This is a genomic window from Pustulibacterium marinum, assembly GCF_900116665.1.
Lineage (GTDB): Bacteria > Bacteroidota > Bacteroidia > Flavobacteriales > Flavobacteriaceae > Pustulibacterium > Pustulibacterium marinum.
Window position 1 is genome coordinate 1 of record NZ_FPBK01000015.1, and the last position, 57,671, is coordinate 57,671.

General features: G+C 36.1%; 50 protein-coding genes and 2 riboswitches (1 of these 52 running past the window's edge). Of the genes, 20 read left to right on the forward strand and 30 right to left on the reverse strand.

The genetic code is table 11. The features are described 5' to 3' along the window. Positions 1-101 precede the first annotated feature (101 nt). Positions 102-866 (reverse strand): outer membrane beta-barrel protein, encoded by a 765-nt coding sequence (locus tag BM383_RS15770; protein ID WP_093026115.1) that lies wholly within the window; start codon positions 864-866, stop codon positions 102-104. Positions 867-3,600: 2,734 nt separating this feature from the next. Continuing rightward, positions 3,601-4,176, reverse strand: coding sequence for an acyl carrier protein phosphodiesterase (locus tag BM383_RS15775; RefSeq protein WP_093026116.1), 576 nt, complete (start codon positions 4,174-4,176; stop codon positions 3,601-3,603). A gap of 62 nt (positions 4,177-4,238) precedes the next feature. Between BM383_RS15775 and glmM the strand changes: the two genes are divergently transcribed. After that, entirely contained in the window at positions 4,239-5,630 is a 1,392-nt protein-coding gene (gene glmM, locus BM383_RS15780; RefSeq protein WP_093026117.1) for a phosphoglucosamine mutase, read from the forward strand. Between the two features lie 60 nt (positions 5,631-5,690). Continuing rightward, complete coding sequence (locus BM383_RS15785; RefSeq protein WP_093026118.1) at positions 5,691-6,518, forward strand: phospholipase A; 828 nt, start codon at positions 5,691-5,693, stop codon at positions 6,516-6,518. 74 nt (positions 6,519-6,592) lie between these two features. On the opposite strand, the gene BM383_RS15790 is transcribed toward BM383_RS15785, so the two are convergent. After that, the gene (locus BM383_RS15790) at positions 6,593-7,024 is read right to left on the reverse strand and encodes a VOC family protein (protein ID WP_093026119.1); all 432 of its coding nucleotides are present in this window, start codon (positions 7,022-7,024) and stop codon (positions 6,593-6,595) included. A 147-nt stretch (positions 7,025-7,171) separates the two neighbouring features. Here BM383_RS15790 and BM383_RS15795 point away from each other — a divergent pair, with 147 nt between their 5' ends. Further along, positions 7,172-8,665: an aminotransferase class V-fold PLP-dependent enzyme gene (locus BM383_RS15795; protein WP_093026120.1), complete on the forward strand. Its 1,494-nt coding sequence runs from the start codon at positions 7,172-7,174 to the stop codon at positions 8,663-8,665. Between the two features lie 13 nt (positions 8,666-8,678). On the opposite strand, the gene BM383_RS15800 is transcribed toward BM383_RS15795, so the two are convergent. Next, the gene (locus tag BM383_RS15800; protein WP_093026121.1) at positions 8,679-9,590 is read right to left on the reverse strand and encodes a lysophospholipid acyltransferase family protein; all 912 of its coding nucleotides are present in this window, start codon (positions 9,588-9,590) and stop codon (positions 8,679-8,681) included. A 63-nt stretch (positions 9,591-9,653) separates the two neighbouring features. Here BM383_RS15800 and BM383_RS15805 point away from each other — a divergent pair, with 63 nt between their 5' ends. Beyond that, entirely contained in the window at positions 9,654-10,301 is a 648-nt protein-coding gene (locus BM383_RS15805) for a rhomboid family intramembrane serine protease (protein WP_093026122.1), read from the forward strand. Positions 10,302-10,379: 78 nt separating this feature from the next. On the opposite strand, the gene BM383_RS15810 is transcribed toward BM383_RS15805, so the two are convergent. Then, positions 10,380-11,873, reverse strand: coding sequence for a nicotinate-nucleotide adenylyltransferase (locus BM383_RS15810; protein ID WP_093026123.1), 1,494 nt, complete (start codon positions 11,871-11,873; stop codon positions 10,380-10,382). Between the two features lie 85 nt (positions 11,874-11,958). Here BM383_RS15810 and BM383_RS15815 point away from each other — a divergent pair, with 85 nt between their 5' ends. From BM383_RS15815 to BM383_RS15825, 3 genes are read left to right on the forward strand one after another with little or no spacing between them, the layout of a single operon-like run. Continuing rightward, positions 11,959-12,720 (forward strand): MBL fold metallo-hydrolase, encoded by a 762-nt coding sequence (locus BM383_RS15815; RefSeq protein ID WP_093026124.1) that lies wholly within the window; start codon positions 11,959-11,961, stop codon positions 12,718-12,720. A gap of 25 nt (positions 12,721-12,745) precedes the next feature. Next, positions 12,746-13,237 (forward strand): hydrolase, encoded by a 492-nt coding sequence (locus BM383_RS15820; RefSeq protein WP_245766603.1) that lies wholly within the window; start codon positions 12,746-12,748, stop codon positions 13,235-13,237. A 3-nt stretch (positions 13,238-13,240) separates the two neighbouring features. Next, entirely contained in the window at positions 13,241-14,191 is a 951-nt protein-coding gene (locus BM383_RS15825; RefSeq protein WP_093026125.1) for a TerC family protein, read from the forward strand. A gap of 55 nt (positions 14,192-14,246) precedes the next feature. Here the strand turns inward: BM383_RS15825 and BM383_RS15830 are convergent, their stop codons facing one another. From BM383_RS15830 to BM383_RS15860, 7 genes are all read right to left on the reverse strand, one after another. Continuing rightward, positions 14,247-14,900, reverse strand: a complete 654-nt coding sequence (locus tag BM383_RS15830; protein WP_093026126.1) for an alpha/beta hydrolase — start codon at positions 14,898-14,900, stop codon at positions 14,247-14,249. 3 nt (positions 14,901-14,903) lie between these two features. Then, positions 14,904-15,221 (reverse strand): hypothetical protein, encoded by a 318-nt coding sequence (locus BM383_RS15835; RefSeq protein ID WP_093026127.1) that lies wholly within the window; start codon positions 15,219-15,221, stop codon positions 14,904-14,906. 3 nt (positions 15,222-15,224) lie between these two features. Then, complete coding sequence (locus BM383_RS15840; RefSeq protein WP_093026182.1) at positions 15,225-16,475, reverse strand: dihydroorotase; 1,251 nt, start codon at positions 16,473-16,475, stop codon at positions 15,225-15,227. After that, positions 16,472-18,388: a BatA domain-containing protein gene (locus BM383_RS15845; protein ID WP_093026128.1), complete on the reverse strand. Its 1,917-nt coding sequence runs from the start codon at positions 18,386-18,388 to the stop codon at positions 16,472-16,474. The genes BM383_RS15840 and BM383_RS15845 overlap by 4 nt, the downstream gene beginning before the upstream one ends. A 70-nt stretch (positions 18,389-18,458) precedes the next feature. Continuing rightward, entirely contained in the window at positions 18,459-19,688 is a 1,230-nt protein-coding gene (locus BM383_RS15850) for a sensor histidine kinase (RefSeq protein ID WP_093026129.1), read from the reverse strand. A gap of 92 nt (positions 19,689-19,780) precedes the next feature. After that, entirely contained in the window at positions 19,781-20,569 is a 789-nt protein-coding gene (locus BM383_RS15855) for a TIGR02757 family protein (protein ID WP_093026130.1), read from the reverse strand. Then, positions 20,569-21,249 (reverse strand): ABC transporter ATP-binding protein, encoded by a 681-nt coding sequence (locus BM383_RS15860; RefSeq protein WP_093026131.1) that lies wholly within the window; start codon positions 21,247-21,249, stop codon positions 20,569-20,571. Before BM383_RS15860 ends, BM383_RS15855 begins: the two co-directional genes overlap by 1 nt. 136 nt (positions 21,250-21,385) lie before the next feature. On the opposite strand from BM383_RS15860, the gene msrA reads away from it, so the two are divergent. Then, the gene (gene msrA / locus BM383_RS15865; protein WP_093026132.1) at positions 21,386-21,922 is read left to right on the forward strand and encodes a peptide-methionine (S)-S-oxide reductase MsrA; all 537 of its coding nucleotides are present in this window, start codon (positions 21,386-21,388) and stop codon (positions 21,920-21,922) included. Positions 21,923-22,006: 84 nt separating this feature from the next. Beyond that, the gene (locus BM383_RS15870) at positions 22,007-22,321 is read left to right on the forward strand and encodes a hypothetical protein (RefSeq protein WP_093026133.1); all 315 of its coding nucleotides are present in this window, start codon (positions 22,007-22,009) and stop codon (positions 22,319-22,321) included. A gap of 95 nt (positions 22,322-22,416) precedes the next feature. Here BM383_RS15870 and BM383_RS15875 read toward each other — a convergent pair whose 3' ends face one another. Genes BM383_RS15875 through BM383_RS15895 form a run of 5 tightly spaced genes read right to left on the reverse strand, consistent with a single transcriptional unit; the run spans position 22,417 to position 26,577 of the window. Beyond that, the gene (locus tag BM383_RS15875; protein ID WP_093026134.1) at positions 22,417-22,980 is read right to left on the reverse strand and encodes a type 1 periplasmic binding fold superfamily protein; all 564 of its coding nucleotides are present in this window, start codon (positions 22,978-22,980) and stop codon (positions 22,417-22,419) included. Between the two features lie 2 nt (positions 22,981-22,982). Continuing rightward, positions 22,983-25,388 (reverse strand): TonB-dependent receptor, encoded by a 2,406-nt coding sequence (locus BM383_RS15880; protein WP_093026135.1) that lies wholly within the window; start codon positions 25,386-25,388, stop codon positions 22,983-22,985. 56 nt (positions 25,389-25,444) lie between these two features. Beyond that, positions 25,445-25,753 (reverse strand): hypothetical protein, encoded by a 309-nt coding sequence (locus BM383_RS15885; RefSeq protein ID WP_093026136.1) that lies wholly within the window; start codon positions 25,751-25,753, stop codon positions 25,445-25,447. A gap of 59 nt (positions 25,754-25,812) precedes the next feature. After that, positions 25,813-26,124, reverse strand: a complete 312-nt coding sequence (locus BM383_RS15890) for a DUF6787 family protein (protein WP_093026137.1) — start codon at positions 26,122-26,124, stop codon at positions 25,813-25,815. Positions 26,125-26,127: 3 nt separating this feature from the next. Next, entirely contained in the window at positions 26,128-26,577 is a 450-nt protein-coding gene (locus tag BM383_RS15895) for a DUF6146 family protein (RefSeq protein WP_245766604.1), read from the reverse strand. 182 nt (positions 26,578-26,759) lie between these two features. Between BM383_RS15895 and BM383_RS15900 the strand changes: the two genes are divergently transcribed. Then, positions 26,760-27,296: a hypothetical protein gene (locus BM383_RS15900; RefSeq protein ID WP_143106445.1), complete on the forward strand. Its 537-nt coding sequence runs from the start codon at positions 26,760-26,762 to the stop codon at positions 27,294-27,296. On the opposite strand, the gene BM383_RS15905 is transcribed toward BM383_RS15900, so the two are convergent. After that, on the reverse strand, positions 27,291-28,061 hold the full coding sequence (locus tag BM383_RS15905) for a helix-turn-helix domain-containing protein (RefSeq protein WP_093026139.1): 771 nt from the start codon (positions 28,059-28,061) through the stop codon (positions 27,291-27,293). The genes BM383_RS15900 and BM383_RS15905 overlap by 6 nt on opposite strands. Positions 28,062-28,332: 271 nt before the next feature. Here BM383_RS15905 and BM383_RS15910 point away from each other — a divergent pair, with 271 nt between their 5' ends. The 5 genes from BM383_RS15910 (at position 28,333) to BM383_RS15930 (ending at position 37,274) form a co-directional block, all read left to right on the forward strand. Continuing rightward, positions 28,333-28,728 carry a type III secretion system chaperone family protein gene (locus BM383_RS15910; RefSeq protein WP_093026140.1) on the forward strand — a complete coding sequence of 132 codons (396 nt, stop codon included), beginning with the start codon at positions 28,333-28,335 and terminating at the stop codon, positions 28,726-28,728. Between the two features lie 11 nt (positions 28,729-28,739). After that, positions 28,740-29,450, forward strand: coding sequence for a PspA/IM30 family protein (locus tag BM383_RS15915; RefSeq protein ID WP_093026141.1), 711 nt, complete (start codon positions 28,740-28,742; stop codon positions 29,448-29,450). A gap of 2 nt (positions 29,451-29,452) precedes the next feature. Continuing rightward, on the forward strand, positions 29,453-30,163 hold the full coding sequence (locus BM383_RS15920; protein ID WP_093026142.1) for a hypothetical protein: 711 nt from the start codon (positions 29,453-29,455) through the stop codon (positions 30,161-30,163). A gap of 16 nt (positions 30,164-30,179) precedes the next feature. Beyond that, complete coding sequence (locus BM383_RS15925) at positions 30,180-32,270, forward strand: flotillin family protein (protein WP_093026143.1); 2,091 nt, start codon at positions 30,180-30,182, stop codon at positions 32,268-32,270. Between the two features lie 117 nt (positions 32,271-32,387). Beyond that, a complete protein-coding gene (locus BM383_RS15930) occupies positions 32,388-37,274 on the forward strand; it encodes a DNA repair ATPase (protein WP_245766605.1) in 4,887 nt (1,628 codons plus the stop codon). A gap of 206 nt (positions 37,275-37,480) precedes the next feature. On the opposite strand, the gene BM383_RS15935 is transcribed toward BM383_RS15930, so the two are convergent. From BM383_RS15935 to BM383_RS15970, 8 genes are all read right to left on the reverse strand, one after another. Next, positions 37,481-37,915 (reverse strand): hypothetical protein, encoded by a 435-nt coding sequence (locus BM383_RS15935; protein WP_093026144.1) that lies wholly within the window; start codon positions 37,913-37,915, stop codon positions 37,481-37,483. Further along, positions 37,906-39,570 (reverse strand): hypothetical protein, encoded by a 1,665-nt coding sequence (locus BM383_RS15940; protein WP_177229148.1) that lies wholly within the window; start codon positions 39,568-39,570, stop codon positions 37,906-37,908. The genes BM383_RS15935 and BM383_RS15940 overlap by 10 nt, the downstream gene beginning before the upstream one ends. A 424-nt stretch (positions 39,571-39,994) precedes the next feature. Further along, positions 39,995-40,621: a hypothetical protein gene (locus BM383_RS15945; protein WP_093026146.1), complete on the reverse strand. Its 627-nt coding sequence runs from the start codon at positions 40,619-40,621 to the stop codon at positions 39,995-39,997. Between the two features lie 168 nt (positions 40,622-40,789). Beyond that, positions 40,790-41,005: a hypothetical protein gene (locus BM383_RS15950; protein WP_093026147.1), complete on the reverse strand. Its 216-nt coding sequence runs from the start codon at positions 41,003-41,005 to the stop codon at positions 40,790-40,792. A 433-nt stretch (positions 41,006-41,438) separates the two neighbouring features. Next, positions 41,439-42,056, reverse strand: coding sequence for a hypothetical protein (locus tag BM383_RS15955; protein ID WP_093026148.1), 618 nt, complete (start codon positions 42,054-42,056; stop codon positions 41,439-41,441). A gap of 537 nt (positions 42,057-42,593) precedes the next feature. Beyond that, positions 42,594-44,369, reverse strand: coding sequence for an anaerobic ribonucleoside-triphosphate reductase (gene nrdD, locus BM383_RS15960; protein WP_093026149.1), 1,776 nt, complete (start codon positions 44,367-44,369; stop codon positions 42,594-42,596). Next, entirely contained in the window at positions 44,338-44,820 is a 483-nt protein-coding gene (nrdG, locus tag BM383_RS15965; RefSeq protein ID WP_093026185.1) for an anaerobic ribonucleoside-triphosphate reductase activating protein, read from the reverse strand. The genes nrdD and nrdG overlap by 32 nt, the downstream gene beginning before the upstream one ends. A 61-nt stretch (positions 44,821-44,881) precedes the next feature. Beyond that, positions 44,882-45,084, reverse strand: a riboswitch (cobalamin riboswitch). Between the two features lie 178 nt (positions 45,085-45,262). After that, positions 45,263-46,582 carry a T9SS type A sorting domain-containing protein gene (locus BM383_RS15970; protein WP_093026150.1) on the reverse strand — a complete coding sequence of 440 codons (1,320 nt, stop codon included), beginning with the start codon at positions 46,580-46,582 and terminating at the stop codon, positions 45,263-45,265. 264 nt (positions 46,583-46,846) lie between these two features. Here BM383_RS15970 and BM383_RS15975 point away from each other — a divergent pair, with 264 nt between their 5' ends. Next, complete coding sequence (locus BM383_RS15975; protein WP_143106446.1) at positions 46,847-47,440, forward strand: hypothetical protein; 594 nt, start codon at positions 46,847-46,849, stop codon at positions 47,438-47,440. 30 nt (positions 47,441-47,470) lie between these two features. On the opposite strand, the gene BM383_RS15980 is transcribed toward BM383_RS15975, so the two are convergent. Next, a complete protein-coding gene (locus BM383_RS15980; protein WP_093026152.1) occupies positions 47,471-47,962 on the reverse strand; it encodes a hypothetical protein in 492 nt (163 codons plus the stop codon). A 750-nt stretch (positions 47,963-48,712) separates the two neighbouring features. On the opposite strand from BM383_RS15980, the gene BM383_RS15985 reads away from it, so the two are divergent. The 3 genes from BM383_RS15985 to BM383_RS15995 all read left to right on the forward strand — a co-directional run bounded on the left by BM383_RS15985 (position 48,713) and on the right by BM383_RS15995 (position 52,542). After that, positions 48,713-50,803, forward strand: a complete 2,091-nt coding sequence (locus tag BM383_RS15985; RefSeq protein WP_245766606.1) for a S9 family peptidase — start codon at positions 48,713-48,715, stop codon at positions 50,801-50,803. 84 nt (positions 50,804-50,887) lie between these two features. Then, a complete protein-coding gene (locus BM383_RS15990) occupies positions 50,888-51,928 on the forward strand; it encodes a cysteate synthase (RefSeq protein ID WP_093026154.1) in 1,041 nt (346 codons plus the stop codon). A gap of 80 nt (positions 51,929-52,008) precedes the next feature. Further along, complete coding sequence (locus tag BM383_RS15995; protein ID WP_093026155.1) at positions 52,009-52,542, forward strand: GNAT family N-acetyltransferase; 534 nt, start codon at positions 52,009-52,011, stop codon at positions 52,540-52,542. Here BM383_RS15995 and BM383_RS16000 read toward each other — a convergent pair. From BM383_RS16000 to BM383_RS16010, 3 genes are read right to left on the reverse strand one after another with little or no spacing between them, the layout of a single operon-like run. Continuing rightward, positions 52,539-53,327: an ABC transporter ATP-binding protein gene (locus BM383_RS16000; protein ID WP_093026156.1), complete on the reverse strand. Its 789-nt coding sequence runs from the start codon at positions 53,325-53,327 to the stop codon at positions 52,539-52,541. The genes BM383_RS15995 and BM383_RS16000 overlap by 4 nt on opposite strands. Then, positions 53,327-54,349 carry an iron ABC transporter permease gene (locus BM383_RS16005; protein WP_245766607.1) on the reverse strand — a complete coding sequence of 341 codons (1,023 nt, stop codon included), beginning with the start codon at positions 54,347-54,349 and terminating at the stop codon, positions 53,327-53,329. Before BM383_RS16005 ends, BM383_RS16000 begins: the two co-directional genes overlap by 1 nt. 3 nt (positions 54,350-54,352) lie before the next feature. Beyond that, complete coding sequence (locus BM383_RS16010) at positions 54,353-55,486, reverse strand: ABC transporter substrate-binding protein (protein ID WP_093026158.1); 1,134 nt, start codon at positions 55,484-55,486, stop codon at positions 54,353-54,355. Positions 55,487-55,718: 232 nt separating this feature from the next. Next, positions 55,719-55,928, forward strand: a riboswitch (cobalamin riboswitch). A gap of 31 nt (positions 55,929-55,959) precedes the next feature. On the opposite strand from BM383_RS16010, the gene BM383_RS16015 reads away from it, so the two are divergent. After that, positions 55,960-57,671: the 5' portion of a TonB-dependent receptor plug domain-containing protein gene (locus BM383_RS16015; RefSeq protein ID WP_093026159.1), read on the forward strand. 115 nt of this gene lie beyond the right edge of the window; only the first 1,712 of its 1,827 coding nucleotides appear in the window; its start codon is at positions 55,960-55,962; its stop codon lies off the right edge, out of view.

Sequence of the window (57,671 nt, forward strand, 5' to 3'; positions counted from 1 at the left end):
CTTTTGCAATAGCTAAATCAGCAAGACCTTATGATGAAAATTATATCTCTAAATTATCCTAAATAGTCTTGTTTTTTAACTCAGATCTTTGTTGTGTGCAGTTATTTTTTATTATTAAAATCAAATTTGTAACCAAAACTCAAATTAAATGTTTGATTATAATATTTTTGAGGATTCGGTATTAAATCACCTCCATATGACTTTCCAAAACTTCTATTCCATATAAATTCAAGAATTAAATGATTTTTTTTGTTTGGAAGAAGGTAATTATATCCTATACCGACCAAAAATCCTTGCTCGTTCTTATTTGCACCTCTGTCATTTGTATAGTCATATTTGTTTTCCGAAATTTTAATATCTCCTTTTTCCTTTGAGTTAATTAAATGTCCAAAGGTAAGTCCACCAAGTATGTGTATTTCGTTTTGTTTTATGGGAAAATAGATTTTTAAAGGCAAATCAATTGTCCAGTAATTTTGAATCCATTTGATTGTTCCATCAACGTTTTCATATTCTTGAGTTTCACTATTCCAATGATTTGTTGCATTTATTTTTGAACCTTTTTGGATATAATTTGCTCCCAATCCTAAAGAAAGTCTTTTATTGAATCTAAATTCTATCAAACCACCTATGCTAACTCCGCTTTTTAGTTTCTTACTTGCTGGATTGTTTGCATAAAAATTTTCAGGTGAATCTCCATTTAAAAAAGTTTCCGACTCTGCATCCTTTCCGTATTGATTTGCTAACATAAGTCCACTCTTAAAAGTGAAATCAAATCCCTTTTTTGTATCTTGTGCAAAGTTGAAATTTGCAAATAAAATGGAAATGATTAAAGTTAGTAGTAGTTTGATTGTAAATTCCTTTTTCATAATTCAGTTTTTTAGATAGATACTCTTTTCTGAATAAAGTTGCGTCTAATTGCACACAACTCGTTTATATCATGAACAAGATATAACTTTTTACGCAATTTTAAATTTTTATTTCAAAAAAATCTTACAAACAGCCATCTAAAGACCATAGACATACACCTCCAAAAAGAGGAGTTTTGTATAAAAAGCATGGGGTTGGTTTCATCTCTTAGCTAAGGTCCAAAGGAATATCCCTCTGTATGTCGGGTTGGTTACCGATAGGCAGCACACATGCTAGGTGCTTATGGAAGCAAGTACATCGCTCTTAGAGCGAGGCTTCTTTGTTGCTAATACAATAAAAACCAATACAGGAACTAAGATATAAAAAATGCAGCAATTGAAGATAGTTTGATAGCCGTACGCTCATTTCCCAAGGGGTTTGCTCCCAGTTTTGTTCCAGTCTTCCTTGGTAAAATGGCGTTTTCGTAAAGGAAACTCACCGTTTACTGCAACAACACTGCAACAAACACACCGGGGTGTTTTACGAAAATGTAACAATTGGTCACGTTGGGTACATTTGAGTATCAGTACGTATGAACGGTAATAAAATGGTATCATACCCCACACATGGGTGCAGATTCCCACAGATATGCACAAAATTGCACAAATTTGTAATGCTATTTCCAACAATTGCTACAAGTAACTGATATGTATTCCCTACCATAATACACTGGTTTTTAAATGAATTATCCATCAAATGGATCAAGGCTAAACTCCGTAAAACCTTGAAAATAAACAACCTACAAAAACATATCGGACACGTGCATTACAGTTGCGGACACTTCGTTTTAGTTAAAACGTTGATATACTGCATAGTAACCCAAACAAATCGGACACTTTAGTCACGTTCTGTTACCGTTCTGTTACCGTTCTGTTACCATCCTGTAAGCGTTCTGTAAGCAAACACTATGCTCCCACTGCTCATCCTGTTACCAACCTTGTACCAACCTTCTGTATACCTTGTACCACTCCGTGCTTTTTCTTTTGAGCTACTCTTACCACTTACTTTTTAGGTATATACAAACTGTATATTGAACATTTCCTTTGAGTTACACCTCAAAGTATCTCCTATAAGTATTTTGTAGTTAAGTATCCTCAATGAGCAACAAAATCATGATTAAGAACATGTACACTGGTGTATCCACTAGGTATGTTCTAATTGTTCATAAGGAAGATTGAATGAAAACAAACGGTTCATTGGATGTTTTCAACCGTTTGATTGAAAAGAAACACACGGGTGTTTTGAACAAAACGCACGTGCGTTTCTACAAAAACAGACGTCCGTTTTTTATAAAACGGACGTCTGTTTTCAAGGGACTTTGGAAATAACAGTAAATAAAAGGTTTATCAAAGCCGTACCTAAAAGTAATAAAAAATATTGGATACATCATCATGCTACACTTTAATCTTGATTTCAATACCCCATGAAATTGAATATATATAAGGGGCAGTATCTCACCAACAAAACTAAAAATCTAATATACTAACACTCTAAACTACTAGAAGAAACATTCAAAATAATAAAAAGGCTTCAGTACACTTTGCTCTATTGCATTCCGCAAAGCACTCAGCCACCGGAAAAGTAAACAGCTTTCAGCCATTAGCAGTCAGCCTTTAGCTGATAGTTGATAGATTCCGTATCACAGCACAGAATGACAATCGCATAATGCCTAAGTTTCAATTTTTGAATATACCGTCATCCTGAACTTGTTTCAGGATCTCACCAACAAATCTAAAAACCTAATATACTAACAGTCTAAACTACTAGAAGAAGCATTTAAAATAATAAAAGGCTTCGGTACACTTTGCTCCATTGCATTCCACAAAGCACTCAGCCACCGAGAGAGCAAAAAGATTCCGTGTCACAGCACGGAATGACAATCGCATAATGCCTAAGTTTCCATTTTTGAATACACCGTCATCCTGAACTTGTTTCAGGATCTCACTAACAAATCTAAAAATCTAATATACTAACACTCTAAACTACTAGAAGAAACATTCAAAATAATAAAAAGGCTTCGGTACACTTTGCTCCATTGCATTCCACAAAGCACTCAGCCACCGGAAAAGTAAACAGCTTTCAGTCATTAGCAGTCAGCCTTTAGCTGATAGCTGACAGATTCCGTATCACAGCACAGATGACGGATATTTTAAAAGTGTTCAGTAAGCAGTTGCAGTAGGCAGTATCTCACCAACAAAACTAAAAACCTAATATACTAACACTCTAAACTACTAGAAGAAACATTCAACATGTATAATTCAGCATTCAAAATAATAAAAAGGCTTCGGTACACTTTGCTCCATTGCATGCCACAAAGTACTCAGCCACCGGGAGAGCAAAAAGATTCCGTGTCACAGCACGGAATGACAATCGCATAATGCCTAAGTTTCCATTTTTGAATACACCGTCATCCTGAACTTGTTTCAGGATCTCACTAACAAATCTAAAAATCTAATATACTAACACTCTAAACTACTAGAAGAAACATTCAAAATAATAAAAAGGCTTCGGTACACTTTGCTCCATTGCATTCCACAAAGCACTCAGCCACCGAGAGAGCAAAAAGATTCCATGTCGTGGCACGGAATAACGGATAATTTATAAGTATTCAGTAAGCAGTAACAGTTTGCAGACTATCTATAAACATATAAGACTTAAAACTGATAACTTCCAACGAATAACGAAACATACACCCTACAACATATCAGCAACAAACGCCTGTAGCTCAGTGAAAAAAGCAAAGAACTCCGTTTCAAAAGCATCGTAATGGGCTAGCAAACTGTCACCGGCAATGTCCAGTGCGCCTCTAAACTTGGTTTTGTGATGCATTTGTTTCAAAATGGTATCTATCCCTTCAATACTAGCATACATGACCAACCAATTGTATTGCAGCATAGGTGGCATCAGTCGTAAAATTCGCGGAGGTAAAAGCGCTTCGTGTTCCTGTAAGCTTTTATAGAAATCAGCTGCATAAACATCCAGTGGAGTAGGGTGGAACTGTTCCCAGTGCTTAGCCAAAAAATGATCATAAAGCATGTCTACAATCACCCCGCTATAATGCCCGTGTACGGCATGGAGCTTCTTGGTACTTTGGCGTACAATGGGGTGCGCATCGGTATAAGTGTCTATAGCCCTGTGGAGTAGAATTCCTTTTTGAATATCCGGAGGGTAGGTTTGGTACTGTTTGCCTTTAATACCGTCTGCAATAAAATTTCCTATGGTAAGTAGTTCATCCGCACCGGATAAATAGATATGGGCTAAGTAATTCATGATTCTAAAGTACAAAATCTTTCGGTATTTGATATATTTGTTACATAAACAACAAACATATAATGACATTAATTAAATCAATATCAGGTATTCGTGGTACTATTGGAGGAAATGTAGGAGACAACCTTACTCCGGTAGATGCAGTAAAGTTTGCTGCTGCCTATGGTACTTGGTTAAAACAAGCATACGCACATCGCCCTTCATTAAAAGTAGTGATGGGAAGAGATGCACGTATTTCAGGCGAAATGATTCAGGGATTGGTAACCAATACGTTACTTGGTTTGGGGATAGATGTGGTAGCACTAGACCTTTCCACAACGCCTACGGTAGAAGTAGCAGTGCCCTTGGAAAATGCTGAAGGAGGAATCATTTTAACGGCAAGCCATAACCCAAAGCAATGGAATGCGCTGAAACTCTTAAATCATAAAGGTGAATTTTTAAGCGCAGCGGATGGTGAGGCTATTTTGAAGATCGCTGAGGAGGCGTCTTTTGATTTTGCGGCTGTAGATAGTTTAGGAACTGTTACAGCAAACGATGCTTATTTTGATATTCATATTGATGAGATTTTAAAGTTGCCATTAGTGAATGAAGAGGCTATTAAGAAAGCTAAGTTTGTAGTAGCCTTAGATGCTGTGAATTCTACGGGAGGTATTGCCATTCCTATGTTGTTAGACAGGCTAGGGGTAGAGTGCATCAAGATGTATTGTGATCCTACAGGTGAATTTCCTCACAATCCGGAACCATTGAAGGAGCATTTAACAGACATTGCGAACAAGGTACTAGAAACCAATGCAGATATGGGGATTGTAGTAGACCCCGATGTAGATAGATTGGCTTTTATGGCAGAAGATGGTGAAATGTTTGGAGAAGAATACACCCTGGTAGCTGTGGCAGATTACGTGTTGAGCAAAACACCGGGAAATACAGTATCTAACATGTCTTCGTCAAGAGCGTTGCGCGATGTAACAGAGAAACATGGCGGAAGTTACGAAGCCAGTGCTGTAGGAGAAGTGAACGTAGTGTCGTTGATGAAAGAGAACAAGGCCGTGATTGGCGGTGAAGGGAATGGAGGAATCATTTATCCTGAACTGCATTACGGTCGTGATGCATTGGTAGGGATCGCTTTATTTTTATCGCATTTAGCAGAACAAAAAATGACGGTGAGCGAACTGCGCAAAACCTATCCTGCGTATTTTATGAGTAAGAAGAAGATCGCCTTAACACCACAAATTGATGTAGATGCCATTTTGAAAGAAATGACACAGCAATATGCTTCGGAAAACATCACCACCATTGATGGAGTAAAGATTGATTTTCCGGAGAATTGGGTGCATTTGCGTAAATCGAATACAGAACCTATTATCCGAATTTATACAGAAGCTACTTCTCAGGAAGCTGCCGATGCTTTAGCAGATCGTTTTATTACAGAGATCAGTGCTATTGCAGGAATTTAACGTAATAAGAATAACTCACCAACTTTATGTACAAATGCATAGGTTGGTGATTGCTTGCCAATGAAAAAAATACTACCATACAGTTTATTGCTATGCCTATTGATGGGTCAATGGGTGATGGGGCAACAGTTCAGTAAAATTACCAGAGAAAATTACAAGCAATACATTGAAGAAGCGCCAAGGTTTACCATTTATGGTGATAACTATTTTGTAGCAGGTAAACAGCTAAACCAAAGTGCTTCGGATGCTAAAAGCGATGCCCGTTTTGAAATTGGTTTCAAAGAACGTTTAATAGATCATCCGTTACCTTGGGATACCTATTTGTTTTTGGCGTATAGACAAAAGGCATTTTGGGAAGTGTATACGGAATCGTTTCCGTTTAGAGCCTTAAACTACAACCCCAGTATAGGAATTGGAAAGGTGATCTTTGATAAGAACGACCGTTTGGAAGGTGCTTTTTGGTTTCAATTTGAACATGAATCCAATGGAGAAGGTGGAGATATTTCACGCAGTTGGAATCGTTTTTCATTATCGTACTTTATGCCCGTTAATGAACATTTTCTCTATACCTTCAAAGTATGGTTACCACTAGGATCCATGGAGGATAACAGAGATATTACAGATTATGTGGGGTACGGTCAAGTAGATATGAGCTACAAGACGAAAGAAGACCGCTGGATTTTTGAAGCGGAAGCCAGAAAAGGAATGGTGGGCTTGCGAGGTAGCTTGCAATTGGGTGTAAATTATAGATTGTCTAAAAAAGGGAACGAGTATGTGTACTTGCAATTCTTTCAGGGATACGGTCAAGATTTGATCAACTACAACCGTGAACTTTCGTACATTCGGTTAGGCTTTAGTATCAAGGATATGAGCTTTAATTTCTATTAAATAGAAAAGTTCATCAAACAATTACTGGATAATCATTTGATGAGCTTTTTTATATGTATTGTAGAAGGCTAACGCTAAGAAGGTTCTTCGTCAAAGTTTACCATCCATTGGATACCAAATTTATCTGTAAACTGTCCAAACCAAGCGCCCCAAAAGGTTTTTTGTAATCCCATAGTTACTTTACCACCTACCGATAGCTTTTCAAAAAGCGTTTCGGCTTCTTCCTTTGAATCGGTATTGATAGACACCGCAAAGTTGGTCCCTGCTGTTACCGCTCCGCTAAATTCATTGGTATCGCTCCCCATCAACATGGTTTCGGTACTAATAGGCAAACACACATGCATAATTTTATCGGCATCTTCAGGGTTCACTTCGCATTCATCATTTTGTGGCATATCTTTAAACCTACCAATATAAGTGAACGCTTTATCAAAGACTGATTGGTAGAAAAGAAAGGCTTCTTCGCAGTTTCCGTTAAATGTAAGATAGATGTTTACTGTAGCCATAATATGTTATTTTTTAGATATTTCTTCTTAAATGTAATGAATTTTCTTCAATCGATTGTTGGCTGTTAAGAATACTTTAGAGAAGTATTTGGTGGAAGCATATTGATTTCCTTCGGATTTAATTATTTTTGCACAAAAGTAGATGCAATGCTGGCAACCAAAGAACCAAGAACCACTTTAGAAAAGTATTTTCAACCCTTTAGAGAACAGATTATTGGTATTGATCAATCTTTTGAATCGCCCTATGGAACTCAAAAGATTGTATATGCAGACTGGACGGCGAGTGGCCGACTTTATGGTCCTATTGAAAAGAAAATGCAAGAAGTGTTTGGGCCTTTTGTAGCCAATACACATACCGAAACTACACATTCTGGTACGGCTATGACCATGGCGTATCACAAAGCAAAACGCATGATCAAAAAACATGTGAACAGCAATGAGAATGATGTATTGATACTAGATGGTAATGGAATGACAGGTGTTGTAAATAAGTTTCAACGTATTTTGGGATTAAAGGTCCCAGAGAATTTGAAGAAGTTTACCAACGTGCCTGAGGAAATGAAACCGGTTGTTTTTATTTCACATATGGAGCATCATTCCAACCAAACATCTTGGTTAGAAACAATCGCCATTGTAGAGGTAATTCCTCCTGGTGAAGATGGTTTATTCTGCATGCAAAGTTTTAAGGAAGTAGTGGCTAAATATGAAGCACATACCATCAAAATAGCTTCTATTACTGCGTGTAGTAACGTAACAGGATTAGCCACGCCATACCACGAAGTAGCCAAAGTAATGCACCAAAATGGAGGTGTTTGTTTTGTAGATTTTGCGTGTTCTGCACCGTATGTAGAGATCAATATGCATCCAGAAGATGAAGAAGCATATTTAGACGCAGTATTCTTTTCTCCTCATAAGTTCTTGGGAGGTCCCGGAACTTCGGGTGTTTTGGTTTTTAATAAAAAACTTTACAAAAACATGATTCCAGATTGTCCTGGAGGTGGTACCGTGAGTTGGACAAATCCCTGGGGAGAACACAAATACATAGATAATATTGAAGATCGTGAAGATGGTGGTACTCCCGGTTTTTTACAAACCATTAGAACTGCTTTGGCCATACAGCTAAAAGAAGAAATGGGAGTTCAAAACATTTGGGATAGAGAGCATGAGATCTTAAGTCAGCTTTTTAGTGAGTTCAATGAGATTCCTAATTTAAATCTCTTGGCGCCACAACATGAAAATAGATTGGGTGTGTTATCATTTTACATAGATGATCTTCATTACAATCTAGGAGTGAAGTTGTTGAATGATAAATTTGGAATTCAAACCCGTGGTGGTTGTAGCTGTGCGGGTACGTACGGGCATTATTTGTTGCATGTAGACAGAGAAACTTCCAACCAATTAACGCAGGAAATATCACTAGGGGAACTACTTAGAAAACCAGGATGGATTCGTTTGTCTATTCACCCAACGTTGTCTTGTGAAGAGATCAAGTACATTTGTGAAAGTGTAAAATCTTTAGCGGCTCACCATAAAGAATGGGCTAACGACTATGATTATGACAAAACTAAAAATGAGTTTATACATAAATCATTTCAGCAAGATATAGCTAGTGAAGTAAATACGTGGTTTACCTTAAAGTAATAGCAATGCAGAATTAAACAGCTTCCGAAGTAACCGTTTGTTTCTTTACAGGCATTTTATCTTTGTGCTTAAATCTATTGTGGGTCCAAAGATAATAGGCAGGTGCTTTACGAATTTGTTGTTCCAGAAGTCTGTTAAAGGTATCTGTAATTTGATAATTTGGTATCGATTTAGGATCATCCGTAATCACTTCAAAGGAAGCTTTATAATATCCTCGTTTTTGTTTTTCAACATTTAAAAATACCACCGGTGCATCGAATTTTTTAGACATAATTTCGGCTCCGGCATAAACAGGCACGTTAATACCTAAAAATTGAGTCCAGTAATGGGCGTGTTGTACTTGAGGAGATTGATCGCTTATAAGACCATAAATAACCAAACGCTTTTCAGTTCTATGCTTTAGCATGGTACGTACGGTATGGTGTCTGGATATCAAATAAGAATTATGACGTAAACGTACCTTTCTAATCAATCGATCTATATATTTATTGGCTAATGGAGTGTATACCGCATGCCCTTCATGCTTGATAAAATCGCCTAAAGACATTACCCATTCCCAATTACCATAATGACCAAGGACTAGCATGATACTTTGGTTATTATTTTCGAATTTCTTTAAAACATCAAGATTTGTGTATACAAAACGTTTTTTCAAAGCTTTTTCGGAAATGGTCATGGATTTAATCATTTCTAAGAACGTATCACAAAAATGATGGTAAAACTTCTTTTCAATTAATTTAAGTTCATCATCACCTTTATCTGGAAAAGCTAATCGAAGATTTTTACGAACAACAGAAACTCTGTATCCCAATACTTTGTATACGATAAAACATGCCACATCAGACATTACGTATAGAAACGAGAACGGAAGTATAGATACAAACCAAAGTAGTGGATATAGTAATAGGTATACAATTAGTTGCATTAATAGAGTTTCGTTTTGTGCAAATATAGCTATATTTATTCTCTTAAAACTTATAATTTTTTTATGGATATCAGTTTAGTAGTAATTGTAATTATTGTTGCGAATGCTTTAATTTCTTTTCAAGGATTTAATAATTATTCATTTTTTGAACGTTATAAATTTCAAATTGGTGCTATTCAAAGAGGGGAGAAAGACCGAATGTTTACTTCCGGGTTTTTACATGTAGATCCTGGTCACCTTATTTTTAATATGATCACATTATATTTCTTTGGAGATGTAGTCGTGAATAATTTTGGTTCAGGATTATTTATAGTGATTTATCTGGTTTCTCTTGTCAGCGGTAGTTTATTGGCATTGTATTTTCATAAAGATGAATATCACTATAGTGCGGTAGGCGCTAGTGGAGCAGTTATGGGTATTTTGTATTCTGCTATTCTATTATATCCTGAAATGAATCTAAGGTTTTTCTTTATACCTATAGATATTCCGGGTTATATTTTTGGAATCGGATATTTATTGTACACTATTTATGGTATGAAGGCAAGGCACGATAATGTAGGCCATACCACGCACTTTGGTGGTGCTATAGGTGGTTATGTACTTACTTTAGCATTTGAACCTAACCTATTTTTTACAGAATTGAGAATGGTAATTTTACTAGCCATTCCTATTTTAATATTGTTTTATATGATTAAAACAGGTAAAATATAATTTACCCTTTAAAGAAATAAAAAAGAGCTACTAACATATATGGTAGCTCTTTTTTTATATTTATTATTTTCTTCAGAATTATTTTTGTGCTTGTTCTGGTTCTTTTGAAGTTATTGTTTGTTTTGCTTCTTCTTTTCCTTGTTTTACGGCACAACCGAATAAGCATTTTTCTTCAATAAGATCTGCAATACCTTCTGGTAACATTTCTTGCCATCCATCTTCACCAGCTTCAATTTTCTTAAGAACATCTCTAGAGAAAATTTCTAAACTTTCTGGATCATATTGTTTGATGTCTACCACTTTTCCATTGAACTTGAAGAACTTGTATAATTCTTTCATTCTAGGATGTACACGTAGGTTATCGCTATCAATAATTTGTCCAGTGTCTTGGTCTTTCATTGGGTGAAGATATACGCGCAAGTCTCTGTAGAATAGTTTACCAAACGCTTCCAAAATACCACCACTTAAATGTCTGTAATAATTCTCGTCAAAAATTTCTACCAAATTGTTAACTCCCATGGCAAGTCCCATTCGGTTTTTGGTATAGTTAGAGAAATATTCTACTACTCGGTAATATTCTTTAAAATTGGAGATCATCACCGTTTGTCCCAATGAACAAAGTAGTTCTGCTCTGTCTAGGAAATCTTCTTCGTCAATTTCTCCTTGTGATTTTAAATTAGATAAAGTGATTTCAAAAATAACTTCAGTTTTTTCTTTGTTCACTTTATTCTCTTTCAAGAACATTTCATATGATTTTTGATACATACTCATGTTCACCTTAGTTACAGGACGAAAGCTTCCACGTAAAGCCAATACATTTTTCTTGTATAAAATGGCTGCCGGTAATACGTTGTTTCCTGAAGGATCAAACATTACAGCTTCGGTCATTCCGTTTTTAACGAGTTGTAAACTCATCAAACGGTTATCAACATTAGCAAACCGAGGACCGGAAAAATTTATAGTATCTATTTCTACGATATCTTTATCAAGATGATCATATAAATATTTTAAAAGTTTCTTAGGCTTATTGTGTTTGTAAAAGGCACCGTAGATCAAATTTACACCTAGTGTACCTAAGGTTTCTTGTTGCAATCTTGCTTCAGTTTGATGAAAACGAATATGAAGAATAATCTCATTATAGTCTTCATCAGGATCTACTTGAAAACGAACTCCAACCCAACCATGACCTTTGTATTTTTTGGCAAAATCAATGGTAGTAACCGTATTGGCGTATGAAAAGAACATACGATCTGGATACTTATGTCTTAAACGCTCTTCCATTAGGTTCATCTCATGGGTAAGCATTTTTTTCAATCGAGGTTCTGTTACGTAACGTCCGTCATCTTCACGCCCATAAATAGCATCACTAAAATCTTTATCGTAAGCACTCATTGCCTTGGCAATAGTACCGGAAGCCCCTCCTGCTCTAAAAAAGTTACGAACCGTTTCTTGGCCGGCTCCAATTTCAGCGAAGGTTCCGTATATCTCTTCGTTAAGATTTATGCGTAATGACTTAGCTTTTATAGAGGGAACATTTGCAATCTCTTTATCTCCTTTTAAAATAATAGCCATTTTAGTCTGTTGTGGTTTTCACAAAGTTAAAAAGATTAACGTGGATTTCGCCAAAAAACTCATAAATTTGAAGAAAAATAGCTAAATGCAAATTACTTTTCTGGGCACAGGAACTTCACAGGGAATACCTATCATAGGAAGTGATCACCCCGTATGTTTAAGTAACGATTCCAAAGACAAACGTTTACGTGTTTCTGTTCTTATAGAATGGGATAATTATACGTATGTAATAGATTGTGGACCTGATTTTAGAGCGCAAATGCTAGCTAATAATGTTCAAAAAATTGATGGTATATTGTTTACGCATGAACATGCCGATCACACTGCGGGATTAGATGACATTCGCCCATTTTTCTTCCGTCAAGGAGACATACCTATTTATGCTCATGACCGCGTTCTTGATCAATTAAAGCAACGTTTTGAATATATTTTTGCAACTGAGAATAGATATCCTGGTGCGCCAGCTGTAAAAACTCAAACGGTGGAAAACAAACCTTTTAGATTGGCTAATACTACTGTGACTCCCATAAATGTATGGCACAACAGATTGCAAGTTTTTGGATATCGTTTTTTTGATTTTGCCTATTTAACAGATGTAAAAACGGTGCCGGAAGAAGAAATGCAAAAATTAACCGGATTAAAAGTTTTGGTAGTAAATGCACTTCGCATAGAACCCCATCATTCCCATTTCAATTTAGAAGAGGCGCTTGATTTTGTAGCAAAAGTGAAGCCCGAAAAGGCATATTTCACTCACATAAGTCACTTACTTGGTTTTCATGAGGAAGTAGAAAAGCAGTTGCCAGAAAATGTATTTTTAGCATACGATAACCTCAAAATTTCAATATAAACCCTTATCAAATTTTAATTAAAACATGAAGAAGCAAATTTTTATGTATTTGTTTGTGTTTGCCATTTTAGCACTCATTTTTCAATATGTAAACGCAAAAAAAGCATACGAAGATACTGGTAGACGCATAGATAATCTTGCAAAGGAGAATACTAAGTTGAAAGATTCTTTAAAGCATATGTTGATAGAGCTATCAGATTATGAATATTTTTCTATTGAGAATGACACGCAGGCGCTTGAGTATTTTTATGATTACGACATTGATAACATCCAAAAATATGTTTCAGATAAATTAATTGCTACCAATACCAAAGAAGGAAACCCTCTTATTCCTTATGTTGGTATTGATGGAACTATGCGCATTAATAAAATACGTGTTGTAAATCATCGTTGGGTTTTATGTGACTTTAGCGATGGTAAAAATTGGGGACAGTTGGTGATTGAGTATTTTATAAATGATGATTACAGCGTTGAATTTAATACCATAGCGCATGTAATGTATCCACAGAACAGATAATTTATGGTTTGGATTATTTTCATAGCGCTTGTAGTTATTTGTCTAGCGCTTGATTTAGGTGTGTTTAATAAAAATGCACATGTGATTACCAATAAAGAAGCAGCAACCTGGACAATTGTTTGGGTGAGTGTGGCCACTTTATTTTCGGTTGCTATTTACTTTTTCTATCAATATGAATTGGTAGATAATGTAGAAAGTTTGAAGCCGTTTGACGCAGCTTTAAAATACATTACTGGTTATCTCATCGAATTGTCATTAAGTGTTGATAATATATTTGTCATTGCAGTGATATTTTCATCCTTTAAAATTCCGCAAAAATACCAGCACCGTGTATTATTTTGGGGAATTATTGGCGCTGTGGTTTTTCGTGCTAGTATGATTTTCTTTGGAGTTGCTTTGATGAACAAATTTGAATGGGTAACCTATATTTTTGGTGGATTTTTGATCTTTACAGCGGCGAAAATGTTGTTTTCAAAAGAGGATGAAAATTATGATCCTAAAACCTCATTCATGTACCGAATGATAGGAAAAGTGTTTCCAATAGCTCATGAAATGGATGGAGAACATTTCTTTAAAAAAATAGATCATAAGAAATATGCAACGCCATTATTTGTAGCATTGATCATTATTGAGTTTACAGATGTTCTTTTTGCGTTGGATAGTATTCCTGCTATTTTAGGAATTACAAGAGATTCTTTTTTAGTTTTTAGTTCCAATATTATGGCAATTTTAGGATTGAGATCTATGTACTTCTTCCTTGCAAATATGCTTAACAAGTTTGAAAAGCTGAATTACAGTTTAGTTGTGATTTTAACTTTTGTTGGAGTGAAACTTATTTTATCTGGGTTTGAAATTCATTTGCATGAATGGATATCTTTAGCAGTTATTGGAGTTTCGCTAGGAGCTGGGATTTTGATTTCAGTTTTATCTAATAACGAAGAAGTAGCAGAATAAAAACCGCGTTTATATAAAACAAAACATCCTGATGATTTCATCAGGATGTTTTGTTTTATACTAATTTTTCTAACCAATTTTTGAAAGAAAAGAAGTTCTGAGGAGCAACGCCGTGCCCAACAGGATATTCTTCAAAAACATACGGTATTTGAAGCTCGTCTAATGTTTCCTTTGCATTTCTAGCCCATTCAATAGGTAAAACTTGATCTTGCGTTCCGTGAGAAACATAGAAATTCAAATCTTTATGGTTTTTGGAAGCGTAATCACTCACCAATATTTCTTTGTTGATATACCCACTTAGAGCAATTACATTTTTTACTTTTTCAGGGTAGGAGAGTGCCACGGCATAACTCAAAATGGTTCCTTGACTAAATCCAAGTAAAGTAACGTTTTCAGCATTTAAACTATATGCATCGCAAGCCTCGGTGATGAAGTTAGCCATCAAATCACGAGAGTTTCTAGCTTGTTCGTCATCGCTCCATTTTGCTCCGTTAGCATCAAATTCTATAGCGTACCAAGCATAACCATATGGCGGTAATTGGTAAGGTGCTTGAACCGATATGATATAGATATCCTCAGAAAGTTCTTGTGCAAAAGAGAAGAGATCTTCCTCATTACTTCCGTATCCATGAAACATGAATAGAACAGGAGTCTCAGCCGTGTTTTCTTTAGCGGGTCTTGTAATATGTTGTAGCGATAAGTTAGCCATAATTTAGTTGCCAATTGTGTAAAACCATTTTTGAAAATAACTTCCTAAAAACGGTAAAACTTGTTTTTTATATTGAATAGCTCCTATTAGGCAAATTACCCAGCAAACTGATGTTAAAATCAATAAACCAAGACTAACATAATTGTTAAAATATGTATCAATTACATTTGAAGAAATCTGCATAATGATGAGCCCTAGCATTTGACGTACATGAAAATTCACATATTCACTTTGCATTTTGTCCTTATTGAAGTAATAAGCCAAAATAGTACCTACAAATGTACAATAGGCTACGATTCCCAGTGTTTTTTCGTTTTCCATTTCTTAAAACGTAACTAGTTGGTTGTTGTTATAAATTCCGTAGGCTTTTCCTTGTAATTTGCTTCCAATAAAAGCACTGTTTTTTGTTGAAGAATAAATATGTTTTGATGTAAATACAAAAGATTCTCCCGGATTAAAAAGTGAAAGTTCAGCTTTGCTGCCAACTTGAATAGTATTCGATGGAATTCCAAACCTTTCTTTGGAGTTGATTAAAAGAGTTACAGCCTTCTCAGCTCCAAAAAGCTTGTTTAATGCTCCAAAAGCAGTTTCTAAACCAAGTGTTCCGTATTCCGCTAAATCAAATTCCAATTTCTTATTTTCAATATCAATTGGCATATGATCAGAAGTCACAAAATCAATAGTGCCATCTAAAACAGCTTCTCTTAAAATGGTCACTTCATTTTCGGTACGTAATGGAGGTAATACTTTAAAATTACTATTGAAATTATCCAAGACGGCGTCTGTGAAAAACAAATTATGAATAGCTACGCTACACGTTACATCTAAACCTTTTGCCTTTGCTTCCTTGATAGCTTTTACTGACGCTTCCGTAGAAATGGTTGGAATGTGCAGTTTTCCACCTGTATATTCCAAAATGAAAAGATCTCTTGCCACTTGAAGCGACTCAGCCAGCGCAGGAATTCCTTTTAAACCTAATCTAGTTGCGTTAGCTTCTTCATGAACAACACCTTTCCCGGCAATTTTCTTTTCATGTGGAAAAGACTGAATGAGTCCGCCGAAATTTTGAGCATAAAGCAATGCAATTTTTAAAAGATTTGGATTGCTAACAGGTACTTTATAATCACCAAAAGCAATGGCTCCACCTGTGTGCATATCGTACATTTCAGCAAGATCTACACTTTCACTTTTCATAGTCATGGCACCAATAGGGAAAAGGTTTACGGCATTTCCTATAGCTTTTGAAGACAAGAAGGAAATAGCAGATTTGCTATCACTTACTGGTTTTGTATTCGAATTTACGGCTATAGATGTAAAACCACTTTTTGCCGCTGTAAGGAGTCCGTTTTCCAAAGTTTCTCGTTCCTCATAACCTGGTTCTCCAAAGCTTACACTGCTATCAAACCAGCCTTGTGACACGTGTAAATTGGGTAAATTTATTTCATTTGAAACGGATTCGTTGATAACATCGTCTATTTGAATGATAGTTCCGTTTTCTATAAGAATATCTTTTGTTTGCAAGTGATATTCACTGCTAGCATCAATAATGGTGGCTGACTTGATTAGGGTTTTCATTTCAGAAATTTTAAAATAAACATTTCTACACATAAAAATAACAGCGCAAAAATAACAAACCATTTCCAAAGCTCGCTGTCTTCGCTTTGGGTTTTTAAGGTATCAAATATGGTTTCAAGATCAGTATTTACAGGAAGATCATAACTAGATAATTGATAATACGTAAGATTACTTTCTTCTCTATTGTAATTATAACTGATGGTATTTATGGTATTTTCTTGATATTGAATTGTATAGTTTCCGTCGGTTGCAGGAAGCTCTTTGGTAGTAATACTCACTTTGTTTGGAAAAGAAGCCTGCATAGGAATAAATTTAGATTCATTTCCTTCAATTTCTAGAACGGCATCTCCAGAAATTTGAGTTCGTATGTCCATTTTATTTTCTTTTCCAATCGTGTAGTACAACGTCGGGAGTTGTAGACTTTGCACGCCCATATTATAGAATGTTGGAACAATTAAAGGAGAATTCTTAAAGTTAGAGTTTTCTGCATCAAGTGGAGCGGCAAAAACGTAAAACTGTTTACTTGTAGCTAAAAATGGACTTCCATTATCAAGCAACAATGCATTGTTGTTGAAAGTTAATTTATAGTAAGATGTCACTTTTGGATACTGAAAATTGGTCACAGATTTATCAAAAACATTTTCAAATAAAGGATGTGAAAAATTTATTTCAGTAATATTTTTTTCGGTTGATGATTTATAGTCGAAGGCGATGCCAGAATTCCCGAGCAATTGGTTAAAGCTTTGTGTATTGCTGTTTATAGAAGGAATAATCACCACTTTTCCTCCATTTGCACCAAAGGATTTCAAAGCATTAATAAGTCCGGAACTAATATCCTCCAGTTGATTTAATATAATAAGATTTTGTTGGGTAATTATAGTGTAATCTAAAGCAGCAATATCTTGAGAAGTGTATGAAAAAGCTTCGTCGTTGAATAACTTCTCTAAATAGGAATCGTTTGCATTAGAAATGGTAAATACTTTAATTTTTTCAGGCTTTTGAATACTGAAGTATAACGAATTGTCATATTTTAAACCTTCATCAACAATTGAAATACGGCCATCAAAGCTTGAGTTTTTCGGAATAGAGAAGAGAGCTTCTCCTTTTAAGTTTTCATCTATCGTAGTTCCGGTTTTGGAAATTAAATCTTCATCGTTGAACAAAGAAACAGTAGTATTTTCAATTTTATGTTCAGCCGAAAGCAATACAGTAAGTTCAAGTGTATTGGTTTCTGTATTGGAAATATACACAGAATCTATACTTATATTTTGAGTATTTTCTGGAGAAACTTGTAAAAAATGAGTGTTTACATTTGGTTGCAAATTGATGTCAAAATCTTCTTTTTTTTGTTGAAAATCAGAAATATAGATGAATTCTTTTGCTGTAGAAGCTTTATTGGAGAAATAGGAAGTTCCTTTCAGATATGCTTCGTTATAACTTAGTTGATTATTACTATAATGAGTAGTTAATAATTCATTTTGAATAGGAGAGAGTGTGGTGTTTACAAAGCTGTTGTCATTCGTAAAAAGAGTGAAATTTGTGTCATCATCAATATTACCAATGAGATCTTGAATGGCTCTTTGCAATAAAGGACCTTTACTTCCCTTTGCTTGCATGCTAAAGGAATTATCCACATAAATCACGGTTTCTTTTTCAGTAAACAAACTCGTCTTTGAAGGAAAATAGGGTTGAGCAAATGCTATAATTAATGATGCCAGTAAAAGTAAGCGTGTAATAAGCGTTAACCATTTTTTGAGCGTAGCACTTTTTCTGGTTTGTAACTGAATATTTTTTAGAAAGGCAACATTTGTAAAGAGAACTTTTTCAAACTTCCGAAGCTGAAAAAGGTGAATAATAATAGGAATAACAAGTAAAAAAAGCGCCCAAAGAAGTTCCGGATTTTTAAATTGCATTCCTTTAGTTTAGATTCCACCAAAGATAAGAACAATTTTAAAAAAGAAGGAGTTTACGCTTTAAAGATTTTTATTGCACAACAATCATTTCATAAGGTTTTGGTAATGAAACTGTAAAGGTAGTTCCAACACCAACTTCTGAAGAAACTGAGATGGTGCCATCTAGCCCATCAACAATTTTTTTCACTGTTGCTAGCCCAATTCCGGTTCCTTTTTGCCCAAATCTATCCAAGGAATCTAGGTTATTAAAGAGTTCAAAAATCTTGTTTTGGTTTTCAGGTTTAATACCTATTCCATTATCTGAAATCACAAAAACATAGGACTCTACTTTTTCTAGATAATCTATTTTTACAATCGGGGTATTCTTGTCACAATACTTAATACTATTCGCAATGATATTTAGTAAAATTTGTCCAAGAGCAGTTTTGTTCAAATGAACAACAGTACCTTTTGGAGGCAATTTTATTTCGTATGAATTATCAACGTCTAGCATACCTATTATTTTTTTCAAATAGGAGCGAAGTTTAATTTTCTTTACTTCATCATGAGAAGAATGATCACTTTTATAATATTGAAGCATTCCTTCAATATAAGCGCTCATGGATTGTGCACTATTTTTCAAGTAACTAAAATAGGTGTCAATACTTCCATCTTGAATATTGGAAAGTTCCATTTTCTTTTTGAGAGTATCTATGGTGAGAACAATATTAGCCAATGGTGATTTCATGTCATGGGAAACCACACCGGCAAATAGTTCTAATTCATCATATCTTTTTTTAGCTTCTCTTGAAGCATTGTTCAAGTCGATATTGGCTTTCCGAAGCTCAAAAAGACGTACTACCTGAGTAGCAAGAATTCGTAAACTTTCCTTTTGTTCTTTGCTTAGTTTTTTCGGCTTATGATCTATAGTACATAATGTTCCAATAGCGTAACCACGGTCACTTACCAATGGAATACCCGTGTAAGCGATCACAGGATTTTTTCCATGCGCCAAAGGATTATCTTTGAAACGATCGTCTTCTAAAGCATTCTCAACTTCTAAGATTTCTGCAGGATTTTTAATAGCGTGATTACAGTATGCAAGATCTCTGGAAGTTTCACTAAAATCTACACCAAATTTAGACTTAAACCATTGCCTGTCTTTATCAATTATAGAAATCAAAGAAACTGGAGTACCGCAAATTTGTGACGCTAGTTTGGTAATATCATCTAGGTCCTTTTCAGGAAGCGTGTCTAAGATCTGTAAGCGCTTTACATCTTTAAGACGTAAGTTTTCTAAAATTTTAACTGCGGGCTTCATGCTTAATTACGAACAAAAATCATCTTAACAAAAATATTAATTTTTTGTTAAAGAAAAAGAGCTGTTTAAAGTTTTGCGCTTACAATTAAACGCTAATTGCTGAATTTTTCGAACACACCCAAACCAAATAAAGCAAAATCATATTTAACAGGGTCGTCTTGGTCCAATGCACGTAAAGCATTGTCTAATTCCTGTAGCGCTTTGGCATCGTTTTGTTTTCGGGTTAATAGCCCAAGTTTACGAGCCACATTACCGGAATGAACATCTAATGGACATGAAAGTTGTGAAGGATTGATTTTATTCCAGATTCCAAAATCTACACCTTTGCTACCATCGCGCACCATCCATCTTAAAAACATATTGATGCGTTTTGCAGCAGAATTTTTTTCGGGATCTGAAATGTGTTTCATTGTTCTTGTAGGATGATCAATAGAAAAAAAGATCTTTTTAAATTCTGAAATAGATTTCTGTAAAGAACTTTCTTCACCATGCTTCGCGAAAACATTTTCTAATCCACCATGTTGAGTGTAAATATTTTGAAGACTTTCCACAAAAAAAGAAGCATCGGTGGCATTAAAAGTTCTGTGTACAAAGCCATCAAATCTATAGGCATCATTTTGAGAGTATTCCATCACAAAATCATACGGACTATTTCCCATAATATCCATAAGTCTATTGGCATTGTTGATAATACTTTTTCTATTTCCCCAAGCAATAGTAGCAGCTAAAAAACCTGCAATTTCTATATCTTCTTTTTGAGAAAATTTATGTGGAACTTGAATAGGATCTGAACTAATAAAATCTGGATGTTGGTATTTTTCAACCTTTTCATCCAAAAATTCCTTTAAAATATGTCGTGGTAATTTTTCAGTTTTCAACATTAAGAATGCAATACTTCACGATTAACAATGGTACCATCTACCATGGTAAGTTTTCTGTCGGCCATATCGGCGAGTTCTCTGTTGTGTGTTACAATTACAAAAGTTTGTCCAAATTCATCTCTAAGTTTAAAAAACAACTGGTGCAAATTTTCTGCCGATTCAGAATCTAAATTTCCACTAGGTTCGTCTGCGAAAATTACTGCAGGGTTGTTGATCAAAGCTCTGGCAACTGCTACACGCTGCTGTTCACCTCCCGATAATTCAGAAGGTTTATGGTGCGCACGTTCTTCTAAACCTAGAAAAGATAAAAGTTCTAAGGCGCGCTTTTCTGCTGTAGCTTTTGGCGTTTTTTTTATGAAAGCAGGAATGCAAATATTCTCTAAGGCAGTAAATTCTGGTAATAACTGATGAAATTGAAAAATAAAACCAACATGTTCATTTCTGAATTTTGAAAGCGCATTGCTTTTCAAATTAAAAACCGAAGTATCGTTGATGATTAATTCGCTATGATTAGAGCGATCCGGTTCTTCCAAAGTTCCTAAAATTTGTAGCAGTGTGGTTTTTCCAGCGCCACTAGCTCCAACGATGGCAACCACTTCACCTTTTTCTATATGAAGGTCAACACCTTTTAAAACTTCTAGTTGGCCGTATGTTTTATGTATATTTTTTACTGTAATCATAAACTATTGAAATCTGATGTACAAAAGTACAAAGCTTCTAACAAAGTAAATAACTTTCTTGGAAGTACAAATGTTGCGTTAAAAATATGGAGTTTTGAAAAGAAACAAATACATTTAAGCTTAAACTTATTTTACAATGCAAAAAGCGATTTTCGCAGGCGGATGTTTTTGGTGTACGGAAGCAGTTTTTCTGAAAATAGAAGGAGTTCAAAAAGTAATTAGTGGATACACAGGAGGAAAAATTAAAAATCCATGTTATAGAGAAGTGGCAATGGGATTAACCAGCCATGCAGAAGCTATTCAAATAGAGTTTGACGAGAGTAAAGTTACCTATGAAAAGCTTTTGGAAATATTCTTTGCAACGCATGATCCTACAACGCTAAACAGACAAGGAAATGATGTAGGAACACAATATAGATCTGAAATATTTTATACAGATGAAAATCAAAAAAATATTGCAGAATCTTTTATTCAATGGTTAACAGAGGAGAATATTTTTTCAAAATCCATTGTAACTAAAATTTCACCTGCCATGCCATTTTATGAAGCAGAGGATTATCATCAAAACTATTACAATTTAAATAGCTCGCAACCCTATTGCCAAATCATCATAGATCCTAAAATTGCCAAATTGGAGAAATATTATGCGGCGCAACTAAAGAAAGCACAATAATTGGTATTGTTTTTGAGTTGTTTATTGTAATTTTAAGAAGTTTTTAGCGACTATTAGTAAGAACCAAAAAGTTTGATAGCAAGAATGAAGAAGAACAAGAAAAGATTTTTGATTGCCGGGATTCTGTTAGATTTAATAGGTATGGCCTCTTTTACGGTTCCGGTATTGGGTGAATTATCAGATTTAGTATGGGCTCCAATTTCTGGATGGATCATGTCAAAAATGTATAAAGGAAAAGAAGGTAGAATTGCAGCGAAAATAGCAATGATTGAAGAGATATTACCTTTTTCAGATATTATCCCAACTTTTACCATTATGTGGATTTATACATATGTAATAAAATCTGAAGACAAGGATGAAGGAAGATTAATTCCTATTAGAATTCGTTCTAACAGATAATTAAAAATTATAAATAAACAATAAAAGCGCAGTCACCAAAATGACTGCGCTTTTTATTTGAGGGAATATAGATTATTGAGGGAACAATAAAATGATTATTCTACAGTAATAGGGAAGGTAGCATCAAAATCGGTTTCACCACCAGCGTTGGTCATGTCACCATCACTTACTCCTTCAGCATCCTTTTCAGGTTCATGCTTTAAAACTATCTGTAAAGTAGCATCGCCTGCTTCACCAGTAGTTAGTATAAAATGAACTCCAACTGGATTTCCTTCATCTTCTATATCGTCATAAGTAGTACTAGCAATAGCTTCACCCGTTGCAATGTAAAAGAATTGGTGGTCTAAGTTTTCTTCTTCTACTTCTTCGGTTACATCTTCCGCTGGATCTTCAGTTTCGTTTAATAACTGAATGGTTCCGTTGTAAGTTGCATTGGCTGCAAAATTTCCATCAACAGTAATTACAGGATCATCTGGTCCGTCTCCATCTAAATCTTGAGATTGTAATGTGATGGTTTGTGAACCACTGGTTAAAGTAACATTCATGGTTGTAATTACTTCTTCTTCGTTAATAACTACAGGAGTATCATCGTCATCAGAACAACTGAATAATGTGATACTTGAAATAAATATTGCGCTTAATAATTGTAATTTTTTCATATTTAATAATTTAATGTAAGTTGTAATCTAAAGTTTCTACCTAGGTCATCTGCATAGTAGCGTTGTCTATTTAAATAGTTACGGTAACTAGTGTCTAAGATGTTATCTACGTAAAAACCTATGTTTAAATCGTTTCTTTTAAATGTATTTAGTGTAATCTGAGAATTAAAATGTAATAATCCATATCCCTTTGGAGGTTTACTTAAAGCTACTGTTCTGGTCACTGTTCCCTCTGATGACGTATAAGTAGCTTCAAAATCGTTATTTGGATAACGAGTTTGGGTAAACACTGTTTGAGCTTTGAGCCCAAGTTGTAACTGATGCCATTTTGGAATGTTGAATTTTATTTCATTGGTCCAATTGGCAGCAGGTATATCTATAATTGGAGTTTTTTCTTCTGAATTTTGAGCATACACGTATGCAAATGAAGAATTAAGTTTCCATCTATCTGTAATGTTATAAGATGCATCAGCATCTACACCGGTAAAAAATGCATCTGCCTGGCTATATTCCCAAACAGGAAAAGCTCCTCGTGTGGTTTGCTCAATTCCAGTAGGTTGTAAAACAATAAAATCCTTGATAAAATTGATATACGGATTGATATTAAAATTGAAATCACCGTATTGTTTTTCAACTCCTAAGCTAATTTTTTTAGAGATCTCTTGTTGTAATCTAAGATCTCCTAGTTCTATGGTCGCAGCGGAATGGTGAAGACCATCACTAAACAATTCTGCAGCATTGGGCGCTCTGCTCGCCATACTTGCATTGGCTGTGAAAATGTAATTGTTGTGAACAGATTTGATACCTGCTGTAGCTGAAAAATTGTGGTAATCAAAAATAGGATTGGTTAACCATTGCGTGTCATAATCTCCAATGATAATATCTTCAAAATCTTCGTCGTAACCACGTTCTGTCCATCTTGATTTTCTATAATATTTTTGAGCATCAATATGATTAAAATCATAACGAATACCTGCATCTATAATGGTATTATCTGTTAATTGATGTTCGGCTGTAAAATAAGCTGCAGCGTTTATTTGTTCATAATCTGGTATAAGTCGTCTTACGCCGGTATCTGGATTAGGAGTGTTCTTTTGATACCCGCCTGAAAGTCCAAAATTCATTTTCAACTTCTGAATTGCATCTAGTTGAAAGTCTGTATTTACCGTATGGGTATTCAGTACCATGTCCATAGAAGGCGTGTCACGGTCATCACCTCTTCGGATATCGTATTCTTTTCTTTGATTGTTTTGAAAATCATACTGAACCGATAATTTTCCTAATTCTGAAAAGCGCTTGTAAAAATCAGCTTTCACCAAATGATGTTGTACATCTTGGTATGGATGTATTAAATCATACGTAAAATCATTGATAATCGTGGGCTCATTACTTTCCAAAGCGTCTACTAAATCTCCGATACTTCCAATATGAGATGCTCGTAGAATACCTATTTGCGTATCATACAAACTGTAGTAAAGATTGAATCCGTAATCAAATTTTCGAACTCCCAATCCTAGTGAAAAGTCCTTTTCTGTAGAACCTGTGTTGGATAAGATATAATCTGGAGCTTCATAATCTCCAAATTTCTTGTAGGTTCCCTGTCCTTTTACGTACCAACCATTTTGGAAAGACTTGGTCAAAGAAGACGTTAAACTTCCTCCTTGGCCGTTACTAACTCCTGTAAGCGTTGTTTTTCCATAAAGTGAATCAGATTTTATAGGTTGTGAACCATCAACTATGATTACACCTCCAATGGCGTCACCACCATATTTTAAAGCTGAAGCACCTTTTACAACGGTAATATGCGAAGCTGAATTAATGTCCAAATTTGGAGCATGTTCTACACCCCATTCTTGGTCTTGTAAGCGTACGCCATTGTTAATTACTAAAACCCGGCTACTATGCATACCATGGATTACCGGTTTTACAATAGAACTCCCGGTGCTTAGGGAAGATACGCCACTTACGCTTGTAAGGGCCGTTCCCAAATTACTGCTGCTGTAAGCTTGAATAGCATCTTCGTTCAGTTCTTTGGTGTTTGAAGAAACTGATGCCGGATTTAATTTAACACCAGAAACGGTTACTTCACCAATTTCTTCTAAGTGGTGTTCAAGCTTTATGTTTTGTTTCGTATCACCATCTATATTAAAAGTTACAATAGTGCTCTCACATTCCGGATGCGAAATTTGTAACTCAACAGTTCCGTTACAAAGTTGTGGTATAATGTAATTACCATCAAAGTCGCTTGTTACTTCAGTATCTGTGCCTATTACTTGAATTAATGCTCCAAAAAGGGGAGAGCCATCATGAAAATCTGTAATAGTCCCTGAAAGGGTTTGGTTACACTCCTGTGCTGAAGCAATCAAAGAAGTTGTCAAAAATAGAATGACAACAAATAATTGTTTCATAAAAAATATAATAAGTTAAATGATAAAAAGCGTATGCTTTTGTTTGTTGAAATCAATTAACTTAAAAATGGAGGAGGTTTGTTGTACAGCGTAATAGCAGAGAGTTTGCTGTACTGAATTTCTAACGCGGTAATTTCTGTTTGTTTATTGTAGTGCATTTCCGGTAGCGGATTGAAAACAATAACATCTGAAGAAATCAAAGGCAGTGCATCTTGAGAAAGTACAAATTTACAAACATCGCAATGTTCTACCTTATGCTTGTCTCCATCAATAATATGGCTTATAGCATGCAGATTTGACATTTTAACCGATACAAAAGCGATTAAAAAGAAAATAGCGATTCTATGTTTGTATACTTGTTTCATCAAGCTGCAAACTTAGATAATACTAAATGCTTTGTGTGTTAAAAAAAAGTAAAATGTATTTATTTCTTTTTTTTAATAAATCTGCTAAATGTCTTTTTTTCAAAATTCCAGAAGAATTTAAATTGTCCAAAAACAGTTCCCACCAAAAGAAGTAATGGAAAATAGATGGGCAAAATAGCAATTATTTCAACTATGATGTATAGCACTTTTGCGTACCAGATATCTCCAAAAAATGTTTTAGAAAATCCCAGAGCATGTAAAATAGGACGTATGATATAGGCCGAAGTGGATCCGGTGATGGCAAAAACAATAAAAATGAGAGTTAATTGAAAATTGGAAGTAACGTTCCAGCGTTGTTTTAGCTTTTTCATAAATTATATGCGTGGAACAAATGGTCCCAAACGTTGTGCGTATTTGCGTTGAAAGTAAATAAAATAGTTGTAAAGTTGATAGTTTACTTCGTATCCATAATCAATATTGTTTTGGTAATTAATTTGCATTTCGTACAAATTTGGGTTGTATTGCATGGGTTGTGAAGCTCTACGATTCCACTCATTTACATAAAAGATATTTCGGTTTTCTAAAAAAGTCTGAGAATAATAGCCTCTTGGTCTGGCAATTCCCTGTAACCAACTGTTGTAACCAGGGTCTATAATAATAATTTCATATTCTAGTGAGTCATTCTCTATGGTAACGGTATCGTTGGTTGATTTATTAAAAATATCATTTTCGGAAGCTGAAATGGTAGGTTTTGGTTGATTGCATGCAGTAATAGTTGCAAGTATTGCAAGAGCAAAAAAGAGATATGTATACCTTTTTTTCATAGAAATATAAAGGTACGGAAATTTGATTGGGAAACCTTCAATTGTACTTGGTTTTATTTAGAATGAATTTAAACATGTTAAATTTTTAATTGATTCAAAAAAAATATCTAATTTAATAAAGAATTTTCCTTCTATATGTTAATGCAGTTTCCCCCTGAATAAATAATATAAAATAGTAACGAATGGGGACAGTCATAGATTGCTTTATACCTAAAGAAAAAACATACACTATTGAAGAACTGAATAGCATGTTAAGAGCTGTATATTTTGATTGTATGCTTGAGTATGAAAGCTTAGAAAAGTTGGGAAACTATTCGGAGGGTTTTCATGGTGAATGGTCATTTGAAAATGTAGAGGAAAGTTCAGAGAATTGTACATATATTACAGGTGAAGGCGGTAGTTTTTTTGTAGATATTTATGAACATGTGATTCATATTTGTTGTCTGGAAAGATTTTCTAATCTATATATTGAATTTTCCCCTATTTCTAGAGCTTTGTTGGTTATTTTTAAAGAATTGTGCAAGACACTGGCTCCAGAAAATACCCAAATGCTTTTGGTAATTGGAGGGAATGGAGAAACCGATGAAATACTAGATAGAATTGCTGAAAACCAAGTTACCATGCAAGATATTATGGCTGGTTTAGAATCGTTATTTTCTGATCCTGCAAGAATGCCTTCGGATCTAATAGAAAAAAACTGGCTGTTAACTTCTTTATAGTTTATCCTTTAACTTTAAGAATTCCTGCTCTAAGAAACTAAGTTTTTCTTTAATATCCTCAGCTCCGCTATTCGTTTTAATCTCTGGAATTCTGTGATAAAAACAATACCGTATTTTCCATAGCATTTGAATATCTTTCAAACTCAGCGTTATATCTTCAATACTTTTATGATCCGCTCTAAGAATTACCTTTTTATCAGTAAGATAGAATCGTCTTAAAATTACTTTTTGATTTGCAATCACAACTACAATACTTCCATTAGGAATCTTTTTAAAAACATCTTTTGGAATCAATTCTCCAATGACCACATCTTTAGGAAAAAGACCATGATCATGGTCGGTCATTTCAAGATTTTGAACTGTATAACCTAGAAATTCTTTTTGAGTATGTAAAGGAAGTTGGAGACAAGGAAGTGTTTCCATAAACTCAGGATTTTCAAAGTTATTCAGAAAGTCAGCCTCATTTCTTTCCGTAATACAAGGTATCGATTTGAATTTCTCCTTTAGTTTTTCTTCTACATTTAAAGATAAATCTCCTTGAAACTTTAGTAATTTATTTACCGTAAGTTCTTTGGTTAGTAAATCGTCTACAGTGATGCTAAAATAATTAGCTATTTTTAGTAAGGTATCTATTTTTGGTTCACTTCGTCCTTCTTCATAAGCACCTAGTGTACCACGTTTTAGATCAAAAACATCGGCAAAAGCTTGCTGACTCATGTTCTTTACATTTCTAATCTTCCTAATATTTTTACCAAAAAAAGACATATTTAGCTAATTTTATTTGCAATTATAAAAATATATTGTATATTTATCTAAAAATATTAGCTAATATACAAATAAATTGCTAATCAGATCAACTTAGAGAATGTTTGTAGAAATATTTCTAAAATGATTAGCAAAAGAAGTAGAATTATTTTTTAAACCAACCGTTATGATTACAGTATTTTTAATAACTTATGCCAAAATTATTTGCATACTAAAATGCTGCTGTGTGCTTTGGGGCATTTTATAAAACCAACTTAAAATTTAGTAACGAATGAAAGATCATTTTCAAATCACTAAAAACTATGTATTAGAACTCAACTTTACTATAACTTACGAAAGCCGCGAAGAAGAAGTGCTGGTAGTACAAAAAGAAGCCTTTGGAATCAAAAACCTGATTATTGGTGTAGCAGCTCCTATATTAATTATGGAGCAGTTTATTTTCAACATCAACAGTCAAAACGAAAAGGTGTTCAGAAACCTGTTACAGAAGAATCGTGATATTATTCATGGAGCGTTTTGTTTAGATGAAAGTGGTAAACGCGTTATTTTCAGAGATACATTACAAATTGAAAATTTAGACCTCAACGAACTCAAGGGTTCGCTAAACTCATTAAGTTTATTAATGAGTGAATACTCAGATAAGATTATTGAATTCTCAAAATATTAAAGCCATCGATTATGAACCTATTTAAAAGACTATTTAAAATTGGAGAAGCAGAAGCAAATTCTGCTATAGATAAAATGGAAGACCCTATCAAAATGACTGAACAGGGAATCCGCGATATGAAACAAGATCTTGAAAAAAGCTTGGAGGCTTTGGCACAAGTAAAAGCCATGTCTATTCGTTCAAAAAATGAACAGGAAGAGTATCAAGATAAAGCAGCTGATTATCAAAGTAAAGCGATTTTAATTTTGAAAAAGGCTGAAAAAGGAGATATGGAAACTGCAGAAGCAGATAGATTAGCACAACAGGCATTGATCAAAAAACAAGAGTCAGATCAACAAGCTGAGCGTGCAAAATTAGAAGCTAGTAAATTTGATGATTCCATTGCACAACTGGAGAAAAACATTCAGAATATAAAAGCAAGTATCAGCAATTGGGAAAACGAATTGCGTACGCTAAAAGCAAGAGTAAAAGTATCCAATGCTACCAAAAACCTGAACAAGCAAATGGCAGAGATTGATAGCAGTAGTACCGTTTCTATGTTAGAACGTATGAAAGAGAAAGTAGCCCAGGAAGAAGCGTTGGCAGAAGCTTACGGAGATATTGCAAATACTTCTAAATCTGTAGATGACGAATTAAATGCAGCCGTAGATACTACCGAAGCAAAAGCTACAGACGATTTAGCAAAATTAAAACAACAATTAGGACTTAATAAACAGGAGTAACCTTGAGCAACATAGGTCATATTATATTTTCAGAGGTAAATATAACCCTTACCATTCTAATGCTTTTGCTGATCGTCTATTGGATTTTAACCATGGTCAGCGGCATTGACTTTGACTACGATGTAGACATCGATATAGATTTGGATGTAGACGTAGATGCAGATGCGGGCATAGAAGGTGGAAATATGGATTTTCAGGATATCTCAAACGCAGAGGTAGACAAAGAGCAAGTAATAGGCAACAGAAGACAACCGCTAAAGTGGTGGCAAATTGTGCTCATCTATTTCAACTTTGTAGGGCTACCATTTATGTTCACCTTTACCGCCTGGATTTTTATCTGGTGGTTTGCAACAGTACTCATTACCAAATTAACGGGTAGCTATGAAAATGCCTTTGGCTTTGTAGTGATGCTTGGAGCCATGATTCCAGCATTGTTTGTTACCAAAATATTTACAACTCCTTTTAAAGGATTCTTCAAGAATCTAAATAAAGACGGCGACAAGGCTGTGGAATATTTGGGCAGAACCGGAATCATGTTGTCTAGTATAGAAGGTGAACGCATGGGAAATGCCGAAGTCACAATCAACGGAGATTCGTATAACATTTATGTAAAGTCGTTAGACGGATCACCCTTGAAATACCAACAAAAAATATTAATCATCAACCAGTCTGCAGACAAGAACTCTTTTCTTGTTCAGGCGTATAACAACTAAATAACTTTAATAACCAATGGGAGAAATTTTATCAATTATCGGAATGGGTGTAGGGCTTGTTCTGTTTTTGATAGTGGTATATTTTGCCATTATCGCAATGTTTTACAAAAAGGTACATCAGGGACAAGCCTTGGTACGTACCGGATTTGGAGGAACCAAAGTAGCAACCGACAAAGGTTTGTACGTGGTGCCGGTTTTCCACAGAGTGGAAGTAATGGATATTTCAGTAAAGAAAATTCAAATTGAACGTTTATCGCACGAAGGCTTAATCTGTAAAGACAACATGCGTGCAGATATCAAAGTAGCATTTTTCGTTCGTGTCAACAACGATGTTAATTTTATAAAGAAAGTAGCGCAAACCATTGGGGTTGCGAGAGCTTCTCGTATAGAAACTTTGGAAGATTTGTTTGAAGCAAAATTCTCAGAGGCCTTGAAAACCGTAGGGAAAAAGTTCGATTTTATTGAATTGTACGAAGCACGTCGTGAATTCCGTGATGAGATTGTAGACATCATCGGTACCGATTTAAACGGATATACCTTAGAAGATTGTGCTATTGACTTTTTAGAGCAAACGCCTATTTCGCACTTAAAAGCTGATAACATTTTAGATGCAGAAGGTATTAAAAAGATCACGGAGCTTACGGCAAATCAAAATGTAAAAGCCAACTTAATCAAACGTGATGAAGAGAAAACCATTCGCAAGCAAGATGTCGAAGCACGCGAAGCGATTCTGGCGTTAGACAAACAATTGGCTGAAAAAGAAGAGCAACAAAAACGTGAGATTGCCAACATCAAGGCTCGTGAAGAAGCAGAAACCTTGAAAGTAGCCGAAGAAGAGCGTTTAAAATCAGAATCTGCAAGAATTGCTACGGAAGAAAAAGTAAAAGTAGCCGAAGAAAACATGCAACGTCAAATCATTGTAGCTGCTAAAAATAAAGAGCGTACCAATGCTATTGAAAACGAGCGTGTAGAAAAAGACAGAATGTTAGAAGCTACCGAAAGAGAACGCGTGGTAACACTGGCTCAGATAGAAAAAGAGAAAGTAGTAGAGGTAGAGAAGAAGAACATTCAAGATGTGATCAGAGACCGCGTGATGTTAGAAAAAGGCGTGGTAGAAGAGCAAGAAAGCATGAAAGATATTGAAGCTTTCAAAACTGCTGATCGTGAGAAGAAAGTGAAGATTACCAATGCCGAAGCGAAAGCGCAGGAAGAATTGATCAAAACTATCAAAGAAGCTGAAGCGAAGAAAGAAGCAGCAAAACAACGTGCCGAAGAAATCAATATCGAAGCAATGGCGCGCAAAGAAGCCAGCGAAAAAGAAGCCGAAGCACGCAAAACATTGGCAGAAGCCAAAGCGAAAGAAGAAGCCATTATTGGTATGTCTGAAGCGCAGGTAATGCATGCAAAAGCAGATGCTAGCGAACGTCAGGGAATTGTAGATGCATCGATCATTGAGAAGAAAGCAAAAGCCGAAGCTGCAGGAATCGAAGCAAAAGCACAAGCCGAATTGAAAGAAGGAAAAGCACAAGCCGAAGTTATCAAAGACAAAGCCTTGGCCGATGCTGCCGGAATTGAAGAAAAAGCGGCTGCCATGAAGAAACTAGACGGTGTTGGTAAAGAACATGAAGAGTTCAAACTACGTTTAGATAAAGAATTACAGGTAGACTTGGCAAACATTAATATTCAAAAAGAGATTGCAGACGCACAAGCCTTGGTATTGAGCGATGCCTTGAAAAACTCGAAAATTGATATTGTGGGTGGAGAAACCATGTTCTTCGATCAAATTGTTGGACAAATTACCAGAGGTAAAGGAATCGACAGATTGGTACAGAACAGTGAAAACATTCAGCAAGTAAAAGATTCTATCTTAGGCAGCGATGACATTCAGGGAAACTTACTTGAAAAAGTAAAAGAGTTTTCTGCTAAGTATGGCATCTCTTCAGAAGACCTAAAGAACTTTACCATCGCTAATTTGTTGATGGATCTTAAAAAGAAATCTAACAGTGACAAAGAACACACCATGTTCAACAATTTGTTAAACCTGGCACAAGGCTTAGGATTGTCCGATAAAACTGTTGGAAGTATCAAAAGAGAACATTTAAAATAAGGGTTGGGGAATCCTGTTGCATGTTACGCCTGGCCTCCGGGTTGGGAGTAGCATGCTATATTTTGAATGTGAATACTAACAGGAAACTTTTAAAATCGAAAGTTTCCGTTTACCGTTATGAATTTACGTATGCAAGAAGAAGATAAAAAACAACCTGATGCGCAAGTGCTCGAAGGCGGAACCTATGAGATTATTCAGGGCCGTTTGCAAAAGCAAAAGCAGGATCTTCAGCAACGCTTACAACGGTTAAATGAAGATCGTAAAAAGGTATTTGGTTCGTTAGAAACCAAACTGTTGGCCAACAATCGCGTCAGTACAGAAAACAATTGTATTACCCGCGACATTGTTACCATAGAATCCTATTGCATTTTTGGCTATAATGTGCATTTCGGACTGCGAACAGAGATTACACTGTCCGATGTGTTCAGTATTTATCAGTACCAGGAGCAGCAATTTAAAACGGTGGATTTATCGTTGTTACAAGACGAAACCTTTATCACCGATTTTACGAATCTTTATAAATACTATCGCAATACCATATTTGCTAAGTTCTCTGTTATTGGGAATTACCTCTATATGGTGTTTCAATTAAGCGATAGTGTAACCGATATCAAAGCGTTTAAATGGTTGATCAAAGATGGGCAATTGCACTACATTGACAACCGAAGCGACCATGAGGTAAAATATCCTGCGCAGCACGAATTTAAATGGTTGGAAGCAGGCCGCGATAATCAGCGTTACGGCGAACATGCCCATGTTTCCATTTTAGATAAGGTTTTTGTAGAAACCATTGGTGGCGATCTTACCATTAAGGTGGAAGACAATACCAACGACGGACAAGGGATTTATTCCGAACCTGTTGAAATGGTAGATCAAACCCTGGATGACGGACAATTCCGTTATGCAGACTTGGGTAACTTGATTGCATTAGAGATCAAACCCTTTCAGGAGGCACCCCGCTATTTTGTCTACAATCACAAGATCAAAGAGGTGCAAAAGATTGAGAGCATCAAGGAAGCCGCCATCTTATTACCGGACGAACAGGGGATTATTTTCCCGAATGGCTATTATTTACAAACCGGAGAGTATCAGGTTTTTGATAGCGATACCGATAACCTGAAGTTTTTAAAACGCATTGCTTCGCCAAATGGGGAAGATTACCTGTTTGTGTTCTACGGAGCTGCTTTGGGCACTTATGTCCTCATGCAATACAACGTTATTGAGCAAACCGTGCAAACACCTATCATTTGTAATGGTTTTACCATTCATGGGAATGGTGAATTGTGCTACTTTAAACAGGAAGAAGAGCAAACCAAACACCACATGATGCAGATTTGGCAAACACCTTTCTTAAAAGGAGATATTATGCCGTCTCAGCATCAAGATACCTTGTTGTACAAGATAGGGAATAAGGATATTGTGCGTGCTATGGCCGAGTCTCAGGAGTTGATCAACTTGTTAAGCAAAGAAGATTCCTATAGCGGATTGTATGCAGACATTGCCAAGCTTTCCAAAGACATTTTAGATGCCTATTATTGGTTAACGGAGGAAGAAACCCAGCAATTAAAACTGCCCTTAGCAGAGATCAACAAAGCTGCGAATGCCGCTATTGATGAGTTTGCCAAAGTGGTACAATTAAAGAAGACTGCCGGAAAAGAAACCGAAGTATTACAAGGCAAAGCCGATGCTGTTTTTGGCAAGGTGAAAAGCACTTCCTTTAAATCGATTGACGATTTTGTGTTGTTGCTCAACCAATTGCGAACATTGCGTGGCGAAGCCATTGGTTTGTACGAGATCAGGTATGTAGATACGCAATTTATCAAAGGGATAGAGGAAGAAATCGCCGCACATACCCAAAAAATATCAGAGCGTTGTGTGCAGTTTTTGCTAGACGACAAAGCTTTGGCTCCATATCATGAAAGAGTAGCCGAAAAAGAGCAGCACTTAGCCGAAATTCACAAAGTAATCGATGCTAAAAAGCTGGAAGAAGAGGTAAATCAGATTGCGAACGATCTGGAGATGTTAATCGATATTGTTTCCAATCTTTCTATTGAAGATACTTCGCACTCTACCAAGATTATTGACAATATTTCGTTGATTTTCGCCACTTTAAATCAGTTAAAGGCGGGCATTAAAAACAAACGCAAGTCACTGGGTAGCAAAGAAGCCAAAGCCGATTTTGTAGCACAGTTAAAACTGGCCGATCAAAGTATCATCAATTACTTAGATATTGCTGATACGGTGGAGAAGTGTGATGAATTTCAAACGAAGATCACCATTCAGTTAGAAGAGCTGGAAGGGAAGTTTGCCGATTACGAAGAATTCATTGCACAGATCATTGAAAAGCGCGAAGAGGTGTACAATGCCTTTGAAGGCAGAAAAACCGCCATTGCAGAAAAGCGTAACAAAAAGAGTTTAGCGCTGGAGAATGCCGCCGATCGTATTTTAAAAGGAGTTGACAAACGAGCGCAAAGCTTGGGCAGCAACACCGAGATCAATGGGTATTTTGCTTCGGATTTAATGGTGAACAAGTTGCGCGATATTGTGCAGCAGTTAAAAGAATTAGACGATACCGGAAGGGCCGAAGAAATAGAAACCAAGCTAAAAGTGGCCCGCGAGGATGCCTTACGCAAGTTAAAAGACAAACTTGAGTTGTACGAAGACGGTGATAAGGTGATCAAGTTTGGGAAACATAAGTTTGGGGTTAACAAGCAGGTGTTAGACCTTACCATTGTGTACAAAAATAATAGTTTGCAGTACCATTTAACCGGAACCGACTTTTACGAAACGGTAACCGACAAAACCTTGTTGAATTCCCGCCAGTTATGGGAACAGGAATATATTTCGGAGAACAATGCCGTGTATCGTAGTGCCTATTTGGCGTATAAATTGTTTACCAGCATTCCTTCCGAAGTCTTGGAAAACGCTACTTCCGAAGAATTGTTAAAGATAGTGCAGGAAGAGAGCAGCAGTAATTATTCCGAAGGGTATATCAAAGGCGTGCACGATGTTGATGCAGCCGCTATTTTGGAAACCTTGGTGAAAAAGCATGCCAAATTGGGCTTGTTAAGCTTTGATCCGCAGGTGAGAGCCGCTGCACAATTCTTTTGGCATAGTTTAGATACCGAAGTACAACAGAATTATGACGAATTACTCAAAGCTTCGGGCGCTGTACTCAGCATTTTTCCGGAGTCTAGAGAGTATGAGTTCTTATTGTTAGAGCTTACAGATTATATAGCTGATTTTTCGGTGGAATCTGGTTTGTTTGCTGAAGAACTCAGCGCTGAGGTGGCTACGTATTTGTTTGACGAACTCAAAACTGATGCTACGTTTATGGTCAGTGGCGATGCTTTGAAGCTAAAAGAAGATTTTCTAAAAGCTTTACAAAGCAAACAGGCCGACCTTCAGTTTAGAAACAGTTATGAGAAGCTCAGCAACTTTGAAGCGCAGGTACGTTTGGTGCGCCAATGGGTAACTTCCTTCATCAAATCGCATCAAAATGAATATGATGTGGCGTATGCTGATGAGGTGGTGTGTACTTTGTTGTTTGATACCAAAGCGGTACAGAAAAACACCTATGCGCCAGCCACTACGGTGATAGAAGGACTGAAGGGAGACCATGCCAGCATTAACGATGGTGTGTATGCGTTCAATTACCATGCGTTCACGCGTTTGTTGGCTACGTATGTGGCCGAAACAGTGCCGGCATTTCAGGAATTTAAAAAGGCAAAACACGAAGTCACCGAAACTTTGAAAGCCGAACTGAAATTACAAGAGTTAAAACCTAGAGTATTGACGTCTTTTGTGCGTAACAAGCTCATAGACCAGGTATACTTGCCGTTGTTTGGCGATAATTTGGCCAAACAATTGGGTACGGTGGGCGATAACAAACGTACCGACCGTATGGGAATGCTCTTATTACTGTCGCCACCCGGATACGGAAAAACAACCTTGATGGAATACATGGCCAACCGTTTGGGCTTGGTGTTTATGAAGATTAACGGACCCGCTATTGGTCATGAAGTAACCTCGGTAGACCCGGCATCGGCTACTAATTCTGCGGCACGCGAAGAGTTAAAGAAACTCAACCTTGCTTTAGAGATGGGCAACAATGTAATGCTGTATTTAGATGATATTCAGCATTGCAATCCGGAGTTTTTACAGAAGTTTATTTCGCTTTCCGATGGTACCCGTCGTATAGAAGGGGTGTACAAAGAGAAACCCAAAACCTACGACCTGCGTGGGAAGAAGTTTTGTGTAATTATGGCCGGAAACCCGTATACCGAAAGCGGTGAAAAGTTCCGTATACCCGATATGTTGGCCAACCGTGCCGATATTTACAATCTGGGTGACATTATTGGCGATACCGCACATTTGTTTAAACTTAGTTTGATAGAGAATGCGTTGACATCGAACCCGGTGTTGCAGCAATTGAGCAGTAAGTATTTTGACGATGTGTACAAATTGCTAGATAAGGTAGAAAACAAAAATCTGGAGGTGCAACTAGAGGGCAACCACACCACGCAAGAGATAGAAGAGTACGTAGCGGTGATAGAAAAGGTGGTTACCATACGCAATACGGTGTTAAAGGTGAACGAAACCTATATAAAATCGGCTGCGATGGAAGACGAATACCGTACCGAACCTTCGTTTAAACTGCAAGGCTCGTATAGAGATATGAACAAACTGGTAAGCAAGGTAGTACCTATTATGAATGAGGCCGAATTGCAGCGCCTGTTGCTATCGCATTACGAGAGTGAGTCGCAAACCTTAACCTCGGCTGCCGAAGCCAACCTGTTAAAGTACAAAGAACTCATAGGTGAGCTCAATACCACCGAGCAAGACCGTTGGGACAGTATTAAAGTAACGTTTCAGAAAAACAACAAGCTCAAAGGCTTTGGAAACCAAAACGAAATGGCACAAGTACTTACCCAAATGATGGCTTTTACCGATAATCTGGAAGGCATTAAAAAAGTATTAGAACAAGGACTCAAAAACGAGTAACCTACTATACACAAAACCCCTTTGCTATAACTAGTAAAGGGGTTTTTTATGGTTTGTTATTACTTATATTTCTACGGTTATGAAGTATTTGCTATCTTTTCACAGCATTTTTTAGGAATACTATTTCATAACTAACACTTACTAACGCTAGGCTAGATAAAAGAATGTGTAGAAGTTTTGTAAATGGATTCTTGATTAAAAATACATTATGGTAACTCATGTGCATTTTCATAATCTTCTTGTGTAATGGTAAATTCATAGGTATGCCCTTCTGTATTGATGAATTTTTCTGAAGTAGTCCAGGGCCAATTTTCATTTCCAAAACCTAAGGATTCATCTCCGCCAATGCTAGTGATGTATCCTTTTCCATTAGGAAATACAAATTGTATAGAATCTATACCGCATATACCATAACCAGCAAAACCAATATCTTCATATAAACATTCCTGACCTTTTTCTCCGGCTTGTAAAGAAGTAGTATTTATATCTGTACTATTTTCATAGGTAATAACTTCTAAAACTTCGGAACTATTATTTTTAATAAATAATCTATAATATTCATATTTACCTTTTTGAGAACAAGAAGAAAGTACTCCTAAAAGAAGTAAATAAAAGATTGGTAGTATACTTTTTAATCGCATATGTTATACATGTATTGGTTAAATAATTCATTTATGGCAGCATCATCATTTCCATTAATATTCATTATACGTTTTTTCCATCCGTCAATACCTCTTGAGATATTGAGTGCTGATTGAATTTGAGATAGAGTATAACCAGAAACATTATCAATAGGTTGTACTCCACTCCAAAATCCTGGTGTATTTTGGTTAAGGTTATCTATTAAATCTACTACAATTGGAGTATACTCGTCAATATCAGCAATAGTTAGAGTTTGTAAACGGTCATTATGGTTTGTTAACCCAGCATTGAATAAATTAGCGTTATTTTGAGCTTGAGTAGAAACATAATTATTAGAAAGTTGATTGTATCTGTCATTTGTTAAAATAGTTTCTGCGCCTTCTGCCCAGCTTTCTGCCATAGGTCCTATTCGTTCACATGATGGCCAATTAGCAAAGAAATTTCGATCTAGTCTATAATGACTAGCATGTGTCATTTCATGAACTACAGTTCCATATATTCTATCACTACCAGCATATGTGCCTTGACTTTTTCTTCCAACTCGTATTTCTGAATAAAATGATAAAAGAGGAATAAATGGTATTTGTCCATTAGGGTTTATATCTAAATGATTGGATTGCCCTATTGTATTATTGAATTTAGCACTTATTCGTAACCAACTTTGATTTGGTTTTTTTAACCCAAATGTATTGACTGCTCTAGAATAATAATCATATGCTGCATTATGAACTAATGCATAAAAATGACTTCTAACCCCTGTATTATTAAAATCCTGATACCAACATTTTCTTTTATACTTACGATGACCTCTATGTCTTGCATCCCAAAATATTGTACCTGCTTTCACTTTAAAACGTTTATCTGAATTTCTAAAGTAAACAGCGTATTTCACTCTTTTTGTTCTTGTGCTTGATGTTTGAAAATCTCCATTATTATTGGTGTATGCTTTACGTATCACCAACCAACCCCATTTACGTACTTTAACTCTTGCTCCTGCTACACCTATGTTTTGGTTTAGAACATCTTCTCTAACTGTAATTCTACCACAAGGATTCCATTTTCTTCTTCTTCCAAATAGTCTAGATTCTTGTATATTATCTAGCTCATTTGGTTCTAGTTCATAGTTTATTTGTACATCTTTAACTTTTAATCCTAATCTTTTTAAATCATCATATGTTAATTTTTCACTAGGATCATTTAAAAAATATGTATGTTCAAATTTTTCATCTTCTTCTAGATTATCAGATATTTTTAATGCTTCTGTATTAAGATCTTCATAAAAATCAAGAATTTGTTCTTCTGTAGTAGATGGTGAATCTCTAATTTCATCTTCCTTAGTAAAATGGAGATTATCAATTATTGTATATGGAACATTTGTAGGTATTGTATAATTTATAGGTACAACAGAATAGTAAGCTGTAAATGTACTATCAATAGTTCTAGGATCTAAATAAACAGAACCTTCACTTATTACTTCATATTCAAAAGGTTCATCAGATACGGCTAATATAGTATCATTAATGATTTTATTATATTGAATACTATCTTGAGGTTGAAATTTTACATATAAATGTGTTCTATTTATATTGTAATATCCATTTGGGTGTTTTATAGCAGTAGGGTTTTTTAAAAGGTTTTTATAAGCATTAGACATATTTTCAGTAGAACAAGGTATTTCTTTTTTATTACCTAGCACAGTAAATTTGCCATCCCCACTTGTCCCTCGAGCAAACTCACTATTATATTGTGATGTGTAAGTGGTTGTATCTTCATAGATATCATCTTGATTACAAGATATTATTAAACCTAATTGTAATAGGAGTAAAATAAAAATAAATTTAAGTTTTTTTATTGTTTTATTTATTAGTTAATAATAAGTTTTACAAATGTAAGTATAAATGTGTTAAATTAACGTTTCTTTAATATTATTATACGTAAAAACTTATTTTACAACGTAGTCTATTGAGGTGAGGTGAGTGAGTTAAATCCTATATATAATTATACAATTTTTACCCTAAAACGTACCAATAAAAAACCGCTGCATACACAAGGCATACAGCGGTTGGGTTGGGTAGGGATTAAGGCGCTACTATGCTGGTAATGGGTGCATAGTATACTTTATCACTCGCGTTGCGGTAGGCTGCCGAAACATAATAGGTAACCCCACTGGTGAGTCCGGTGATTTCTACACTGGTTTGCTTGCTAGAGACTTGTTGCATCTTAGCCGGATCGGTAATCGTAGAATCATCGGTATAGGCAAACACATAAAAGTCGGCTTGTTTTAAATTAGTTACCTGCACTAAAATGCTGCCTTTGGCTTTGCCCACTTGCACCGATACAAATTCCGGGGCGTTTAATGGCTTGCTAGGTTCGGGAGTCTTGGCTAACGGAAACCCGCTGCTTTGTAGTTTGTCTTTATCGCCATAAGCTTGCAGATTTACCATACTGGCTAGTTGGCGCAAAAGGTCTAAAACTTCAGCACGGGCATTGTTTTTAGCAGTAGTATTGGTGCGCGTACCATTAGGACTTAGTGTATTGTACAAATCTAAATAGGTGGCATCGGCCGTAGCTAAATTTGTAAGCATACCTTCCGCCAAAGTAAAATTGGTATTACCGGTAAGGTTGCTAAGAATATGATTCGCAAACGGACTTACTTCGGCATCTTTTAAATAAAAATAACTTATTAATACTTTATAGTTTTTCATCATTTTTAAGTTGTAAAATTGATATTATATGTTGTTTTGATAAAGAGTATAGTGTAGTTGCCAACAGGCAAATACAGCTTAGCCCAAGCCAAATGGTTTTGGTTGAGAGGTCCATGCGTTTGCTACACATAGGCTAGTACATATAGAATCAGCAGTAGTGCTTTTAGCTTATAATTGTCTGTTATAAGCGATCACTTTTTTGGCTAAAGCGATCACTTTTTTGGCTAAAGCGATCACTTTTTTGGCTAAAGCGATCACTTTTTCGGCTAAAGCGATCACTTTTTTGACTAAAGCGATCACTTTTTTGGCTACAGCAATCACTTTTTTGACTAAAGCGATCACTTTTTCGGCTACAGCAATCACTTTTTTGGCTACAGCAATCACTTTTAAGCCTAAAGCACTTCTTTTTTACTGTACTACTACCTATGCTAGCAGTGTGTTGTTACTACGTAGTATTCTTATATATATAGACCAATTTCCCCGTGAAGAAATTGTGATGAAAATACAAAGTGGATGCTGCTATACAATCGTTTTTGCATCCATCTGCATAGCGTTGGGGAGTGGGCTATGTAAGGTTCGTAATGTTAACCTGTCAGTAAGTGTTTGACAGTTAATGTATTATTTTCTCAATATATAACTTTTTTTTATACGATTTACATGGCATTTAAAAAAAAGTAAAAAAATACGTAGGGTGCTAAGGGTAGGGCTAGGGTAGCTCGTGTGGCTTTTAGTGGAACCATCTGTAGACATAGCTACTAACAAAAACCCCTCATATATTACTTACATGAGGGGTTGGTATAGGGTATCCTTGTTAGGATTACGATATTCTTTTAGACATGATCATAACGCTAGGTCCTTGATGAGCAGCCGCTTTTTTGGCTGGTTTGCGTAGTTCTATCAATACGCTATGTTCGTGTACTTCGTTAGGGGTTATTACACACAATTTTTCAATGTTGATAGTGTCATACAACGAACTTTCTGCAATGGCAATGGCTTGCGTAACGTCGGTATCAGACGGTAATGGTAACCAAAGCGATACCTGGCCTAATGGTCTTAGTACGCGGTGTAGCTCGTTTAAATAAACCGATAATGAATTAGGATATGATAAATCCGGATCAAAACTGATTACACGGTGAAAAAAATTGTTGACGTACGGAATTTCTATTCCATCAAAATGATCAAAACAAATTCTTTTCTTTTGTGAAGGTTGTGTATAAGTAGCTTCTATGTCGGTAAGGTCAATAGCATCATTTTCCAATCCAAAATATCCTGATGAAGGATGTTCCAAAACCATGTTTACGGCAGGGTATTTGGCAAAATAAGGTTGTAGCACGCGTTCTTTAGGTGCTAAGGCAATCGCCGTTTCTAATTGTTCCTGCAAGGCTGCCCAGGTAATTTGTTGATAAGCGGTAGCAGGGGGAATTACTGTTGTCATTAAAATAATTTAAACTTTTTAAATGGTTATATGAGTTGTTGGATTGGTTTTGTGAATAGTGAACGTTTTAGAAAACGTTATATTGTTTAAAGTTTTGCGGGCGCAAAAATATAAAAAGATCCCTTTAGTTTGAAGTTAACTATTTGTTATAGCCAAAAATTTGCTGTATAAAGTGGTAGTGTTATGTGAATCAAATTGTTAAAAAGGTATTTTATTGCTAAAGGAATGCCCGAAAGCCTGTAAAAAACCTAGTGTAAATAAAACGTTACATAACAAAAAACGCTAGCCAAGCATTTTTGATGCGTATTTTTTGCAAGCACATAACAGCTATTGGATGGCTGCTGTTTTTTGAAGTTCTTGTTGTTTCTTATGAATGGCTGCTACCTATGCTGGGGACTATTGTTAGATGTTGTAGGGTTGGTTTCCTATAAGCGTGGTACTAGTTGGTGGATGTTCTTGAAAAGAAAAGCTTTATTTTTATAAAAAGAGAAAGCAGCGCTACAAAGTAGGTATAGCGCCGCTTTAAAAACAAATTACTCACTCCACGTGGTAATGTCTTAGGGCATGTTCTTGTTGCCTGTGACTGCTAAAGCTAGAGACTCTTTTTAGGTAGCCAATAATGCGAGTAGCATGGTCTATGTCTTTAGATTCGCAACTAGGGCAGCGGTGCAAGGTACGTTTGTCTATGGTGCCACAGGTGTTGCAAATGGTGATTTTTACGTTGAAACAAAAATAGTTGCATCCGGCTTTGGCAGCAGCGGTGATGAGTTTTAAAAATCCGTGGGCATTGGGGTAGGCTTCGAGGTTTAAATGCAAGGCCGATCCGCCATCTAAATAGGCAATCATGTCTTTGCCGTGCAAAAACATTTTGTCGAGGATGTTTAGTTCTTCATTTTCTACTGGATAGAAGTACGAATTGTAACAGTCTCGTTGCACTTGGTAACCGTCTTCTTTATCCCAACGGGCATTTTTAACGCCTAGGTTTTCCGCCGGAACAAATTCAGTATTGAATAAATATCCATAAGTAGCTTTGGCTTCTTTATTGGCGTTGTAGATTTTCTGTAACTGATGGCGCACAAAATCTTTATAATCCGGATTATTAGTAGCGGCAATGCCTAGGCTTTCGGCAGCTTCTACCATTCCGTTAACACCAATGGTTAGAAACTGTTTGTCTAAATGAATAAATCCGGCATCGTAGACAGGGAGCATTCCAGCATTTTTGTAAGATTCTATTAGTTTTCTATACGCTACTTGGTATTTATGAATCTTTTTAACCTCTACGCCCAAGTCTTTTCCTTGTTGTAGCATTCGGTTTACATTCATGGTAATCACGTTGATAGAACCTGTAGCCACGCCACCAGCTCCTAAGGAATAACTAAAGGTGTTGTCGGCAATTTCATTACGCAATCTACAGCAAGACGCCAAACTATCGGCACTTTCTGATTGATAAATGAAGAACGAATTACCTTCGCTAAGTTCTTTGGCACAAAACTGCGCAAAATGGGTGTCGGCAGGTTGTCCCTCTTTAATCAGCATGGCCGCTGTGACTACCGGAAAGGTGAGGAGTGCTTTGTTTCGTTCGGCATTGAACCACTCCATAAAGAAGCGTTGCAAAGCAGCCAGACTTTCCCAGTTAGGTCGGGTTCCGTTCGGGAACACAAAATCTTGAAACATGCTTTCAAAATAGAAACTATCATAAATAGAGATGTTCCAAAAAACCGATTGGTAGCCACGGGCCGCTGCTGGTTGGTTAATGGCATACACTACGTGTTGCAAATGGTTTGCTATGGTGGTAGTATTGGTGGTTAAGTAGGCATCACCATAGTCTTTTCGGGCAAAAAAGTCAAAATATAATAAAAACTCAACCGTTGCTAAGGCTCCGGCAAATTGTGAGCTTACAGCAAACACCAAATTGACAAACTCTCCGCAAAAGCTTTCCAAATGTTGCGGTGCTTTGCTTTCGCCTCCAATTTTGGTGAGTCCGTCTAACAAAAACGGATACATGCTAATAGAAACGCAGTAGGGTTTTAAAGAGGTTTCGTCATGTATGTAGATTTCGTGGTTTTCTATTTGTCGCAAGTATTCCTGAGCCAGTTCACTGCCAAACAATTCGGCAATTTTGTTGTGTACCAATTGTCGGTTTACTTGTATGTTAATGTCTTTGTTCAACTCGGCCTCCATCGTGGCAATGTTCTTCGAGGTAACATTGGCGTTGGCGTCTACGCTAGAGCCATCGGCAGCGTTGTTGGCTTGTAAATACTGTTCAATAAACGCAATCTTTTTATTGACTTGTTCGGTGCTTAATCTTATCATGAGCAATGAATAAATGATTTAACTTTTTTCCTGTGGAAACTTCAATAAATTGTTGATTGGTTTTGGTATTGTTAAGTCCGCCCAGGTTTGGTATCCATGGACCAAGCTTTACGTAGGTAAGTTGTTGTAATATCATTGGGGCTACGGAGTTTTCTCCGGTATATAAACAGGTAGCATAGCCTAGTTGGCGTGCTTCTTTTAAATAATTGATAAGCGTTTCGGGGTGCCATTCGCCTCCCATAAAGAGTATACAACTGGCAAAACCCTGGTATTGTTGTAAAAGTTTTTGATAGTGGGGCGCAGTTAATAGTTTTCCGGATCCTGCTTTCCAGGTATGTGGCGAATGGCAGCCCATACAGCGTAACGGACAGCCCGTAATACTGAAACACAGACTGATTTCGCCCGGAACTTCTTGATGAACAACATCTATATGTGCATACCGCATTGGCATAACGCTACTTTTGCTTTTTGAAACCTTATTGACCGCAAGCCATGCATTATCCCGAAACATGAATTGCTACTGTAATAAGGCAGGTCTTCTGACTTGCATAAGCTTTGGCGTCTTCCCACCCTTATTAAAAGGATAGTGACAACAGTAGAGGCCAAGCTTTGTGATAGCTTACAGCTGCGGGAACAGTTTGGGAGTTACACCCAATTCCCTTTTCATTTAACACCCCCGAAAAGAGCTGTTAAAACCTTACTACAGCTTAAAGATACAAACTAAAAAAGCCGGGGCGTTTCTAATAGGGATGGAGTTATAAACCGAGTTGTAAACAGTAGCGTCAATTTCTTTGGCCACAAAGAGTTATCCCTTTTCCAGAAAACGAGTCAATGATTTTTGTTAGATTTCAGGAGTAGTGAGGTGTTTTTTATAAAAGTATGGGTTAAGCTTGCTATTCAATCAGCACTTTAAAAGTCTTAGTGGTGGTAGCAGTAGTGATCTGCACTATATAAGTTTGTGGTGCCAATGGTAGATCAAAAGGTTGAATGCCTTCTGGAATCCTGATATCCTTATAAACAAATTGTCCTTGCAGGTTGTACACCTGTATCGTTGCCGGAGTGGGAGATTTGACAAAAAAATGCCCGTTAGAAGGGTTTGGATATAGTTGAATGGAAGTGCTTTCTGCAAAAGAATCCAAGGCCAACACAGTATTGTTCAGTTGATACGAGAGATCGTAAGACCAAATAATATCTGGTAACGTGTCATTATTAAGATCTGCTGTAGTTACTTCCGAAATAAGATCTTCGGTATCTTGTACAGTGGTGGTTGTAAAATTACCATCGCCGTCGTTTGTAAACAAAACCACATCAAATTCTTCAGAAATGATGATGTCTATAGCGCCATCATTGTTAAAATCTGCAATTTCTCCATTGTAGATTTGAACACCACTATCACTAACAATTTGAGAAGTAGTAAAGTTATTGTTGCCATCATTGGCATACCATTTTACACCATCGTTGATATGATCTGCAATAATAAGATCGGTATCACCATCGCCATCAACATCGGCGCCACGAATCAAAAAAGAATCGGACTGGTTGATACTGCTGTTAGAAAGGGTAGGGTTGTAAGTAATGGTGCCTTCATTATTTTTGTAGACAGAAGTGTTGCTTCCGCCGGTTATAATATCCAGGTAACCATCAGCATCAATATCGGTAGTGGTTACTTCTATAAAATCTTCTATCATTGGATGTGAAATTGCTTCCATAGTAAAATTAGCATTGCCATCATTGTAAAGTACTTTGATAGTATCTCCTGCCACAGCAATAATATCTAGGTCATTATCATTATCTATATCTGCCGTAGTAATATCACTATCAAAAAAGAACCAGGTATCCAAGACGGTTTCGGTAAAACTAAGATTGTTATTGATGAATATTTTTAGTTCGTTATTAGCATCGCCTATAGACACTACATCTTCCCAGCCATCGTTGTTAAAATCTCCTACGGCTATTTGTGTATAAATGGTAAAACCTGCATCTAAAGAGGTTTCAGGGCCAAAATTCCCTTCGCCATCATTAAGGTAATAGGTGATAACATCACTACTTATTTTCTTTACTACCAAAAGATCCATAAAGGAATCATTGTTGAGATCTGCTGGTTTAATGTGGGTAACTAAGTGACTATCTTCTTCAACAGTTACAGGTGCGCTGAATTGTGCGTAGCCTTGGCAAAGAAAGCCAAAAAGGAATAGGGGTAGAATTTTTTTCATGATGATATATAACGTTTGGATGATTGATTTATAGGATAAAAATAATAGATTTCTTACGAATTTAATAGTGGTAAACGTTAGAAAAATTTTATACGAGTTAATTTTGACACAAATGGTAGATGGTTTGACCTAAATTGAAAAGTTGTTTTGTATTGAAGCATAAATAGGAAAATAAGGATTCGGCAAATTTTATAAGGTTATTTTTTTTCAATTGAGTATAAAAAACAGTACTTTCAGTTTTTTAAACTAACCTACAAAACAGCCATGAACCGAACGAAATTCTGTGAACTTTGCGAACTTCAAAAAATGGATTTCCACAAAGGCTCACGATGCGGAGTCACCGATGCATTACCTACTTTTACAGGCAACTGTCCTAAAATTGTTTTGCAAGATAAATTTCAGAATAAATTAAAGGAAGTAAATGTTCAGTATACCAAAGAATCAAACTTTGCGCCCTATGCGTATACCTATTTTTTCATCTTTGTAGCCGTAGGTTTAGCGATAATTCTTGGTGGAGTATATATGATGGTCTATTTATGGGATCATGCCATTATCTCAACAGGACCTATTTCTGTGATGGTAATTGGCGCCATTCCTTTAGGTATGGCATTTGCGGTGTACAATGGCCACAGAACCCGTATGAAGATTAACAAAAGAAAGAAACAGTTGGTAGACGAGGTTTTAAAAGAATATCGGATTACCTATGATTACACCGTTAAATTTGGGAAGAAGATTCATGGCGATGAAGAGGTTTTTGTGGACTTTCAATTACAAGGCGGTAACGGCATTACATTTCCCAAGAAGATCAAAGAATCCTATTTTTTAAAGAAAGAAGCGCACGTTCCATTATACAATTAGAAATTGATATGAAATTCACCGCAGCCATTTTTATTTTGAAGGATGCTTTAGAAATAGAGTTCTTACTTTTTGAACAGTATGGTCTTCAATAAAACGAATGGTATCTAAATCTTTGTTTCTAAAATGAAGCTCCCACGGATAAAATTCTCCATAAGGAAGGATACTGTCTCTATGTTTTTGATAGCAGATTGTTACGCTGTCTTTTTGTGCAGTGCTTATGGTTTGTAAAGAATCATTTATATAGACCTTGAAACTATGGAAATATGTTACTTTCCAATGTTTGTTGGCATTTGGATGGTAGCCTATTTGTTCAAGTGGAGAATGGTCAAGAAGAAGCACGTAATGATCCATATTGTAATGATGAACCGCAATTTCTATAGCTTCTTTTTGCTGTAGAAGTTCGTTATGCTCATTAAGATATATATCCAGAAGTGTTTTGGTTTTGAGATTTAGTGTTGTAGTAGCATAAGTAGTATTGTAATGATTACAAGAAGAATTTGTAGAACAGCTGATTAATACCAAACAAATAATTAGATAATTTAATATGGAGAAGCGATACATACCTATATTATCGAGTAAAATAGTCAGTCAAACGGTTCACAACCTTATCTACACTATTTGTTAGGTGATTGAAGTATTTGTCAATAGCTATGTATTGAATTACTGAGATTGATTGTTTGATCACGTTCATGCATTAAAAGTAATGAAAATATGTATATTTCTTTATACAGTTAAGGTTGTCCACACTCATTTTTTTCTTACCTTGAATTCAAACTTTCCAGGTGTGGTTTTAGGTCACGCATAGTCTTTAATTTTTAACTTTTCTACTTGAGATGTCCCGTAGATACCCCGTGTATCTCCCGTATATGTCCCGTGTTTTAAATAATGGGCAACCCATCCGCTACCGAACCGCAATACATGGGACGCCATGGCCAAAAGTAGCTAAGCCCAATGATAGCAAGTGGTGGGAGCATTACAAATTGTTTTGGTAGCCAAATAAAGCTAAAGAGAGTATCAAGAAGTGAAAGAACAAACCTTCGGAAAGAATCCCAATCAGCATGAAGACGAAGCAGAGAATTAATAACTGTTGGGAATGTAAAAATCACAGTGCATAATAGGAATGGTGTTATGTAAATAAATTCGCCAATGTTCATATGTTTTTTTGTATTTTAGAAGACTACTAAACCTAATTCTATGCAAAAAGGAATCATTTTATCCGTCCTAAGCCTTACATTTGCGGCTTCGTGTACAACAAAAAATTCTACAACACCTATGAAGGATATACAAGCTCCTGTAGCAAAAAAGATTCCTGAAACTTTAGAAATTCACAACGATCAACGTATAGATAATTATTTCTGGATGCGTCTTTCAGACGAGCAAAAAGCAGCTGAAACACCCGATGCACAAACACAAGATGTGTTAGATTATCTGAATGCTGAAAATGATTATACAGATAGCATTACTGCGCATACCAAGGATTTTCAGAAAGACTTGTTCGAGGAAATGAAAGGGCGTATCAAAGAAGCAGACGAATCGGTTCCTTATAAGTTCAACGGCTATTGGTATGTGACCAAATACGAGGAAGGCAAAGATTATCCTATTTACACCCGTAGAAAGGAAAGCATGGATGCTGAAGAAGAAATTTTGTTTGATTGTAACGAAATGGCCGAAGGGCATGCGTATTTCCGTTTGAGTGGTATCAATATCAGTCCGGATAACAAATATGCAGCGTTTGGAATTGATACGGTGAGTAGACGTATTTATACTATTCAAATTAAGAATTTAGAAACAGGCGAAGTATTGCCATATAAGATTGAAAATACCACAGGTGGAAGCACTTGGGCCAATGATAATAAAACCTTATTCTTTACTCGTAAAGACGCACAAACTTTACGCTCTAATCAGATCTTTAAATACAAATTAGGGGAAGACCCAACAAAGGCGGAATTGATTTTTGAAGAGACTGATGAAACTTATTACGCTTTTGTGTACAAGACCAAATCGAAGAAGTTTTTAGTGATTGGTTCTACAAGTACCATGACTTCAGAATATCAAATTTTAGACGCGAATAATCCAGATGGCGAGTTTAAGATTTTCCAACCGAGAACCCGAGGTATGGAATATAGCATTTCGCACTATGATGATACCTTCTATGTAGTGACCAATGCAGATGGCGCAACCAACTTCAAACTGATGAAAACTCCGGATACCGCTACCGAAAAGGATAACTGGGTAGAGGTAATTCCGCATCGCGAAGATACCATGTTGGAAGATATTGATATTTTCAAAGACTTTCTTGTGGTAAGCGAGCGCACCAATGGCTTGAACCGTATTCACATTCAACGTTGGGATGAAACTGCAGCGTATTATTTACCGTTTGATAACGAAACGTATACCGCATATACGACCACCAATATTGAGTTTGATACGCAAACATTACGCTATGCCTACAACTCATTGACCACTCCAAGTTCGGTAATCGACTTTGATATGGTGACCAAAGAAAAGACGGTTAAAAAAGAACAGGAAGTACTAGGAGGGAAGTTTGATAAAGAAAATTATGCTTCGGAAAGAGTATGGGCTACAGCCGAAGATGGTACGCAAATCCCTATTTCGTTAGTCTACAAAAAGGGAATCAAAAAAGATGGTAGCACACCGTTACTACTATACGGATATGGTTCGTATGGTTCTACGATTGACCCTTATTTTTCTACCGTGCGTTTGAGCTTGTTAGACCGTGGATTTATCTACGCCATTGCACACATTAGAGGAGGAGAATACTTAGGACGTCAATGGTACGAAAACGGAAAATTGTTAACCAAGAAAAATACGTTTACCGACTTTATAGACTGCGGAAAATATTTAGCCGAACAACACTATTCGTCTCCAGCACATATGTACGCCATGGGAGGTTCAGCCGGTGGATTGTTGGTAGGAGCAGTGATCAATATGGCTCCCGATTTGTTCAATGGAGTTATCGCAGCCGTGCCGTTTGTAGATGTAGTTTCAACTATGTTGGATGAATCGATTCCATTAACTACCGGAGAATTTGACGAATGGGGAAATCCAAAAGATGAGGAATATTATCACTACATCAAATCGTATTCTCCGTATGATAATGTAGAGGCAAAAGCCTATCCTAATTTATTAGTGACTACTGGGTATCATGATTCACAGGTGCAATACTGGGAACCGGCTAAGTGGGTTGCTAAGTTAAGAGAGTTAAAAACAGACGACCATATTTTGTTGTTAAGAACTAACATGGAAGTCGGTCATGGCGGGGCTTCCGGACGTTTTGAAGCACTCAAAGAAGTAGCCGAAGAATATGCCTTCTTATTAGATTTGGAAGGAATATCAGAATAATTTAAAAAATATTAATTACATTTGCCTGTTGTGTGGTTTTAAAAAATGATGAAAATTTAAAACAACATCCCTAACAAATACAATATGGAACATAAGATAGATGCTTATAACAACGTATTAGAGCTGGTAGGAAACACTCCTTTAATCAAACTTAGCAAACTCGCTTCAGAAATTCCAGGTAACTTCTATGCTAAGGTTGAGGCTTTTAATCCGGGGCACTCTTCAAAAGACAGAATAGCACTTCATATTATTGAAGATGCTGAAAGAAAAGGAATTCTTAAACCGGGAGATACTATTATAGAAACTACTTCAGGAAACACAGGTTTTAGTGTAGCCATGGTAAGTATCATTAAAGGGTACGACTGTATTTTAGCAGTAAGCTCTAAATCTTCTCCTGATAAAATAGACATGCTAAGAGCTATGGGCGCTAAAGTATATGTTTGTCCTGCAAACGTAAGCGCAGACGATCCAAGATCGTACTACCAGGTAGCGAAAAGAATGCATGAAGAATTGAAAGGTTCTGTGTACATCAATCAATATTTTAATGATTTGAACTTAGATGCACATTACCAATCTACAGGTCCTGAGATTTGGAATCAAACTAAAGGGCAAATCACGCACTTAATTGCTTGTAGTGGAACAGGAGGAACTATCTCTGGTACTGCTAAATATTTGAAAGAGCAAAACAAAGATGTAAAAGTGATTGGAGTAGATGCGTATGGTTCTGTATTGAAAAAGTACCACGAAACACGCGAGTTTGACAGAGGCGAAATTTACCCATACCGTATTGAAGGTTTAGGTAAAAACTTAATTCCTACAGCAACTGATTTTGATGTAATAGATAAATTTATCAAAGTTACTGATGAAGAAAGTGCACATACTGCAAGAGAAATTTCGAAAACAGAAGGACTTTTTGTAGGATATACTTCAGGAGCTGCTTTCCAAGCTATTAAACAATTAGCAGAAGAAGGAGAGTTTGATGAAAATAGTGTAGTAGTAGCTATTTTTCCAGATCATGGTTCTCGTTACATGAGTAAAGTGTACAGTGATAAGTGGATGGCAGATCAAGGTTTCTTTGATAGCAAAAACATCGAAGAAGAACAAAAAATAGAATACATTAAGTAATCAACCGATTACGAAAAGATATGAAAAAGCAACCTATATAGGTTGCTTTTCTTTTTAGTGAAAAAATGTATCTTTAGCGTATGAGCCAGACCTATATTTCTTTAGAAACTGAAAGATTGTTGTTAACGCCTTCTTCTCTAGACGATGCAGCATTTATGCTTACGTTGTTAAACACGCCTAAATATATTCAGTTTATTGCAGACAGAAATGTACGTACCTTAGACGATGCAGCAGCATATGTAAGAAACAGAATGCTTCCACAACTAGAGAAATTAGGGTTTTCAAACTTCACGGTAAGTCTTAAAGAAGATGGAACCAAAATAGGCAGTTGTGGCTTATATGAGCGCGAAGGTTTGGAGATTCGCGATATAGGATTTGCATTTCTACCGGAGTATGAAGGAAAAGGCTATGCGTATGAGGCGGCTAATGCCGTAAAAAAAGCTGCTTTTGAAACCTTTCATCAACGAGCTATCTGTGCAATAACGACAAGAGAAAACAAGAGCTCCCAAAAACTCATAGAACGATTAGGATTAACATTTCAGAAGATTGTTCGTATCCCAAATGATCCGGAAGACTTGTTGTATTATGAGTTTACAGCCGCAGATTACCGTTAAGTATTGACTTTAAAACTACCTGTAGCAGCATCAAAAACGATGAGGTCTTCAGGGAATAGTTTTGCAAAACTACCCTCCGTGATCAAGTTACAAGGTTGATCTATCACAAAATCATCTGCTGTGAGCACCATCATTTGATCACATAGTTGAATAGCCAATGTAACCTCGTGTGTAGAGAACAAAATAGTTTTTTGAGTCGTATGAGCTACTTCTTTAAGCAATTTCATAATATAGGCTTTGTGGTAAACGTCTAGATGGGTGGTAGGCTCGTCTAGCACAATTATGTCAGTATCTTGTGCTAAAGCTCTTCCTAACAGCACTTTCTGTAATTGACCATCACTTAGTTCAGTACATTTTCGTGTTGCTAAAGACTCTAGTCGGAGTAATTGCAATACTTCTTTTACTTTTGCTTTGTCCGCAGTGCTAAGTGTTCCTATCCAATTGGTATAAGGTTGTCTTCCTAAAGCAATAATCTCTGCAACGGTAAGGTTACTGGGCGGAATACTCTCGGTAAAAACAATGCTCAATACTTTAGAAAGCGCTGTAGCATCGTAGGTATGAATAGATTTTTGCTGAATATTGATGGTTCCTTGTAGGGGTTTAAGCGTGCCACAAATGGTTTTCAATAAGGTAGATTTTCCAATCCCATTAGGTCCTACTAAGGCTATGAGATTTCCTTTTGCCAGTTGAAAATTGATGTTTTTCGCAAGCGTAGTCTTTTCCTTTTTATGCAGGTAACCAATGGAAAGATTGGTAGCTTTCATGGTGATTTCATTCGCCTCCATTACAAAACAATTTTACGTTTACGCATTAATAGCCAAATAACAACGGGAGCCCCTACAATAGAAGTGATGGCGTTGATAGGTAAAGTAAGTTCACTACCCGGCAATTGCGCAATGCTATCACAACACAATACAATAATAGCTCCCACCAATGCTGTAGCAGGAATAAGTATGCGATGATCTGCCGATTTAAAAATGAGCCGGGTAATATGCGGAACGGCCAATCCAATGAAGGCAATAGGCCCGGCAAAAGCAGTAATGCTACCAGCTAATAAACTAGTTGCAAGCATCACTAACAGTCGAATATTTTTGATAGCAACTCCCATACTTTTAGCGTATTGCTCACCCAATAGCAAAGCATTAAGACCTTTGATACAAAATACAGCCATTAACAGCCCCATCAAAATGATCAAAGCAAAAAGACTAACTTGTGTCCAGCTAAGATCGCCAAGACTTCCTAAACTCCAAAAGACATATTGCTGAAGTTTCTCCATACTTGCAAAAAAGGATAGAATGTTCACTACCGCAGCGGTGATACTGCCAAACATCAATCCTATGATCAAAATAGCCATGGTATCTCTAATGTTTCTGGCTGCTATTAAAATAGCAACTAAAACAAGAAAACTCCCTAAACTAGCTGCAATAGCCAAAGAAACCGTAGCATTTAAAAAAGAAAAACCAATCAAAGAACTGCCCATCACTAAAAGTGCTACTCCTAAACTAGCTCCAGAACTAATACCAAGTACAAAAGGTCCGGCTAGTGGATTTCTAAAAAGTGTTTGCATTAGTAGTCCTGAAATAGACAAACCAAAGCCAACCAAAATAGCCGTGATGGCTTTGGGTAAACGATAATGAATAATAATATGTTCCCACGTTTTTTTGGAAGCATCTTGTCCTAAGAGAATATGACCTATATCACTCAACGGAATCTTTACAGAGCCAAGACTAATATTAACTAACAAAGCAGCCATGAGTCCCGTAACTAGTAAAATGAAGATGATTTTGTATGATGTTTTTGGATGCAATGGTTATTCTAATGGTTTAAAAAAGAAAGGTTCATATTCTGGTGTTATTTCAGGGTGCAAAATATGAATAATATCTTTTAAAACGATATCCGGACGGTTAGGAGCTAATTCATAATATAACAAACCGCCTGTGCTACCTTTGGTATTGCTGTAAGTGTAGACTTTGTGTTTTTGATAGGCTTCAAAATCAGTATAAGCACTGTTCGTGCTACTCATTTGCTCGTACGAAGTAAATTGTCCAGGTCCCAACCAAATATCGGCTTGCTGCGCTTTGTCGTATACGTTTTCAAAACTAAGTGCTAAACTTCCGGTATCTTCATTAGTCGCCCAAAGATAAGCACCATTAGCATCGGTAATAAATTGTGCCATCCAACTTTGTCCGCCTGGTAAATACCAAACATCTTTAAACATTGCACCACTCAAAACAGTAGGTTGCTCTGCAGTTTGGGTAGCTAAATCTTTGGCTGAGTTGTAGCTTTTCTCTATGGTTTTAAAAATACTATCAGCTTCTTTTTCTTTTCCAAAAAATGGAGCAAAAAATTTGATCCATTCTGCCTTCCCTAAGGGTGTTTGTTCTGTCCAATCACCATTATAAACCACAGGTATTCCAGATCTTTCGAGAGTTTGATATGCTTTGTTCTGACCATTGATACTAAATCCGAAAATAACCTCTGGAGCAATGTCTAAAAGTAATTCAGTATTAATGTTTTCATTCATCCCAACATCTGTAATCTTTCCAGATTCAATGCGTTGTCTAGTGCGTTCCGAAGAAATATACTGAGTATCAGGAAAAGCAACAAGTGTTTCGGTAGCGTTCAGTGCTTCCAAAGCAGGAATGTGGGTAGTAGAAGTAGCCATAGTAGTAGTTACAGGAACTTCTATAACCGCATTATAGGTATCTTTTTGAATGTTACTACCTTTTGGAACTAAAGCATATACATACGGTTGTTGTGCCTCTGGCCATGGACTGGTAACAGTAATTAAAGTGATATTCTCTTTTTTTTCAATGTGAAAACCTTTCGCATATGAAAGTGAAGTATCGGGCTGGGTTACTGTTTCAGTAGCTTTCGGTGTGGTGTTACAACTGCTAATAAAAAGTGCGATGACCACCAAAAAAAGGAATTGATTTTTTTTCATGCAGTAAAGGTAAAAAAAACAAAAACTAACAAATGTCATTTTTAACTATAACGTTTTCGTTTACTTTTAAATAAAATTTAATGGTTATGCTAAGCGACGAAAAATACATTATGGTAACCGTGCTATTTTATATTATACTGCTTTTTTTTATTTTCTTAATCATGAAAATTACTGATAAAGAAGCGCACTAAATAGTAAGTGTTCATAGGTACACAATACAGATATATTGTGTACCTTTGCCGAGAATTCGGGTTCTGAAGAAACCACAATTCAGGTTCACAGATTAAAAGGGAATTCGGTGTAATACCGAAGCTGTTCCCGCAACTGTAAGCGACGTTTTATTGATTGAAACGGTGTTTGTAACTACTTTGCCACTGGAGTTTTTCCGGGAAGGTAACAAACATACGCAAGCCAGGAGACCTGCCCGCATTCTGAAAATAGTAATTAGCCTTCGGGATAAAGGTTATAGGTTTATGAAGCAATTTTATCTTTTCATTAGTTTTATTTCGTGCTTAGCTTGTAAATTACAAGCACAGGATACTATTCCTTTGGCTGAAGTAGAAGTTTCGGACACACAATTAAAACGGTTTTCCGATACGCAACAAACTATAGAACTGTCTGATAGTATCAGTATCAAAAATCAAGCTTCGCTTACATCTTTATTAAACTTCAACTCATTTATCTATTTTAAGCAAAATGGGCTAGGAATGGTTTCTTCTCCATCTTTTAGAGGAACTACGGCACAACAGACTGCTGTTCTTTGGAACGGAATCAACATCAATTCTCAATTCAATGGGCAAACGGATTTTAATACCATTAATATAAGAAATTTTGATGCGGTAGAAGTGCGCAGTGGAGGAGGAAGTGTGCTGTTTGGGAGTGGTGCTATTGGTGGCTCTATTCACTTAAATGATTATATAAAATTTAGTGAAGGATTTAAAAATACTGCCTTTGTAAAATATGGTAGTTTTAATACGATAGATGGAAGTTATAAAAGTTCATACAGCTCAGAAAAATTGAGTTTGAATATTGCATTGAGCAGAGTGAACTCAGATAATAATTATGAGTATGTAGGTAAAGATAGGAACAATAGTAACGGACAGTTTTATAATCAGTCTGTGTCAGCAAATGTGGGATATAAATTGAATGAAAACAATTTAGTAAAGTTCTTTACTTATATCTATGATGGAGACCGAAATTTTTCGTTAATAGTACCTACTGAGACGCGAACTTCTTATTCGGATTTTAACACCAGAAACATGCTAGAATGGGATGGTTTCTATGGTAAATTCATTTCCAAATTAAAAGTAGCCTATACTACTGAACATTATAAATACTATGCAAATATTTATAATGATTCTTATACTGAAGGGAAAGCAAACTCTGTGATTGGTAAATATGATTTAGCATACCATATATCCGATGGAATACTATTGAATTTTGTTTCAGACATAAATCATACTAATGGAGAAGGAAGTAGTATAGCTCAAAATAAACGTACTATTACTGCATTTAATGTGATGTGGAAACATATATTGTCCAATAAATTTCTATACGAAGTTACATCTAGAAAAGAATTCACACAAAATTATGAAAGTCCGTTTTTATTTAGTCTAGGAGCTAAATACAAATTGCTAAATGACTATGAAATCACATTGAATGGTTCTAAGAATTTTAGAATACCTACCTACAACGATTTGTTTTGGGCTGGGAGTGGAAACCCAGATTTAAACCCGGAAACTTCTTATCAATTAGAGTTTGGAAATCATTTCAAACTTAATAAAGTTGATCTTTCTATTACAGGATATTATAATGATATTACAGATATGATTCGCTGGGTACCGCAAGGTTCTGTTTGGAAACCTGTAAATACCCAACACGTAGCTACCTATGGCATTGAGTCAAAATTGAAATATCAAAAGAAATTTGGAAAACATACGATGACTATCAACGGTACTTACACTTATACCAAAGCTAAAGATTTAGATAGTGAAAAAGAACTTATTTATGTGCCCAATCATAAAGCAACAGGAATGTTACAATATAAGTATAAAAGGTTGCAAGCATACTACCAATATATGTTTGTAGGGAATGTTTATACGGACTCAGATAACAATCCTCTTTACAGTTTAGATGCTTACGGTATAAGTAACACCGGACTTAGTTACCATTTTGGACGTCAAAA

Bases quoted from the DNA above. Each gene is read 5' to 3' on its own strand.
- BM383_RS15810 (WP_093026123.1), bottom strand. From the start codon at position 11,873: ATGGCTATTATTTTAAAAGGAGATAAAGAGATTGCAAATGTTCCCTCT.
- nrdD (WP_093026149.1), bottom strand. From the start codon at position 44,369: ATGATAAGATTAAGCACCGAACAAGTCAATAAAAAGATTGCGTTTATT.
- nrdG (WP_093026185.1), bottom strand. From the start codon at position 44,820: ATGCCAATGCGGTATGCACATATAGATGTTGTTCATCAAGAAGTTCCG.
- glmM (WP_093026117.1), top strand. From the start codon at position 4,239: ATGACATTAATTAAATCAATATCAGGTATTCGTGGTACTATTGGAGGA.
- BM383_RS15795 (WP_093026120.1), top strand. From the start codon at position 7,172: ATGCTGGCAACCAAAGAACCAAGAACCACTTTAGAAAAGTATTTTCAA.
- BM383_RS15850 (WP_093026129.1), bottom strand. From the start codon at position 19,688: ATGAAGCCCGCAGTTAAAATTTTAGAAAACTTACGTCTTAAAGATGTA.
- BM383_RS15840 (WP_093026182.1), bottom strand. From the start codon at position 16,475: ATGAAAACCCTAATCAAGTCAGCCACCATTATTGATGCTAGCAGTGAA.
- BM383_RS15945 (WP_093026146.1), bottom strand. From the start codon at position 40,621: ATGAAAAACTATAAAGTATTAATAAGTTATTTTTATTTAAAAGATGCC.
- BM383_RS15800 (WP_093026121.1), bottom strand. From the start codon at position 9,590: ATGCAACTAATTGTATACCTATTACTATATCCACTACTTTGGTTTGTA.
- BM383_RS15870 (WP_093026133.1), top strand. From the start codon at position 22,007: ATGAAGAAGAACAAGAAAAGATTTTTGATTGCCGGGATTCTGTTAGAT.
- BM383_RS15805 (WP_093026122.1), top strand. From the start codon at position 9,654: ATGGATATCAGTTTAGTAGTAATTGTAATTATTGTTGCGAATGCTTTA.
- BM383_RS15895 (WP_245766604.1), bottom strand. From the start codon at position 26,577: ATGAAAAAAAGGTATACATATCTCTTTTTTGCTCTTGCAATACTTGCA.
- BM383_RS15885 (WP_093026136.1), bottom strand. From the start codon at position 25,753: ATGAAACAAGTATACAAACATAGAATCGCTATTTTCTTTTTAATCGCT.
- BM383_RS15940 (WP_177229148.1), bottom strand. From the start codon at position 39,570: ATGTCTAATGCTTATAAAAACCTTTTAAAAAACCCTACTGCTATAAAA.
- BM383_RS16000 (WP_093026156.1), bottom strand. From the start codon at position 53,327: ATGGAGGCGAATGAAATCACCATGAAAGCTACCAATCTTTCCATTGGT.
- BM383_RS15975 (WP_143106446.1), top strand. From the start codon at position 46,847: ATGAACCGAACGAAATTCTGTGAACTTTGCGAACTTCAAAAAATGGAT.
- BM383_RS15990 (WP_093026154.1), top strand. From the start codon at position 50,888: ATGGAACATAAGATAGATGCTTATAACAACGTATTAGAGCTGGTAGGA.
- BM383_RS15970 (WP_093026150.1), bottom strand. From the start codon at position 46,582: ATGAAAAAAATTCTACCCCTATTCCTTTTTGGCTTTCTTTGCCAAGGC.
- BM383_RS15910 (WP_093026140.1), top strand. From the start codon at position 28,333: ATGAAAGATCATTTTCAAATCACTAAAAACTATGTATTAGAACTCAAC.
- BM383_RS15770 (WP_093026115.1), bottom strand. From the start codon at position 866: ATGAAAAAGGAATTTACAATCAAACTACTACTAACTTTAATCATTTCC.
- BM383_RS15915 (WP_093026141.1), top strand. From the start codon at position 28,740: ATGAACCTATTTAAAAGACTATTTAAAATTGGAGAAGCAGAAGCAAAT.
- BM383_RS15905 (WP_093026139.1), bottom strand. From the start codon at position 28,061: ATGTCTTTTTTTGGTAAAAATATTAGGAAGATTAGAAATGTAAAGAAC.
- BM383_RS15880 (WP_093026135.1), bottom strand. From the start codon at position 25,388: ATGAAACAATTATTTGTTGTCATTCTATTTTTGACAACTTCTTTGATT.
- BM383_RS15955 (WP_093026148.1), bottom strand. From the start codon at position 42,056: ATGACAACAGTAATTCCCCCTGCTACCGCTTATCAACAAATTACCTGG.
- BM383_RS15985 (WP_245766606.1), top strand. From the start codon at position 48,713: ATGAAGGATATACAAGCTCCTGTAGCAAAAAAGATTCCTGAAACTTTA.
- BM383_RS15935 (WP_093026144.1), bottom strand. From the start codon at position 37,915: ATGCGATTAAAAAGTATACTACCAATCTTTTATTTACTTCTTTTAGGA.
- msrA (WP_093026132.1), top strand. From the start codon at position 21,386: ATGCAAAAAGCGATTTTCGCAGGCGGATGTTTTTGGTGTACGGAAGCA.
- BM383_RS16010 (WP_093026158.1), bottom strand. From the start codon at position 55,486: ATGAAAAAAAATCAATTCCTTTTTTTGGTGGTCATCGCACTTTTTATT.
- BM383_RS15930 (WP_245766605.1), top strand. From the start codon at position 32,388: ATGAATTTACGTATGCAAGAAGAAGATAAAAAACAACCTGATGCGCAA.
- BM383_RS15875 (WP_093026134.1), bottom strand. From the start codon at position 22,980: ATGAAAAAATTACAATTATTAAGCGCAATATTTATTTCAAGTATCACA.
- BM383_RS15860 (WP_093026131.1), bottom strand. From the start codon at position 21,249: ATGATTACAGTAAAAAATATACATAAAACATACGGCCAACTAGAAGTT.
- BM383_RS15995 (WP_093026155.1), top strand. From the start codon at position 52,009: ATGAGCCAGACCTATATTTCTTTAGAAACTGAAAGATTGTTGTTAACG.
- BM383_RS15835 (WP_093026127.1), bottom strand. From the start codon at position 15,221: ATGGAAAACGAAAAAACACTGGGAATCGTAGCCTATTGTACATTTGTA.
- BM383_RS15825 (WP_093026125.1), top strand. From the start codon at position 13,241: ATGGTTTGGATTATTTTCATAGCGCTTGTAGTTATTTGTCTAGCGCTT.
- BM383_RS15830 (WP_093026126.1), bottom strand. From the start codon at position 14,900: ATGGCTAACTTATCGCTACAACATATTACAAGACCCGCTAAAGAAAAC.
- BM383_RS15925 (WP_093026143.1), top strand. From the start codon at position 30,180: ATGGGAGAAATTTTATCAATTATCGGAATGGGTGTAGGGCTTGTTCTG.
- BM383_RS15775 (WP_093026116.1), bottom strand. From the start codon at position 4,176: ATGAATTACTTAGCCCATATCTATTTATCCGGTGCGGATGAACTACTT.
- BM383_RS15820 (WP_245766603.1), top strand. From the start codon at position 12,746: ATGAAGAAGCAAATTTTTATGTATTTGTTTGTGTTTGCCATTTTAGCA.
- BM383_RS15900 (WP_143106445.1), top strand. From the start codon at position 26,760: ATGGGGACAGTCATAGATTGCTTTATACCTAAAGAAAAAACATACACT.
- BM383_RS15790 (WP_093026119.1), bottom strand. From the start codon at position 7,024: ATGGCTACAGTAAACATCTATCTTACATTTAACGGAAACTGCGAAGAA.
- BM383_RS15815 (WP_093026124.1), top strand. From the start codon at position 11,959: ATGCAAATTACTTTTCTGGGCACAGGAACTTCACAGGGAATACCTATC.
- BM383_RS15785 (WP_093026118.1), top strand. From the start codon at position 5,691: ATGAAAAAAATACTACCATACAGTTTATTGCTATGCCTATTGATGGGT.
- BM383_RS15855 (WP_093026130.1), bottom strand. From the start codon at position 20,569: ATGTTGAAAACTGAAAAATTACCACGACATATTTTAAAGGAATTTTTG.
- BM383_RS15845 (WP_093026128.1), bottom strand. From the start codon at position 18,388: ATGCAATTTAAAAATCCGGAACTTCTTTGGGCGCTTTTTTTACTTGTT.
- BM383_RS15890 (WP_093026137.1), bottom strand. From the start codon at position 26,124: ATGAAAAAGCTAAAACAACGCTGGAACGTTACTTCCAATTTTCAATTA.